This is a genomic window from Castellaniella sp. (genome assembly GCF_049650445.1).
Lineage (GTDB): Bacteria > Pseudomonadota > Gammaproteobacteria > Burkholderiales > Burkholderiaceae_B > Castellaniella.
In genome coordinates, this window is record NZ_JBASAD010000009.1 from 1 (window position 1) to 57135 (window position 57135).

Below are 57135 nucleotides of genomic sequence, written 5' to 3' on the forward strand. Positions count from 1 at the left end.
AGTTGGACGGCCGCGTGCGCACGACCTACAGCACCCGCAAGCGCCTGGTGGGCGGTTTCTATGCCTATGACTCCCATGAGCAGGTGGCCTCTCTGGGTACCTTGTGCCAGGGGAACACGGACGCGAAAGGACGGCTGGAATGCCCGGTCAGTCTGGATCGGGACGGCCAGATCGAGTTGTTCGCCCAGGCCCGCGATGCCCAGTCGCGCGTGTCGCGCGCCTCGACCTCGATCTGGGTGTGGGGGGAAGAGTCCTGGTTCGGCGAGGGCAACGACGATCGGATCGACGTGATCCCCGCCAAGGCCGACTACAAACCCGGTGAAACAGCCGAATTCACGGTCCGCATGCCGTTCCGCCAGGCGCGTGCGCTGGTGGCGGTGGAACGTGAGGGCGTGCTGGAAACGCACGTGGTCGATCTGGACGGCGACGAGCCCGTCGTGCGTCTGCCCGTGCAGGCCGGCTGGGGGCCGAACGTCTATGTCTCTGTGCTGGCCGTGCGTGGCCGGGTCCGACAGGTGCCCTGGACGTCGTTCTTCGAGTGGGGCTGGCGTCATCCCCTGGACTGGATGGATGCGCGTGCGGCCCGGTCCGATACTGCGCCCGAAGCCACCGGCCTGGTCGATCTGGCCAAACCGGCGTTTCGCTTTGGCCTGGCCAGCATCCGGGTTCAGAGCGAAGCCGACCGCCTGCAGGTCAAGGTCGAGGCTGACCGCAGCAGCTATCAAGTGCGCCAGCAGGCCCGGGTCCGCATCCAGGCGATGCTGCCCGACGGCAAACCGGCCGCCGGGGCCGGCGTGGCTTTTGCGGCCGTGGACGAGGCCTTGCTCGAACTGCGCGACAACGACAGTTGGGACCTGCTGCGGGCCATGCGCGTGGAGCGTGATTACGGCGTAGAGACCGCCACCGGTCAGGGCGAGGTCGTCGGCCGCCGCCATTACGGCCGCAAAGCGGTCGCGGCGGGCGGGGGCGGCGGCTTCAACGCCACGCGGGAACTGTTCGACACGCGCCTGCTGTGGCGCGGCGACCTGACGCTGGACGCGCAGGGGCAGGCCACCATCGAGGTGCCGCTGAATGATTCCCTGACGCGCTTTCGCCTGGTGGCGGTGGTCGATCAGGGACAGGGGATGTTCGGCACCGGTTTCACGGATATCGTCAGCACCCAGGACCTGCAAGTAGTGTCGGGACTGCCCCAGGTGGCGCGCGAAGGGGACCGCTACGAGGCCCGGGCGACGGTGCGCAACCGCACGGATCGGCCCATGGCGCTGGCCTTGTCGGCCGGGGTGGCTGCGGCGGGCGGGGCCGAACAGGCTTTGGCCGGGCAGACGCTGCGGCTGGAACCGGGTGCGGCGCAGACCGTGGTCTGGCCGGTGACGGCGCCGCTGCTGTCCGGCCAGTCGGAAACCGAGGCGCTGAAATGGCGCTTCGAGGCGCGGACCACCGAAGGCGAGGCGGCGTCCGACCGGATCGTGGTCGGACAGACGTTGCTGCCCGCCGTGCCGGTGACGGTGCGCCAGGCTACGCTGCTGCAGATCGTGGACGGGGTGCCGCAACAGGTGCCGGTGGACGCCTCGGCGCGGGCCTTGCTCGATGCAACGGGTGTACCGCGCGGCGGGGTCCGGGTCAGCCTGCAGTCCAGTCTGGCGGGTTCTCTGCCGGGTGTGCGCGACTGGCTGAGCGCCTATCCCTATACCTGTGTCGAACAGCTCAGCGCCAAGGCGATGGGGCGGCGCGATCCGGTCGCGTGGCAGGCCTTGATGAAGCGCCTGCCCGATTACCAGACCGAGTCCGGCCTGCTGTCATATTTCCCGGGTGGGCGCGGCAGCGTGGTGCTGACTGCGCATATGCTGGAAATCGCCACGCGGGCGGGGGCTTCGGGGGACGCCTATGGTTTGCCCGGCGAGACGCGCGAGGGCATGCTGGCCGCCTTGCAAAACTATGTGTTCGGCCGCCTGGCGGAGGACGGCTGGGCGCCCGTGCGGGACGATTTCTGGCGCAAGTTGATTGCCGTCGACGCCTTGGCGCTGGCCGGTGCCTGGCAGCCTGGCATGCTGGACAGCTTTGCGCTGGAGGTCAGCGACTGGCCGACGGCTGCCGTGGTGACCTGGCTGTCGATTCTGCGGCACGTGCCGGATCTGCCTGACCGCGAGGTCTGGTCGGCTCAGGCCGAGGCCGTGCTGCGCGCACGGCTGTCGCGACATGGCACGACACTGGTGCTGGCCGACGAGACGGTGGATTCGGGCTGGTGGCTGATGAGCAATCCCGCCACGGCCCAGGCCCGCCTGCTGATGACGGTGCTGGACCGGCCCGCGTGGCGTGCGGATCTGCCGCGCCTGTTGACGGGCCTGCTGTCCATGCAGCGCGACGGCGCCTGGTCCACGACCACGGCCAATGTCCTGGGCACTCTGGCGGTGGATCAGTTCGCCCGCAAGACGGAGACCCATGCAGGCAAGGGCGCGGTGCGCGTGGCCTTGTCCCCGGGCGAGCCGACGGTACTGTCTTGGGCCGACATGCCGCAGACTGACGGTATCCGCCGTCAGTCTCTGGATTTGCCCTGGCCGCAGACGCGCACCGGCACGCTGGACATCGCCCAGCAGGGGCAGGGCAGCGGCTGGGCGACGGTCGCGGCGCGCGCCGCGGTGCCCGTCGCTCAAGCCGTGGACGCCGGCTTGCAGGTCGAGCGCACGGTGGTGCCGGTGTTCAAGGCACAGGCCGACCGTTGGTCGGTGGGTGACGTCTACCGCGTGCGCCTGCGGGTCCGGGCCCGGGAGGCCCTGGTCTGGTCCGTGGTCAGCGACCCGGTTCCGGCGGGAGCGTCCATCCTGGGCAGCGGGCTGGGCCGGGATTCCAGCCTGGCGACCACAGGCGAAAATCAGAACGACTGGAACCAGCCCAGCTTCATCGAGCGTGAGGCCGGGGTGTTCCGGGCCTATTACGAGGTCATGGAGCCGGGTGAACGCACGCTGGAATACACCGTGCGGCTGAACGTGCCGGGGGATTACCAGTTGCCGCCGACGCGCGCCGAAGCCCTGTACCAGCCGGACGTGTTTGGCGAGACGCCCAATACCCCCTTGCACGCGGGGCCTCAGCCCTGATGGGATGGGTCGGGTGAGCGGGATGGGTCCGTGCCGCGTGGCGGGTCGACGTCGGCGAGCTGCCGCGCTGGCCTTGAGCCTGGGGCTGCTGCTCCCGGCGGTGTCCGCCCAGGCGCAGCCTCTGGTCCAGGCACAGGCGTTGGCAGGCGCTTTTCCGCCTGGCTATGCGGCTGTCCGGGAGGCCTGGCGCCCTTCGGATGCGCGGCTGCTGGCCTCGGACGGGCACGAACTGCAGCGTCTGCGCACCGATTTTTCCGGCCGGCGCGGCGACTGGCTGCCCCTGGGTGCGGTGTCGGTCGCCCTGCAGCGGGCCGTGGTGGCGTCCGAAGACCGGCGTTTCTACGAACATGGCGGCGTGGACTGGCTGGCAAGCGCCTCGGCAGCCTGGTCATCGGCCTGGGGTGACGGCGTCCGTCGGGGCGCTTCGACCTTGAGCATGCAATTGGCGGCGCTGCTGGACCCTGCGCTGCGGCGCGGGCCGGGCGGACGCGGCATCCTGCAGAAGCTCGACCAGATGCAGGCGGCCCGGGCGCTCGAGTCCCGTTGGACCAAGCCTCAGATTCTGGAAGCCTATCTGAACCTGGCGGCCTGGCGCGGTGAACTGGTCGGGGTCGATGCCTTGTCCCGGGTGTTGTTCCAGAAACACGCCTCGGGTCTGACCTTGCGCGAAGCCGCCCTGGCCGCCGTGCTGCTGCGCGGGCCGAACGCATCGCTCCCGGCCCTGGTGCAGCGCGGCTGCGCCCTGCTGCGTGAACTGGGACGGCCGGACGAATGCCGGGGCCTGCGGGATTTCACGCAGGCGGCTCTGTCCCGCGCCCGCGAGGCGCGTTTTGACACGCCGGCACTGGCGCCGCATTGGGCGCGGCTTTTGTGGGATGCCGGTCTGGCGGATGCGCAGGGCGCGATCCAGTCCACCCTGGATCGCGGGCTGCAGGCCGCTGCCGTGCAGTCCGTGCGCCGGCGCCTGGGTGAATTGCGTGGCACGGGGGTGACCGACGCCGCCGTGGTGGTGCTGGACAATCGCAGCGGCGCCGTGCTGGCCTACGTGGGTTCGTCCGGTGCGCTGTCCGAGGCCGCCGACGTGGATCACGCGCGTGCTGTCCGCCAGGCCGGTTCGACCCTGAAACCCTTTCTGTACAGCCTGGCTCTGGACCAGCAGCGGCTGACAGCCGCCTCGTTGCTGGACGACAGCCCGGTGGGACTGGACGGGGGCGGCGGGCTCTACGTGCCGGACAATTACGATCACCGTTTCGGCGGCTGGGTCAGCGCACGTATGGCACTGGCGTCTTCTCTGAACGTGCCGGCCGTGCGCACCCTGATGCTGGTCGGCCCCGATGCGTTGGCCGATCGGCTGGTGGCGCTGGGCCTGCCTCTGGACCGAGGAGGGGATTACTACGGCTACAGTCTGGCGTTGGGGTCCGCCGATGTGACCTTGTTGTCCCTGACCAATGCCTATCGGGCGCTGGCGCGCGGCGGCGATTACGCGCCCGTGAACCTGCGCGCGCGCCCGGGCGCCGAGGCCCAGACGGGTGTCCGGCTGTATTCGCCCGAAGCCTCCTGGATCGTCGGCGACATGCTGGCCGACCGCGCGGCGCGCGCCCGGACTTTCGGCCTGGACAGTCCGCTGACCACGCGCTTCTGGACGGCAGTGAAGACCGGCACCAGCCGTGACATGCGCGACAACTGGTGCATGGGCTGGTCGGCGGACTATACGGTGGGCGTGTGGGTGGGCAACAGCGCCGGGGCCAGCATGCGGCACGTCTCGGGCGTCAGCGGTGCCGGCCCCATCTGGCACGATGTGTTCGACTGGCTCTACCGGGATCATGCGCCCGGTGAACCCGACCGCCCGTCCGGCGTCGCCGTGCAGGCGGTGGTCTTTGGCGGGGGGCTGGAACCCTCGCGGACCGAATATTTCCTGGGCGACACGGCCCAGGCCCGCTTCGCGCCGCCGGATGCCCAGGGTGATCCTGGTCGCCCGCGCATTGCCGAACCCGTGGACGGCACCATTCTGGCCCTGGACCCCGATATCCCCTGGGAGCGCCAGCGTCTGCGCCTGCGAGCGGTGGATGCCCGTGCACGGCCGGTGGCCGATGCGCGCTGGTTTCTGGATGGCCGGCCTTATGGCCAGGACGAGGCGCCGGACTGGGCGCCCCGGCCGGGCGCGCACGTATTCGAACTGCGGGATGTGCAAGGCGTGGTGCTGGACCGGGCCCGGGTCATCGTCCGGGGCGGGCGGTTCCAGAACGATTCCGACGCGCACCGTAAACATTGATGACGGCGAAATATGCCATCATGACGTCATGGACAAGATCAACAGGAGGCGGTGGATGCGTAATCCGGGCTTTGGAATGAAACCGTGGATGACGGCCCTGACGGGATCGATACTGCTGGCGCTGGCGGGGTGCCAGGCCGTGCCCGGGGCAAAGAACGGCGCGCAGGGTGCCGCAGGGCAATCGGCCGCCGCGACGCCGGCGCAGACGCAGGCGGTCGGGACGCAACATGCCATCACCGACAACCGCCAGGCCCTGGATCTGCGGGTATTCCTGGCCGATACCCGTTCCCGGCCGGATTGGACGCCGGTGACGCTGAAGCCGTCCGGCGTGCTGTACGTGCAGCCGACGGCGGTGATCAACCGCAGCGATTTGATGGGCATCCAGTCGGCTACCGATCAGAAGGGGGATGGCATCCTGGTACTGATCCTGAACGACGAGGGCCTGAAAAAGATACGTGCGGCCACGGCGGCCAATCCCGGCCTGCGTCTGGCCCTGGTCGTGGGCCACACCATGCTGGCCGCACCGGGGTATGCCGCGCCGATCAGTCAGCAGAAGCTCGCCTTCGGCGTGGGCTCGGCGCGCAATGCCGAACTCGCGGCGCGCTCGGTCGCCGGCGTGGAGGCGACGCCGCCCGCGAGCGGGTTCTGAATGTGACACCTCCCCGGAACTGGTTCGACCAGGGAGGCAAGGCGTACGCACGCTTTCGTCCCGGATATCCGCCCGAACTGGCGCGGTTTCTGGCATCCGTTTCGCCCGGCACGGGGCTTGCGCTCGACGTCGGCTGCGGCAACGGCCAGTTGACCGCGCAACTGGCCGCGCACTTCGACCAGGTGCTGGGGGTGGATCCCAGCGCCGATCAGATCGCCCATGCCACGGCGCATCCGCGCGTGGTGTACACCTGCGCACCGGCGGAGCAGTTGCCCATCGCGGCATGCAGCGCCCAGCTCATCACAGCCGCGCAGGCCGCGCACTGGTTCGATCTGCCGCGTTTCTACGAAGAAGCACGTCGCATCGGCGCGCCGCGTGCCGTGCTGGCACTGATCAGCTACGGAGTGCCGCAACTGGAGGCTGCGCTGAACCCGCGCTTCGACCGTTTCTACTGGCACGAGATCGGTCCGTACTGGCCTGCGGAGCGCAAGCTCGTCGATAGCGGTTATGCGGACCTGCCGTTCCCTTTCGAGGAACGGACGCCGCCTCCCCTGGAGATCCGCAAGACCTGGACCCTGGAGGCACTGCTGGGCTATCTGTCCACCTGGTCTGCGGTGCGCGGCGCGCGCGAAGCGGCGCGCGAGGACATCCTGCAAGCCTTTGCCGACGATCTGACGGCGGCGTGGGGCGATCCGGCGCTTGGCCGGGAAATCCGCTGGCCCATCCACATGCGCTTGGGAATCTTGTAAACCCGCTGCATATTTTTCTTGCGCTGGTGACGTTGAATCGGTGAAAATCTACGCATTGCGTATATAGGAGCCGATTGTGGCGATTTCCCAGCAAGTCTTCCTGCGCGACGCGATGCGTCGCCTGAATCTGACCCGCGACGTGTTCGCAGCCCGCATCGGCGTCAAGCGCCGTGCCCTGGACACCTGGCTGTTGCCGGAAGGCTCCCAGGAAGCCCGCGCCATGCCGGAAGTCGTCTCGCGCTTCGTCACCGAGATCGTGGAAAACGGCGCGCTGATGGAAAAATATGCGCAGAGCGCGCAATCCGGCCCTTTGCGTGATCGGATTTCGGCCAGCGGCAAACACCAGTTGCTGTCGGTGGACCAGTTCACGCGCGAATCCGTCGAGGAACTGTTCCGCGTGGCGGATCTGATGCAGCCCATCGCCCGGCGGCGCAAGGTCTCCCGCGTCCTGGAGGGCGCGGTCCTGGGCAATCTGTTTTTCGAGGCCAGCACGCGCACGCGGGTCAGCTTCGGTGCGGCCTTCTGCCGCCTGGGCGGCTCGGTGTGCGACACCACCGGCTTCACGTTCTCGTCCATGGCCAAGGGTGAATCCATCTACGATACCAGCCGCGTGATGGGCGGTTACGTCGACGCCATGGTGATCCGCCATCCCGAAAAGGGCTCCGTGGCCGAATTCGCCGCCGCGACCAATATCCCGGTGGTCAACGGCGGGGACGGCGCAGGCGAACACCCCAGCCAGGCGCTGCTGGACCTCTACACCATCCTGACGGAATTCTCGCGCCTGGGCAAACTGCTGGACGGGGCGCACATCGTCATGGCCGGCGACCTGAAATACGGCCGGACGGTGCATTCGCTGATCAAACTGCTGGCCCTGTATCGCGGCATGAAATTCACCCTGGTATCCCCGCCTGGCCTGGAGATGCCGGAATACCTGCTGGAGCAGGCCAGCCGCAATGGCCACGTCATCGAGCAGACTCATGATCTGGCGGTCGGCTTGAAGGGTGCTGACGTGGTCTACGCCACCCGAGTGCAAAAGGAACGCTTCGCGGGCGAAAACATGGAGGGCTACTCGGCCGATTTCCAGATCAACCGCGCCATCGTGGATGCCTGCTGCGGCCCGGACACGATCGTCATGCACCCGCTGCCACGCGACAGCCGCGAGGGCGCCTTTGACCTCAGCACCGACCTGAACCACGACCCGCGCCTGGCGATTTTCCGCCAGACGGACAACGGCATTCCCGTGCGCATGGCGATCTTCGCGGTGCTGATGGGGGTCGAGGGCCTGGTGCAGCATTCGCTGCGCGACGTGACCTGGTCACCGCCGTCCCACATCGGGCCGGACGACAGCGTGTTCCACGGGCTGGATTGAACGCGGGCGGATGAGGCGGGACACAGGACAGTCCCTTGTGGACGGTCCTGTGCCTGACGAATCGGAGTGGCTTGCAAGCCGCGACGTGGGCGCAGGCCGCCCGGAATACGACTGTTCGAAGTCGTCCGCAGAGGGAGGCGGAGGCGCTTACGCCGCCGCGCGCTCCCCACCTAACGCCGCGACCAGATCGTCCAGCATGCGCGCCAGTTCGCCCGCCATCAGGGCGAAGTCGGCCTCGAACTGCTCGGCCTCGTTGGCGGCCTGAGCGTCCTGGTGTTCCTTCAGCACGTCCAGCGGCGCAACGCGCTTGATGTCCAGGTTTTCGGTCAACACGAAGGACACGCGATCGTTCCAGGTCATGGCCAGGCGCGTGCACTGCTTGCCCGCCTGGACGTGGCGCCGGACCTCGTCGAGCTCGACCGTCTGACGCACGTAGCGCACGGTGGCGCGCGACTCGCCGGTGGAACGCAGTTCCGTGTCCTGGTCGATGGTGAAGCCGGCCGGCGCCTCGTCCTCGGACAGCCACAGCGTCATGGCGGCGCCCGGCGACATTTCCACGTGCAGCGGCACGATGGGAAAGGGCGTCAGGGTCTTGGCCAGCAGGCCCAGCACCTCGTCGCTGCGCGCGGTGGCGGCGGCGTCGATGGCCACCCAGCGGTTCACGGTGTCGATCCAGACACGGGTGTCGTGGGCGATGACGAAGGCGCGCGGCAGCAGCTCCATCGTCATCTGCTCCTTGATTTCCTTCATCTGCTTGCGGCCGGGTTTGTAGCCCTGTTGCTCTTCCATCTGCAGGGCGCGTGCGCGGCTGGCCTGGTTCACGACCGTGGCCGGCAGCAGTTTCTTTTCCGTCTGCAGGCGCAGCAGGATCTGGCCGTGCTGTGCGTAGGCCAGGCCGCTCTCCTCGCGCGGAGGCAGCCATCCCGACACCTGGCTGTCCTGGCTGGTGCCGGGTTGGAAGGCGAGGGGTTCCAGCGCCGCTTCGAGATCAGCAGGCGTCAGGGAGGCGTTGGGAGCGAGACGGTAGAGTTTGAGATTCTTGAACCACATGATCTTGGACGGCTGGCCGGCAGGCGGCGGTGAAAACGGGACTTGATTGTACGCGGTAAAAATCCGGGCGGCCGGAAGGGCGGTGTACGCTGGGCGGCGGGCGAGGCGATCCAGGTCAGTCGCCCAATGTTCGCGCCCATTCTTTCAGCCGCGGGTGCTGCCGATCCTTGTCGGACAGAGTGGGCTCCTGGACCGGCCAGTTGATCGCCAGATCCGGACAGTTCCAGGCGATGCCCGCCTCGTCGGCTGGATCGTAGTAGTCCGTGCACTTGTACTGGAAGGTCGCGGCGTCGCTGATGACGCAGAAGCCGTGCGCATAGCCGGGCGGAATCCAGATCTGGCGGTGGTTGTCGGCCGACAGTTCCACCGCCACGTGGCGCCCGAAGGTGGCGGACCGGGGATCGATGTCCACGGCCACGTCGAAGACGGCGCCTTCGGTCACCTGGATCAGCTTGCCCTGCGGACGGCTGCGCTGGAAATGCAGGCCGCGCAGCACGCCATGCGTGGAATGCGAGATATTGTCCTGCACGAAATCCAGGTCGATGCCTGCGGCCTCGCGGTAACGGCGGGCGCTGAACGACTCCAGAAACCAGCCGCGCGCGTCACCGAAGACACGCGGCTCGATGATGCGCACGCCGGGCAGGGTGGTGTCGACGACCTTCATCGCCCGCCGCCTTCGTGCGCCAGGGCCAGCAGGTATTGCCCGTAGTCCGTCTTGGCCAGCCGTTCGCCCCGTGTGACCAGTTCGGCGCGGTCCAGCCAGCCGTTGTTGAAGGCGATTTCCTCCAGGCAGGCCACTTTCTGCCCCTGGCGGTGTTCGATGGTCTGCACGTAGGTGCCCGCGTCCAGCAGGCTTTCGTGCGTGCCGGTGTCCAGCCAGGCGAAGCCCCGGCCCAGGTGTTTGACGTGCAGATCGCCGCGTTGCAGGTAGGCGTTGTTGATGTCGGTGATTTCCAGTTCGCCGCGCGCGGAGGGCCGTACCTGGCGCGCGATCTCCACCACGTCGTTGTCGTAGAAATACAGGCCGGTGACGGCGTAGGGCGATTTCGGGTGTGTGGGTTTTTCCTCGATCGACACGGCACGCCCGGCCGCGTCGAATTCCACCACGCCGAAGCGCTGCGGGTCTGCGACCCGGTAGCCGAAGATGGTGGCCCCGGAGGCGCGCTGGGCGGCTTCGCGCAGCATGCCGCTGAAGCCGTAGCCGTAGAAGATATTGTCCCCCAGCACCAGACAGACCCGGTCGTTGCCGATGAAGTCCGCGCCGATCAGGAAAGCCTGCGCCAGGCCGTCGGGCGAGGGCTGCTCCGCATAGGACAGGGTGATGCCGAAATCCGATCCGTCACCCAGCAGGCGCCGAAAGCCCGGCAGGTCGTCGGGCGTGGAGATCACCAGCACCTCGCGAATGCCGGCCAGCATCAGCACCGACAGCGGATAGTAGATCATCGGCTTGTCGTAGATGGGCAGCAGTTGCTTGGACACGCCGCGCGTGATCGGATGCAGCCGGGTGCCGGAGCCGCCGGCGAGGATGATGCCTTTCATGGGGCGCCTGAGGGGAACTGGACCAGCCGCCAGTGTAGCGAGGAACGGGGCAGGGCGATGCGGGGATCAGGCGGCGGTTTTCGGACGCGCGGGCTGGATCAGACGGATCGCGCGGATCGGGCGTGGCGCTCGGCTCGAATGGCACGCCGGTGCCGGCAGGGTCAGAGCCAGGCTTCCTGTTCCGCCTTGCGGCCGTCGTTCTGCATGGCCTTGCACAAGGCGCGCAGTCCGACCGGCAGTTCGGCACGTGCCAGCAAGTTGTCCAGCAGGCGGCGGTCGTGCGTGTTCAGCGGCCAGGTCTGGGCGGTGGCGGTCCATTCCGTCACGCCCATGCGGTGCGGCTCCCAGGCGAGGCTCAGGGATTGCCAAAGCTCACCCACCGAACAGGCAATGTCTACGCCGGAAGGGTCCGCGTCCGCGCTGATCCAGGCCGGCGCGGGCGCCAGACGCAGCAGGTGGCGGATGGCTTGCCGCCAGGCCAGCGGCGGGCGGCCGGGCATCCAGAGCAGGGCGGTACCGGGTTCCAGGCTCAGCGCCTGACGTTCGAAACTGGCGCGGTTTTCGATCAGCCACCAGCGTTGTGGCGCTTGGGCGGCGTCCATGCGGAGCAGGTCGGTGAGTGGCAGGCCGATGCAGTGCAGATGCGCCAACGGCAAGGCCTGCCCGGCAGGCCAGTACAGGGTCACGTCGCCCGCGATCCAGGCCATCAGGGCGAAACGCGCGATCCGCAGGCGCTCCAGGTCAAAGCCCGACTCCAGCCAGCGCCAGTCGGCCGCAGACAGCGCCTTGGTACCATCCGCGGCGCGCAGGGCGAAATCGCGCCTCGTGCCGGATGCCCCGGCGTCATGCCAGGCCGCTAGTGCACGCAGCACGTCCAGCCGTCGGGTCAGGCGGTCGAGCGGGCCCCGGTCATCCGCCAGTTGATCGGTGGCCTGCTCCAGTTCGTCGAGCAGGTCGGGATCGGGTTCCGTGGCGGACGCGCTCCAGCTCCGCAGCCAGCCCTGCGCCTGATCGATCAGGGCTTGGCGCGTTTCGGCTTTTTGACCCGGTCCGGCGACACCCAACAGCGTCTGCAGACGCAGCAGGTCGCGCCAGATCAGGGCGTCCCATTGCCAGGTGCCGCCCGTCAGTTGTTCGCAGCGGATGATCCAGCCCTCTTGCAGCAGGCAGGTGCAGAGGGCTTCTGCGCGCTCGATTCCGCTGGGGCCGGCTTCCTTGATCAGTGTGCCGTAGGTCCGTCTGGCTGCGTCGCTGCGCACCCAGCGGCGCAGCAGGCCGAGCTGATGCGGGTCGAGCAGGGGCAGAGTCTGCGGGACCGGTGCATCCGCGCGGCGTTCACGCCTGGTCCTGCTTTTGACCATGTCGATCCAGTCCGGCGTCCCCATGTCGTGGCCCTCAGACCGCTGCTTCCGCCCGTCGCTGCAGTACGCCGATGGGGGGAGCCCAGCGCGCGTCGCGCGGTTTCTTGGACGTGACCAGGGTGATGTCGGCCGGTTCGAACACCTCCACGTTGTGGGTGATCGGCGTCGTCAACACGTACTGCGCGCGGGTGGATTTCAGAAAATGGCCGACCAGCTGGATATTGCGCACGTCCAGGTGGGCGAAGGGCTCGTCGATGAAGACGAAGCCGCCGGACATGTCATCGTCCTTGAGCAGGCCGACCAGCAGGATCAGGGACTTGATCACCTGCTGGCCGCCCGAGGCCTCGCCGTCGTTCAGGCCGATGCGGCCCTTGCCGTCGAAATTGAAGCTGACCTTCAGTTCGGCCTGGCGCAGCACGGTGTCGTCGTTGTCCAGGTGGGGCAGATCGGCGATGACTTCGACGCCGGCCAGGGTGCCCAGGTCGGTGATGTTCTTGCGGTAGCGGCGCACCGTGGCACGCAGCACGTCGATGTAGCGCTCGCGGGCGTTGCCCACAGCCGTGGCCGCCGCCGCGTTGCGTGCCTTGCAGGTCTCCAGTCGGGCCGCCTGGTCGCCGACGGTGGTCTGCATCAGGAACTGCTTTTCTTCGACAGTGCCGTCGGTTTCCCACTGGCCTTCGGCCAGTTCCCGTTCCAGGGTCTCGGCACGCAGCCTGGCCTGGGTCGCATTCTGGTAGTGCGCCAGCAAGGTGTGCAGTTTTTCGAGGCTGATCCAGTGCGCGGGAAATCGCCGTTTCAGTGTGTGCGATGCCGCTGCCCGAGTGCGCTGTTCCTCGCGCCGCGTCTGCCATTCGCGTGCGGTGCGCTCGGCCTCGCGTTCACCTTCGGACAGGCGCTGCTGCAGGCTGTCATAGCGGTTGCCGGCACGCGTCTGTTCGATGAGGGCGTCTTTGTGGGCTTCCTCCAGGGATTGCCAGCGTTCGCCGGCCTCGATGCGGGCCTGTTTCAGGGTGGGCCATTGCTGGCGCGCCCGTTCGAATTCTTCGCTGCGCTGGATCAGCGTCTCGGCGGCGCGGTGGCCTGCGCCTGCCTGACGTGCGGCCTCGAGTTCGCGGCGCAAGGTCCTGTCCTGTTGCGCCAGGTCGGTCAGTTGCTCATCCAGTTGCGCCAGTTGACGCCGCAATGCGTCGGCGCGTGCGGTGAGCGCGGCAGCGCCGAATTGATGTTCGGCCGGATCGACCCAGGCACTGCGCCCGCCCCGGCGGTCACGCCAATAGGCCTGGGGGGTGATCCATTCGCCGCCTGCCCGGGCGCCGGCCTGAGTGTCGGCAACGCGCCGGATCTGGGCCAACTGGTGCAGCAGCCAGTTGGGGGCCGTATCGGCAAAGCGCAGCACGGCCAGCAGGCTGTCGGCCGGGGGCGTCGCGGGGGCGTGTTCGGCCTCGGCCACCAGGTAGTGCCGGTAGCGTTCCTTTTCGGCCAGGGCCATGGCACGGCCCTCGTCCTGGGGGTCATGCAGCACCACGACCCAGCGCGCGGCGCGCAGCACGCCTTCGGCGGCGGCCCGCCAGGACTCGTCGGTGATCTCGATGACGTCGGCCATGAGGTGATGCGCGATGTCCTGCTGACGCAGGGTGCGCTGAAAGCGCTGGACTTCGGGTGGCATGGGTGCCTGACGCTGCCCTTGCAGGCCCTCCAGGGCCGTGCGGGCCTGGGTGCGCCGGTCGCTGGCGGCGTGCCAGCGGCGGTCCAGTTCGGATTTCCGGGTTTCCAGTTCGCGGACACGTTCGGCCAACTGCGCCGCATCGCCTTCGATGGCGGCCAGTTTCTGCAGTTCGTCGGCCTGCTTGACCAGGTCTTCCACGGGCCGTTCCGCGTCACGAGCCTGGCGCTGCGCGGCCTGGGCCTGATCCTTGTCCTTTTCCAGCGCGCCGACGCGGGCTTCCGCCGTCTGGCGGGCTTCCAGCAGGGCCAGCAGCCGGGCCCGATCCTGGGTGCGCTGGCGCAGGTGAGCCGCATGCTGCAGGCGCTGGCGCCGCAGTTCGTGCAGGCGCTGGGTCACCTCGCGCCGATTCTCATGCCATTCCAGCACCGGCACGACTTCGGTGGCCAGTTCTTCGCGTTCGCGCAGCCGCATCTGGTACTGGCGGTATTGAGTGACGCGGGTTTCCAGTTCGGCCAACTGGGCGCGACCGTGCGCCAGTTCGCGGTCGGCCACTTCGACCTCGGCTTCCTGTTCGCGCAGATGACGGCGGGCTTCTTCGTAGCGGTCCAGCACTTCCTGGTCACCGAACACGTCGAAGACCAGGCGCAGCAGTTCCTTGGGCGAGTATTCGCACAAGCGGTCAGTCTGGCCTTGTTCCAGGGCCAGCACGCGAGCGATAGCCCGCGACAGCCCGGCGCCTTCCAGGCGCTTGCGCCAGTGCTCGATGCCCAGCCAGTCCTTGTCCGGCGACTGGACCAGGGTTTCAATGGGCACGTCGCCGTCGGCCATCAGATAGCGGCGCTGCCAGTCGCCTCCATTGCGGTCGATGCGGCAGGCCAGCGTCACCTGATCCGCGTACAGCAGGTTGCGGGCGAACGGCCGGCTGGAGGTCTGACGGCCGTGCGGCCGGTTGTCCACCACGGCTCGCAGCCAGGTCGTGTCGGCGTTGGCATGGCGCGCGTAGGTCTTGTAGTTGCGTCCGCCCGAGCAGTCCAGACCCAGCAGGGTGCGCATGGCATCGAGCAGCGTCGTCTTGCCGGAGCCGTTGGGGCCGGCCACGGTGATGATGGCGCCGTCCAGCGGCAGTGTCAGGCGCTGGCAGTAGTCCCACTGCAGCAGTTCCAGGGATTGCAAGTGAAACATCAGTCCTCGTCCTCCGCGTGCAGGTCGGCGCCGGGCGCCTCGGGTTCGATCGACTTCTGGTCCGGCGTGCTCGGCTCCGATTGCGCCTGCCGCCGTGCGCGCGCCAGCACGTCACCCAGCGCGCCTTCCAGGATGCGCGGCGCCAGCGCGTCGTAGTCCAGCAGCAGGTCCAGTAGCGGTCCTTCGCCGATGTCGTCGCCTTTGCGCACGATGAAGCCCCGGGTCTCCAGGCGTTTCAGATTGCCGTCCATGCGGGTCTTGCGGCCCAGTTGCAGACCAAAATCGGCCAGCAGCGCCTTGTACGACACCACCGGGCTGACGCTGGCCGCGCTGGGGATCGGGCGTTCGGTGGTGAACATTTCCGTCTGTCCTTCGGTCTGCGCCGTCGCGGCGCGGGCCGCCTGGCGCTCGCGCTTGGGCAGCACGATCAGCGACCACAGCAGCACCAGCAGCGAGACCGCGTCGCGCGGCAGGCGGGCGTTGTTGTTGGCGTTCAGGCCGGTCTCGCCGAAAACCGCCGTTTCGGCGCCGCGCAGCAGGGCCACGCAGACGTGGTCGGCGTGGATGTTGTCGACCAGGCGCAGGCCCGACAGGGCCAGGCGGTCCTGCACCGTCTGCCACAGTTCGGCGTCGATCAGTGCGCGGCGGACGCGCGGGTGTCGCCGGGGCAGCCAGCGGCTGGCCAGCAGTTCGGCGATCAGCAGCGCGGCGTCGTCCAGGGGTTCATGCATGGGATTCATCCGGGGAGTCGGGTTCCAGGGTGCCGACACTGATGAGGGCAACGTAGGGGTCCTGTGCAGGCTGGAGTTCCGGCTGCAGCGTGGCGCGCCAGGGTGAACGCGCCAGATCGCCGGTCAGACCCCGCAGGGCGCGCGCCTGTTCGTCGCCCAGCAGCGGCAGCAATTGCATCCGGTAGGCTGCCTGGGCGTAGCGGCCGCCCAGCACTGCGTCCGTGACGGGGTGGGCGAGTGGCGGCGCGTCGGGTGGCGCGGCCTCGGTCCAGCGGGCCAGTTGCCCGATCAGGGTTTCCAGTTCTTCCGGCATGCGCAGGGCTTCCAGCGTGCCGGGTTCGGCCTGGGCGGCAGGCGGGAGGCCTTGCACGCGTTCCGGGTCGGGGCGGTCGCGGTCGAATTCCGCCTCGGCCACGTCGATCAGTTCGTGGCCGCTGACGAAGACGGGATGGAGGCTGGCCGACAGGGTTTCGCCCAGCAGTTCGTGCAGATCGCCGCGCGCCTGCAACCACTGGCGGACGTCGGAACTGGTGATGCCGGTGCTGCCGAGCGTGATGCGGCGGCGGTCGGCCTGTTGCAGCGCGCGTGTGAACTGGCTGGCCATTGACAGCAGGCGTGCCTGGCCTCGCCCCAGGGCGCGCGCTTCGCGTTCCAGGCGCGGGTCGTCATGGTCGCCACGGATCAGCGCCGTCAGGGCCTCTCCGGCCTGTTCGACCAGGTGCAGGGCGCGTTCGAAGCGCGGCTGGGCGTCCCGCAGGCGGGCTTCCGAACCGCTGGCGATCACATCGGCGAATTCGTCGTAGCGCCGTGCCAGTTGGGCGTGCAGGTGCTGGATCTGGCCAGCGTCGGACAGGCCCAGCGCCTGGGCGCCGGCTACCTGGGCCAGCATGGCCGCCATCTCGTCGTCTTCGCCTGCGCTGCGCGCCAGCGGTGCCAGCAGGCCTTGCAATTGCTGGGCGAGTGTGGACAGGTGGTAGTCCTGCGCGGTGGCGTCCCAGACCAGCAGATCCAGGTCGCGCAGCCGCTTGAGTGTGGCGTCCAGCGACTCGGGCCTGAGGCTGAAGAACAACTGGTTCAGGTCTTCCCGCTGCAGCCGGCCCTGGGGCAGGGCGGCCAGTTCCAGGAACACCCACAAGCGCAGCCGGGCCGTCGCCTGGCCGCCCGACAGCAGGCCGCGCAGGGCGTCCAGGATCTCCAGCCGCTGTCCCAGCAGCCAGGCGAGCGGCGCTTCGGCCGCGAACGCAGGATCGCGGAAATGGCTTTCGAATGAGCCAGTGTCGTGTTCTTCGTGGAGAGGCTGGAAATCCATGACGGAACCCGGCGAAATTATTTGCCGGGGACAGAGTGGGCAGGGAGGCGGTGGCCGTAAAATGTACCATGCACTCCGGGTCAGCCGGAGGCCATACGAAGACGAATAGGGAAAACAGGATGTGCGGTTTGGTGGGGTTTCTGGCCGGCGGCCACTGGCGTGAGGTGCGTGAAGCCGCCGCCGTTCTGGAGCGCATGGCCGACACCATCGTGTTGCGTGGGCCGGACGACTCCGGCGTCTGGGCCGATGGTTCGGGTATCGGACTGGCCCATCGGCGTCTGTCCATCCTGGATCTCTCGGCAGCGGGGCACCAGCCCATGACCGGTCCCTCGGGACGCCACGTGATCGTCTTCAACGGCGAGATCTACAACCATCTGGACCTGCGCCGCGAACTGGAGCAATCCAGCCAGGCACCGATCTGGCGCGGCCATTCGGATACCGAAACACTGCTGGCGGGCTTTGCGGCCTGGGGCATCCGGGCCACGGTGGAACGCTGCATCGGCATGTTTGCCTTTGCCGCCTGGGATACGCAGACGCGCGTGTTGACCCTGGGACGGGACCGCCTGGGCGAAAAACCCCTGTACTACGGCTGGCAGGGCGCCGGGGACGAGGCGTGCTTCCTGTTCGGTTCCGAGCTCAAGGCGCTGCGGGCGCATCCGTGCTGCGGGGCGCAGATCGATCGCGACGCCCTGTGCCTGCTGATGCGGCACAACTACATTCCGGCGCCGCATTCCATCTACCAGGACATTTTCAAATTGCCGGCGGGCTGTCTGCTGACGGTGTCGCTGGATCGGCGCGAACCGTCGGTCGAAGCCTATTGGTCGCTGGCCGATGTCGCTGTATCCGGCAATCGTGCGCCGTTCACCGGCTCCGACCAGGAAGCCACCGACGCGCTGGAGGACCTGCTGAAGTCCGCCGTGCGCCAGCAGATGCTGGCCGACGTGCCGCTGGGCGCCTTTCTGTCCGGGGGGATCGATTCATCCACCGTCGTGGCGTTGATGCAGGCTCAGTCCGCACGGCCGGTCAAGACCTTTTCCATCGGCTTTCACGAACCGGGCTACAACGAGGCCGAGCACGCCCTGGCGGTCGCCCGGCACCTGGGCACCGAGCATACCGAGCTGTACGTCACCGCCGAGCAGGCGCGGGACGTCATCCCCCGGTTGCCGGACCTGTACAGCGAACCCTTCGCCGATGCCTCGCAGATTCCGACCTTCCTGGTGTCACAACTGGCGCGCCGGCATGTCACGGTCTCGCTGTCGGGTGACGCGGGCGACGAGTTGTTTGCCGGCTACGGCCGCTACGTGCGCAACAGCCGGCATTGGGACCGGATCTCCCGCCTGCCACGCGGCCTGCGGGCACTGGCGGCCGGAGGCATCCGCACGCTGTCGCCGCAGGCCTGGGACACCGTGCTCGGGCCGCTGCGCCCGCTGTTGCCCGGGTCGCTGCGCGCCGCGCCCGGTGAAAAACTGCACCAGGGCGCCCGCAAGCTGGCTGCCCGGCGCATCGACGATCTGTACCTGCAATCGATCTCCCGCTGGGAGCCGGCAGGTCTGGTGATCGGCGGGCACGAACCCGCGACCTGCCTGAATGGCCGGCCGCTGCCGCTGGAGGGCCTGAGCGGCATCCAGCGTCTGATGGCCCTGGACGCCATCACCTACCTGCCCGACGATATCCTGGTCAAGGTCGACCGTGCCGCCATGGGCGTGTCCCTGGAGGGCCGCGTGCCGTTCCTGGACCACCGGGTGGTGGAATTCGCCTGGCGGATTCCGCTGTCCATGAAACTGCGCGACGGCACGGCCAAATGGATCCTGCGGCAGGTACTGTACAAGCACGTGCCCCGCGCACTGATCGAGCGGCCCAAGAAAGGCTTCAGCGTGCCCGTCGGCGACTGGTTGCGTGGCCCGCTGCGCGATTGGGCGGAAAGCCTGCTGGACGAGTCGCGCCTGCGGCAGGAAGGCTTCTTCGATCCTGCGCCGATCCGGCAGACCTGGGCGGAACACCTGTCCGGACGCCGCAACGCGCAGTACCACTTGTGGGGCGTGCTGATGTTCCAGGCGTGGCTGGAGAACAGCCGGGGAGCTTCCGCCTAAGGCGCGTTCAGGTCGTTGTGCCGGGTTTCCTTGACGAACAGCAGGCCCACGACCAGCGTCATCACGCATACTGCGATCGGATACCACAGGCCATCGTACATATTGCCGGTGGTGGCCACCGTGGCGAAGGCCACCGGGGGCAGAAAGCCGCCGAACCAGCCGTTGCCGATGTGATAGGGCACGCTCATGGACGTGTAGCGGATGCGCGTGGGGAACATTTCCACCAGCATGGCAGCGATCGGGCCGTAGACCATGGTGACCTGCAGCACCAGGAAGAACAGCAGCAGCAACACCATGGTGAAGTTGATCTGCGACGGGTCGGCATAGGCAGGGTAACCGTGGGAGCGTACCGCCTGGCGCAGATCGTCCTGCAGCTGCGCGTTGCGGTGGGCGAATTCGGCCCGGGGCAGCGACGTGCCGTCGAAGGAATCGATGCGCTGATCGCCCACCAGGGCATAGGCGACGGTGCCTTCGGGGGCCGGCTGGTTGACGTAGTGGACCGAGTGGCTCGCCATGAAGGTCTTGAGCAGATCGCAGGCATTGGTGAAGGACGCGATGCCCACCGGATTGAACTGCAGCGAGCAATCCTCCGGGTCGGACACGACGTACACCGGAGCCTGATTCTGGGCGCGTTCCAGGGCAGGGTTGGCGTAGTGGGTCAGACCTTTGAACACGGGAAAGTAGGTCAGGGCGGCAATCAGGCAGCCGGCCATGATGATGGGCTTGCGGCCGATCCGGTCCGACAGAGCGCCGAACACCAGAAAGAACGGGCAGGCCAGCAGCAGGGCCAGCGCCACCAGGATGTTGGCGATGTTGGCTTCCACGCCCAGGGTCTCGGTCAGGAAATACAGGGCGTAGAACTGGCCGGTGTACCAGACCACGGCCTGGCCTGCCGTCAGACCGATCAGGGCCAGCAGGATCAGGCGCAGGTTGCGCCAGCGCCCGAAGGCTTCCTTGATGGGTGCGCGTGAGACCAGGCCTTCGCTTTTCATGCGCGTGAAGGCGGGTGATTCGTGCAGGCGCAGACGAATCCAGACCGAGATCACCAGCAGCAATACGGAAATCAGGAACGGCACGCGCCAGCCCCAGGCGTCGAAGGCCTCCTGGCCCAGCGTGGCGCGGGTGCCCAGGACCACGACCAGCGACAGAAACATGCCGGTGGTGGCGGTGGTCTGGATCCAGCTGGTGAAAAAGCCGCGCCGGCCCTGCGGGGCGTGTTCGGCCACGTAGACGGCGGCGCCGCCGTACTCTCCCCCCAGCGCCAGACCCTGCAGCAGGCGCAGCAGCAGCAGGATCATGGGGGCAGCCGTGCCGATCGAAGCCGACGAGGGCAGCACGCCCACCAGAAAGGTGGACAGGCCCATGATCAGGATCGAGACCACGAAGGCGTACTTGCGTCCGACCATGTCGCCCAGCCGGCCGAACACCAGCGCGCCGAAGGGCCGTACGGCGAAGCCGGCGGCGAAGGTCAGCAGGGCGAAGATGAAGCCCGCCGTGGGATTCAGGCCGGAAAAGAAGTGCTGGGCGATGACGGCTGCCAACGAGCCATAGACGTAGAAGTCATACCATTCGAAGACGGTGCCCATCGAGGACGCCAGGATGACGCGGCGTTCCTCGTGGGTCATGGGACGATTGGCGTCTTCCATGGGATCGTGCGGTATGGGGCGGGCTCGGTTCATGATCGGGTCCTGGGCGCATCGTCGCGAGGAAAGGAAACACGCAGCCGGGTGCCGGCGCTGACCGGATCGCGGTGGTTGCCGGGCGGTAGAAAGGCAATGGTGGCGTGGTGGTGTTCGGCGACCTCGCGCACGATCGCCAGGCCCAGGCCGCTGCCCTCGGCACCGTGGCCGAGAATGCGGTAGAAACGGTCGAAGACCCGGGATTGCTCGTCGGGCGGGATGCCGGGGCCGGAGTCCTGGACTTCGAGGCAGACCCGGTCGCCCTCGGGCAGGGCGCGCACAGTGACCTGGCCGCCCGGGGGCGTGTAGAGCAGGGCGTTGTCGATCAGATTGTTCAGCAGCTCACGGATCATCACCGCGTTGCCGAAGGTCGGCAGGACCTCGCCGGGGGATTCGAATCCCAAGTCGATGTGTCGTCGCAGAGCGGTCTCGACCCATTCCAGGGTGACGGCTTCGGCCAGGGGCAGCAGGTCCAGCAATTCGGTGGTGCGCGGCTGGGTGGGGTCGATGGATTCCGCCCGCGCCAGCAGCAGCAACTGGTTCACCAGCCGGGTAGCACGCTGGGATCCGGTGATCAGTTGCTGCAGGCTGTCGCGCATGCGTTCCGGCTCCTGCTCGCGCAGGGCCAGCTCGCATTGGGTGCGGATACCGGCCAGCGGGGTCTTGAGCTGATGGGCGGCGTTGGCGACGAAGCGCCGCTGGGAGTCAATAGAGTCCGATAGGCGCTGCAGCACGTTGTTCATCGAGGCGATCAGCGGCACGATCTCTGACGGCGCCAGATCGTCGCGGATGGGCGACAGGTCGTTGGGCTTGCGTCGCCTCATGTGTTCCTGGAGCAGGCTGAGCGGCTCCAGGCCCTGAGTCAGGCCCAGCCCGGCCAGCATGGCAGCCAGCGGCAGGATGATGAGCTGGGGCGTCAGCATGCCGGTCAGGATTTCCTGCTGCAGCGTGGCGCGCGCTTCGGCCGGTTCCGCCACCACCGCCAGAAAGCCGGTGCCGTCCTGGTCGCGTCCGCCCCAGATGTAGGCCATGCGGATGGACTGGTGGTTCTGCGTCGCGTTGCGAAAGCGGATCTGGTCGATGTCGTAGCCCCAGTTTTCCGGGGTGGGGATTCCAGGGTCGCCCGCCAGCAGGTGGCCGTTGGCGTCCAGGATCTGCCAACTGGTGGCGGATTCGTCCGCGCCGCCGGCCAGCACCGTGCGGGCTGATTCGGACAGCGTCACCCCTTGGGCCAGACGCTGCTGCTCGACCTCGTGGCGCAGCAGGCGCAGATGGCTCGACAGCGTCCGGTCGTAGGGCGAGTTGGCGATGTTCAGGGAAATGAAGTAGGTGATGACGATGCCGATCGACCACAGGACGAACAGCGGCACGATCATCCACAGCAGGATGCGGCCCAGCAGGGTCGCGTGCCGGCGGCGGGGCCGGTGCGGTACCGGATCGGCGAACATGGCGGGGCGCGCGTCAGCCGACGTCCGCCGTGTCCACCGGTATGGCGCGGCTGTCGGGCTCCAGGCAATACCCCAGGCCGCGCACGGTCAGGATGTGGACGCCGGCCGGTTCGATCTTTTTACGCAGCCGGTGGATGTAGACCTCGATGGCATTGGTGGTGACTTCTTCGCCCCACTCGCACAGCAGATCCACCAACTGGTGTTTGCTGATCATGCGGCCGCTGCGTGACAAAAAAATTTCCAGCAGGCTGGTTTCGCGGGCGGACAGTTCGATAGCGTTGTCGTCGATGGTGGCCACGCGGCCGTTCAGGTCGAAGGCCAGGCGTCCATGGCGCAGGACGGACGCGCGCGCACCGCCGTGGCGGCGGATCAGGGCGCGCACGCGGGCTTCCAGTTCGCTGAGGGCGAAGGGCTTGGACATGTAGTCATCAGCCCCCAGATCCAGGCCTTCGACGCGCTGTTCGATGGAATCGGCGGCCGTCAGGATCATAACGGGCAGGGGGGTGCTGCGCTGGCGCAGCTTGCGCAGCACGGACAGGCCGTCCAGGCGCGGCAGGCCCAAGTCCAGGATCAGGAGGTCGAAGGTCTGCAATTGCAGGGCGGAATCGGCGCTGGAGCCGTCGTTGACGACGTCCACGGCATAGCCTTCGTAGCGCAGCGATCGGGACAGCCCGTCCGCGAGAATGCTGTCGTCCTCGGCAATCAGGATACGCATGGCGGGAATGACATCCAGGGGGCACAGGGGAAGACGGGCACCAGAGGTTCTCTCATGACCCGAACTGCCGCCATTTTGACATGCGCGGCGCGGTAGGGTCATCTAGGGTAAACGATGGCGCAGCGTGGCGTGATGTGGCGCCTGGGGCCGAACAGGCGCCTGGGCCGATGCGCCTGGCTGCGGCAGAATTGACGTATCTGTATTTTTATACAGTATAATTTAATGCAATAATTTCCCGAATCCCGCTGCTGCCACCCGGACCGGATCGGCCGGCCATGGCCCGTGCAGCTTGTCTCTCAATAGGAACTCCCTCATGGATGAACGCTCCGGCAAGGCCAACCCCGAACGCGCCAAGGCGCTGGCCGCCGCGCTGTCGCAAATCGAAAAGCAGTTCGGCAAGGGCTCGATCATGCGCTATGGCGACAACCAGGTCGAACACGACATCCAGGTCGTGTCCACTGGGTCCCTGGGGCTGGACATCGCCCTGGGCGTCGGGGGCCTGCCGCGCGGCCGTGTGGTCGAAGTCTACGGGCCGGAATCCTCCGGCAAGACCACGCTCACCCTGCAGGTCATCGCCGAAATGCAAAAGATCGGCGGCACCTGCGCCTTCGTGGACGCCGAACACGCGCTGGACGTCCAGTACGCTGGGCGCCTGGGCGTCAATCTGGAAGACCTGCTGATCTCCCAGCCCGACACCGGCGAGCAGGCCCTGGAAATCACCGACGCCCTGGTGCGCTCGGGTTCGGTCGACCTGATCGTGATCGACTCGGTCGCCGCGCTGGTGCCCAAGGCCGAAATCGAGGGCGACATGGGTGACTCGCTGCCCGGCCTGCAGGCCCGCCTCATGAGCCAGGCTCTGCGTAAACTGACCGCCACGATCAAGCGCGCCAACTGCATGGTGATCTTCATCAACCAGATCCGCATGAAGATCGGCGTCATGTTCGGCAACCCCGAAACCACCACGGGCGGCAACGCGCTGAAATTCTATTCTTCCGTGCGCCTGGATATCCGCCGCATCGGCTCGATCAAAAAGGGCGACGAGGTCGTTGGCAACGAAACCCGCGTCAAGGTCGTCAAGAACAAGGTCGCCCCGCCGTTCAAGCAGGTCGAATTCGACATCATGTACGGCGCGGGTATTTCGCGTGAAGGCGAAATCATCGATCTGGGCGTGCAGGCCGGCATCGTCGACAAGTCCGGTGCCTGGTACAGCTACAACGGCGAACGCATCGGCCAGGGCAAGGACAACGTCCGCGAATACCTCAAGGAACACGCGGACATGGCCTTCGAGATCGAAAACCGCGTGCGCGAACAACTGGGCATTGCCCTGCGGGCTACGCCTGCCGCCTCTGCCTCTGCCGCTGCCGCTGCCGATGGGGAATAGGTCCGGCGACGGGTTCAGCACCGTGTTCGGCGACGATGACTCGTCGTCGGACGGTGAAAACCCATCCGGACGAGGCTCGGGGGCCAGGTCTGGTTCCGGTCTCAGCCTGAAAGCCCGGGCCGTGGCCTATCTGTCCCGGCGGGAACATTCCCGCCAGGAATTGCGTCGCAAGCTGTCCGCCTGGTGCGACGACCCGGCCGCCATCGAGGCCGTACTCGATGACCTGGTGCGCGAACACTGGCAGTCCGACCAGCGTTACGCTCAGGCGTATGCCCACCGCGTTGCTGCCCGCCAGGGCACGCAACGCATCCTGGGCGCCCTGCGCCAGCAGGGGTTGGCCGACGAACAGTTGGCTGATCTGAAAGATGGGTTGCGCGCCTCCGAGGCCGAGCGCGCGCATGTCGTCTGGCATCGTAAATTCGGCCAGCCGCCCGCCGATCCCCGTGAATATGCGCGGCAATACCGTTTCATGGCGGGGCGAGGGTTCTCAGTGGATTGCATCCGGCGTCTGCTGGACAGCCGTGGCGCTGTCAACCCGGATGATCCGGCGGCGGATGACGAACAGGACTGAATCGGGGCCGGACTGAATCCCTGAGTCCGATGCCCGGCGGCGTGCTGTGAGGACTGCCTGGGGCTGTCTATCCTGCCGCCCGGATTCCCGGCAAGGTCTCGAAGCAGGTGCGCCGCGCCTGCTCCAGGAAAGCCTGGACGTAGGCTGTTTCTGCGTCTTCGGTGCGGATGCCGGCCTGCAAGGTGCGCCAGATCCCCGATCCCAGGCGGCAGATTCGTAGTCCCGGCAGATTCTTGTACTCGTCCAGCGCCCAACTGGGCAGTGCGGCCACGCCCCGGCCACTGGCGACCAACTGCACGATCATGGGCGTCAATTCCGCCGTGCGCACGGCGGCGGGCTCCACGCCGGCCGGATCCAGAAACGTCGTGTAGACGTCCAGCCGGCTCCGGTCGACCGGATAGGTGATCAGGATCTGGTCGGCCAGGTCTTCCGGCCGGATCCGGTCGGCCGCGCCCAGCGGCCCCTGGCTGGCGGCCGCCAGCACCAGTTCGTAGGAAAAGAGCGGCGTGTAGTCCACCGATTCCAGCGGTTCGGGGTCGGAGGTGATGACCACGTCCAGATCGCCACGCGCCAGGGCGGGCAGAGGAGCGAAGGAAAACGCCGCCGACAGGTCCAGCGAGACTTCCGGCCAATCCTTGCGGAACGTGTCCAGGGTGGGCATCAGCCACTGAAAGCAGGAATGGCAGTCGATGGCGACGTGCAGACGTCCGGCACGGCCGGCGGCCAGGCGGCGCAGTTCCAGCTCTGCCGCGCGAATGCGCGGCAGCACGTCCTCGGCCAGCGCCACCAGCCGCAGGCCCGCCGTGGTCAGGCGGGCAGGGCGGGTGCGACGGTTCAGCAGCGGCGTCTTCAACCGTACTTCCAGGTCACGCAACTGATGCGACAGGGCCGACTGAGTCAGGTGCAGCCTTTCGGCGGCCTCTTGCAGGCTGCCGCCATCGCGGATGGCCAGCAGGGTTTCCAGGTGGCGAACCTCAATCATGAATTTCTCTCATGTTATCCGTGCGGGATTTGATTTTTTATTTTTCATGTCAGAAGGCAGAATGTCGATCATTGAATAATTTTAATGTTATCAGGATTAATAATGACGATCATTCATAATCTGGGTTTCCCCCGCATCGGTGCCACCCGGGAATTGAAGCGCGCCCAGGAAGCCTATTGGGCCGGCAAGGCCGACCTGGACAGCCTGCAGGCCACGGGCCGTGAACTGCGGGCCCGCCACTGGGCGATCCAGGCCGACGCCGGCGCGCAATGGGTGCCCGTCGGCGATTTCGCCTGGTACGATCAGATTCTGGAATGGACCACGCTGCTGGGCGCGGTGCCGGCGCGCTTCGGCCAGGCGGACGATGCCCCGGTGGAACTGGACACCCTGTTTCGCATGGCACGCGGCCGGGCTCCGTCGGGCACGCCGGCAGCAGCCTGCGAAATGACCAAGTGGTTCGACACCAACTATCACACCATCACCCCCGAGCTTCATCCCGGCCAGACCTATCGCATCGCGCGTGACTCGCTGTTCGAGCAGGTGGCCGAGGCCCAGGCGCTCGGCCACCGTGCCCGCCCGGTGATCCCGGGGCCGCTGACCTGGCTGTGGCTGGGCAAGGGGGATGCCTACACGGGCGGTGCCGCTGACGCCGCCAAGCTGGATCTGCTGCCCGGCCTGTTGGCTGTCTATGAACAGGTATTGCAACGCCTGGCTGCCCAGGGGGTGGAGTGGGTGCAGATCGACGAGCCCATTCTGGTGCTGGATCTGCCGCAGACCTGGCGCGAGGCGCTGGCCGGTGTTTATGCCCGCCTGACGGCGCAGGGGGCCAAGGTGCTGCTGGCCACCTATTTCGGCGGCGTCGAGCACAATCTGGATGTGATCCAGACCCTGCCGGTGCAGGGGCTGCACGTGGATCTGGTGCGTGTCCCGGGCCAGCAGGCGGCCGTGCTGGCCGCGCTGCGTGACGACCAGGTACTGTCTCTGGGCGTGATCGACGGGCGCAACGTCTGGCGTGCCGACCTGGACCGCATCCATGCACAGGTTCGCTCGGCGGCTGGTCGCCTGGGCGACCGCCTGTGGCTGGCACCTTCTTGCTCGCTGCTGCACACGCCCATCGACCTGAACCTGGAAACCGCGCTGGACAATGAGTTGCGTAGCTGGCTGTCCTTCGCCGTGCAGAAGCTCGACGAATTGCGTTTGCTGCGGACCTTGGTGGACGGCAACGCTGACGAGCGCGACCAGCAGGCGTTGGCGGCCGCTCGCCAGGCCGTGCGCGACCGCGCGGCGTCCAGCCGCATCCATCGCAAGGATGTGGCCGGGCGCCTGGCGGCCTCGGCTTCGGTGCGCCGCGACCGGGCGCCGTTTGGCCGGCGCATCGCCGCCCAGCAGGAACACCTGGGGCTGCCGCGCTATCCCACGACGACCATCGGCTCCTTCCCGCAGACACCGGAAATCCGCGCGCTGCGCCGCGACTGGCGTGCCGGGGTGCTGGGAGACGCCGCTTATGAGAAGGCGATCCGCGAGGAGATCGAGCGCGTGGTGCGCTTCCAGGAGGAAATCGGCCTGGACGTGCTGGTGCACGGCGAGCCCGAACGCAACGACATGGTGGAATATTTTGGTGAATTGCTGGCCGGCTTTGCTTTCACCGCCTACGGCTGGGTGCAGAGCTACGGCTCGCGCTGCGTCAAGCCGCCCCTGATCTATGGCGACGTGGCGCGCCTGGCACCCATGACCGTGGCCTGGTCGGCCTACGCGCAGTCCCTGACCGACAAGCCGGTCAAGGGCATGCTGACCGGTCCGGTGACGATTCTGCAGTGGTCCTTCGTGCGCGACGACCAGCCGCGCGAACAGACCTGCCGCCAGATTGCCCTGGCCCTGCGCGACGAGGTCCAGGATCTGGAGCAGGCCGGTGTGACCGTGATCCAGATCGACGAACCGGCCATCCGCGAAGGCCTGCCGCTGCGGCGCAGCGACTGGGCCGCCTATCTGGACTGGGCGGTGGACAGCTTCCGCCTGTGCACCAGCGGTGTGCGCGACGATACGCAGATCCACACGCACATGTGCTATTCAGAGTTCAACGACATCATCGAGGCGATCGCGGCGATGGACGCGGACGTGATCACGATCGAGACCTCGCGCTCGAATATGGAACTGCTGGGGGCGTTCGAGAATTTCGCCTACCCGAACGACATCGGTCCCGGGGTCTATGACATCCATTCACCCAACGTCCCGCGCGAGGACTGGATGGTGGACCTGATGCGCCGTGCCGCCCGGCGCCTGCCCGTCGAACGGCTCTGGGTCAATCCGGACTGCGGCCTGAAGACGCGCGGCTGGCCGGAAACCCGCGCGGCGCTGCAAGCCATGGTGCAGGCTGCCCGGACGCTGCGCGAAGCGGCTTGAGCGGGCAAGACAGGGGGCGGGGCCGGGGCCTGAGTGCTCGATATAAGCGTGGGTTTATACAGGGTATATAATCGAAAGGTTTCACGAATTTCGGCCTTTCCGTCCCCCATGCCCTTGTCCGATCCGGCGTGTCCACGCCGTCCCGTCCATACGCGTTCCATTCGCGTCGATTCCTATGCCCGGGATGACGGGCTATGGGACCTGGAAGCCGAACTCGTCGACACCAAAACCTACGATTTTCCGGTCCGCGGGGGCGGCGTCCATCCTGCGGGCGCGCCGGTGCACCATATGTGCCTGCGCATCACCATCGACGATCAATTCACCATCACGGCCGCCGAGGCCGCCTACGAAGCCGCGCCCTATGGCGAATTCTGCAGCGCCATCGCGCCGGAATACGGCGATCTGGTCGGCCTGAATCTGCTCAAGCAGTTCCGCCAGCGCGTGCGCGAGCGCTTCGGCCGCACGGCCGGCTGTACCCACGTGACGGAACTGACCAATGTGCTGCCCACCGTGGCGGTGCAGACCATGGCCGACCGCCGGCGGAAAGCCGACACCGGCGACCGTCCGTTTCAACTGGATGGCTGCCATGCCTTGCGCCTGGACGGTCCTGTGGTACGCATGCATTATTCCCCCTGGTACGTCCCCGCCGAGGCGTCTGAAACCGAGGCAAAATCCGATGAAAGCTAGCGTGCTCCGGGGCGCTGGCCGGATGGCGATCTTGGACCGGTCCGTCGAAGCGACGGGCCGACGGCTTTCTTTTTTTTCACTGACAGGTAACTCATGAAAATTCACGAATATCAAGGCAAGGAATTGCTGAAGAAGTTTGGCGTGACTGTCCCGCGCGGCATTCCCGCGTTTTCGGTCGAAGAGGCCGTGGCGGCAGCCGAAAAATTGGGTGGTCCTGTCTGGGTCGTCAAGGCGCAGATCCACGCCGGCGGGCGCGGCAAGGGCGGCGGCGTGAAGGTCGCCAAGTCGCTGGACGACGTCCGCACCCTGGCTGGTCAGATCCTGGGCATGCAGCTGATCACGCACCAGACCGGTGCCGAGGGTCAAAAAGTGCGCCGCCTCTACATCGAGGACGGCGCCGACATCCAGAAGGAATACTACCTGTCCGTCGTGACCGATCGCGCCACGCAGAAAGTGGCCTTCATCGCCTCCAGCGAAGGCGGTATGGACATCGAGGAAGTCGCCCATTCCACCCCCGAAAAGATCATCACCGTAATGATCGACCCGCTGCAGGGCTTCACCCAGGCCGATGGCGAAAAACTGGCCAAGGGCGTCGCCATGCCGGCCGATTCCGTGGCCCAGTTCATCGACGTGTGCAGCAAGCTGTACGCCTGCTATATGGAAACGGATGCTTCGCTGGTCGAGATCAACCCCCTGAACCGCGACAGCAAGGGCAACGTCATCGCCCTGGACGCGAAGTTCAACTTTGACTCCAACGCGCTATATCGCCACCCCGAGATCGTCGCCTACCGCGATCTGGACGAAGAAGATCCCGCCGAAATCGAAGCCAGCAAGTTCGATCTGGCCTACATCCAGCTCGACGGCAACATCGGCTGCCTGGTCAACGGCGCCGGTCTGGCCATGGCGACGATGGACACCATCAAGCTGTTCGGCGGCGAGCCGGCCAACTTCCTGGACGTCGGCGGCGGCGCCACGGCCGAAAAGGTCACCGAAGCCTTCAAGATCATGCTCAAGAACGACGGCGTGAAGGCCATTCTGGTCAACATCTTCGGCGGCATCATGCGCTGCGACGTGATCGCCGAAGGCGTCATCGCCGCCTGCAAGGCCGTGAACCTCAGCGTGCCGCTGGTCGTGCGCATGAAGGGCACCAACGAAGAGCAGGGCAAGAAGATGCTGGCGGCCTCGGGCCTGCCCATCATCAGCGCCGACACCATGGCCGAAGCCGCGACCGCCGTTGTCGCCGCCGCGAAATAAGCACCACAGGGAATAGAACATGTCGATTCTGATCAACAAGGACACCAAGGTCATCACCCAGGGGATCACCGGCAAGACCGGTCAGTTCCACACCCGCATGTGCCGCGACTACGCCAACGGCCGCGCCGCCTTCGTGGCCGGCGTGCACCCGAAGAAGGCGGGCGAGGACTTCGAGGGCATCCCCATCTACGCCTCCGTGAAGGACGCCAAGCAGGCCACCGGCGCGACCGTGTCGGTCATTTACGTGCCGCCTGCAGGTGCCGCCGCCGCCATCTGGGAAGCCGTCGAGGCGGATCTGGACCTGGCCATCTGCATCACCGAAGGCATCCCCGTGCGCGACATGCTCGAAGTCCGCAACCGCATGCGCGCCGAAAACCGCAAGACCCTGCTGCTGGGCCCCAACTGCCCGGGCCTGATCACGCCCGACGAAATCAAGATCGGCATCATGCCGGGCCACATCCACCGCAAGGGCCGCATCGGCATCGTCAGCCGTTCCGGCACCCTGACCTACGAAGCCGTGGCGCAAGTCACGGAACTGGGCCTGGGCCAGTCCAGCGCGGTCGGCATCGGCGGCGACCCGATCAACGGCCTGAAGCACATCGACGTGCTGCAGATGTTCAATGACGACCCGGATACGGACGCCGTCATCATGATCGGCGAGATCGGTGGTCCCGACGAAGTCAACGCGGCGCAGTGGGCCAAGGACAACATGAAGAAGCCCGTGGTCGGCTTCATCGCGGGTGTCACGGCGCCTCCGGGCAAGCGCATGGGCCACGCCGGTGCCCTGATCTCGGGCGGTGCCGACACGGCCGACGCCAAGCTCGAAATCATGGAAGCCTGCGGGATTCGCACCACGCGCAATCCCTCGGAAATGGGCAAGCTGCTCAAAACCGTGCTGTAATAAATGGCTGGCACCGGATCGATCCGTCCGGTGCCGATCGCCTAGGATGAGCCTGGACGTGGAATAGTCTCTGCGGACTATTCCACGCCTGACGAATCGGAGCGGCATGCAAGCCGCGACGTGGGCACCGCCACTCTGCGGGCCTTTTTTTACCGCCGGGCCGCCCCAAGGTAAAAGCGCCCCCATGGGGGCCGCAAGCCCGAAGGGCGCGGCGTGGGGGTCTTTTCATTTGCTGCGCCTGATGAACATGAAACGTCCTACCTTGCTGCAGGGCCTGGCCATTCTGGCCGCCATCGGCCTGCTGCTTCGTCTGCTGCTTTCGAGGTACACCGCATGACCGCCGTTCCGGCCCCTCGCACTCTTGTGATCGCCACCCGGGCCAGCCGTCTGGCACTGTGGCAGGCTCATCATGTCCAGGCCCGCCTCCAGGCCCTGTATCCCGGTTGTCGCGTCGAGCTGTTGGAAATGACCACGCGCGGCGACCAGATCCTGGACCGCACCCTGTCCAAGGTCGGCGGCAAGGGCCTGTTCGTCAAGGAACTCGAAACCGCGCTGCTGGATGGCCGTGCGGATCTGGCCGTGCATTCTCTCAAGGACGTGCCGGTCGATCTCACGGTGCCGTTCGCCCTGTCCACCATCATGGAACGGGCCGATCCCTGTGACGCGCTGGTGTCCAACACGGCGAGCTCGCTGGATGAACTGCCGCCGGGCGCGATCATCGGCACTTCCAGCCTGCGCCGCGAGTCTCAGTTGCGCGCCCGTTATCCCCATCTGGTGGTCAAGCCGCTGCGCGGCAATCTGGATACCCGGCTGGGCAAGCTCGACCGGGGTGACTACGCCGCCATCGTACTGGCCGCTGCCGGCCTGCAACGCCTGGGGCTGGCCGATCGCATTCGCGCCACTTTGCCGGTGGAACTGAGCCTGCCGGCGGCCGGGCAGGGTGCGCTGGGCATCGAAATCCTGGCCGACCGGACCGATCTGCGCGATTGGCTGGCACCGCTGGCTTGCGGCGAAACCACGGCCTGCGCCGTGGCCGAGCGCGCCGTGTCGCGCACGCTGGGTGGGTCCTGCCAAGTGCCCCTGGCGGCGCACGCCGTCTTGCGGGACGGCCGTTTGCATTTGCAGGCGCTGGTGGCCGAGCCCGATGGCAGCCGCATCCTGCGCGCCGAGGCTGAAGGTGCGCCCGGGGACGCCGACACGCTGGGCGCTGCGGTCGCCCAGGACCTGCTCGGCCAGGGGGCGGATGCGATCCTGGCTCGCCTGTCCGAACCTGCCGCCTCCTGAGCGCTGGCTGGATGGACCTGAGCGCCCCGGTCGTGCTCACGCGTCCCGAGGGGCGCAATACATCGCTGGCCTGCGCCCTGCGCGCCGCCGGTTTGACCGTGATCGAGGCGCCGGCCCTGGCGATCGAACGGCTGGACACCGCCGTGCCAGTCTTGCAGGACGGGGATTTGTGCATCTTCGTCAGCCGTCAGGCGGTGGACGCCTGCTTCGACGGCCGTGCTGCCGTGCCCTGGCCGGCAGGTGTCCGGGCAGCAGCCGTGGGGGCAGCGACTGCGCAGGCCTTGCGCGACCACGTGCCGCCGGACTCGATCCTGGCGCCGCACGAGGACGCATCCCCCGATTCAGAGTCGCTGCTGGCCGTCATCGAAGCGGCCCATCTGCCGCCGGGCTGCGCTCACGTTTTCAGAGGGCAGCGGGGGCGTGACTGGCTCGCGCAGGCACTGCAGGCGCGTGGCTGGCAGGTGGCTTTTCATGCGCTGTACCGGCGCAGCCCCGTGATCTGGGATCGCGCCACGTGCGACGTCCTGGCCGGACCGGCTGTGTGCACGCTGCTGCTGACCAGCCCCGAGGCCATCGACGCCGTGGACGACAGCCTGCGTCGGCAGGGCCTGGGCTGGCCGTCGGTCCTGCGGGTCGTCACCCTGCACGAGCGGATCGTGCGGCGTTTACAATGCCTCTATGCCGACCGCCCTGCGGGCGCGCTCGCGGTGCGCCTGAGCGCGCCCGATGAGGCCGCCTTGTTTCAGGCTATATTGGCATCTGCGAGATCAGCCTAGAAGGACCCGTACGCGACCATGACCGATACCGACCACAGCTCGCCCGCACAGACTTCCGCCCCGGAGACGCCCGCTTCGGCGCTGGCCACGGCCCAGGCCGGGGCAGGGCGGTCACGGTCGGGGGGCTCTGTCCTGGCGGTGGTCCTCTTGATCGTACTTGCCCTGGTGCTGGGGGGCGCGCTGTACTACCAGAACCGTGAATACCGCACCGTGCGCGCCGATCTGCAGCAGCAGCATCAGCAAAGCGTCCAACTGGTCCAGGAAACCCGTGCCCAGGCGGATCAGGCTCTGTCCCTGGTCCAGGCGCAGACTGCCCGGCTGCAGGAACTGGGCCGTGCCCTGGAGACCACCTCCGCTCAGGTCCAGGAGCTCGACCAGGCTCTGCGGATGATGACGGACAGCGGCTCGGACCTGCTGCTGCTCAACGACATCGACCACCTGGTCACCATCGCTCAGCAGCAGCTTGCCCTGGGCGGCAACGTCGCCAACGCGATCATTTCTCTCGAAGCCGCGCAGGCCCAACTGGCGCGGGCCAATCGTCCCGGACTGGCGGCCTTGCAGCAGACGATCAACGGCGACCTGGATCGCCTGCGCGCCGTGGCGACCATCGATCTGCCGGCCCTGACGGCACGGATCGACCGCCTGTCCAACCTGATCGGGACTGCGCCTCTGCTGGTGCCGGACGCTGCCGGGCATCCGGCCGCTCCGGCCGCTCCGGCGCCGACGCCTGAAACTCCCGCCGCGCCCCAGTCCTCGACGGAACCCGCCCCCGAGGGGTGGCGCGCCATGGCCGCCGAGGCCTGGCACTGGACGCGGGACGCGGCCGGCCTGGTATCGCAGGATCTGCGCAGCCTGTTCGACGTGCGCCGGGTGGACGATGCCGCTGCCTTGCTGATGTCGCCCGACCAGGCTCTGCGCTTCCGCGAAGTGTTGAAGCAGCGGGCCGTCACTGCCCAACTGGCCTTGATGATGCACCAGTCGCGCATCTGGCAGACTGAACTCGAACAGCTCTCCGCAGCGATCGACCAGCGCTACGACATGCGCGCCGAATCCGCGCGCGAGGCCCTCAAGATCGCCCGCGAACTGCGCGACACCGCGATCGAGGTCAGGCTGCCGACGGTGGACAACAGCCTGGCCGCGATCGCCGCTGCCCGGGACGCGGCCGAAGAAGACGAGCAGGACGGCAACACGCCCGATGACTCTGGCCCGGACGATGCGGCTTCGGCGGTACGGTCACCTGCCGGAGCGCCTGTCGGCGCCGGCACGGTCTGAGGGGCGCGCGATGCGATCCTGGATCTGGACCCTGATTCTGTTCGCGGCCGCCGTGGCGCTGGCCCTGGTGTTGCGTGAACACGGCGGCAACGTCCTGATCGTCGCCCAGCCGTGGCGCATCGAATTGTCCCTGTCGCTGGCCGTCGTGCTTGCGCTGGTGGCCTTTCTGGCGCTGCACTGGCTGCTGCGTGCGTTGAACTGGCTGGGCACCAGCCCCGGCCGGCTGCGCGCCTGGCGCGGGCGCCGCGCCCAGAAGCGTGACGTCGAACTGCTCGAGCGCGGCTGGATCAACGTGCTGGAAGGCCGTTACGTCCAGGCGGAAAAAGACCTGTCCAACCTGCTGTCGCGCACCCGTTCGGCCGACCGCAAAGTGCTGGCCGGGCTCAGTGCGGCGCGCGCCTTGCACCTGCTGGGTGAAACCGCGCGGCGCGACCAGGTCCTGCGGCTTGCCCAGGAAGGCGCCGGCCAGGATTCCCGCCTGCGCCAGGCCGTGGATACCGTGACGGCGGAAATGTACCTGGACCAGAATCGCGCCGAAGAGGCTCTGGTTCTGCTCGAACCCCTGCAGGACGCCTCGTCGCGTTTTTTGCACGGCACGCGTCTGCTGCTGCGCGCCCATCGTCAATTGGGCCATGCGGATCGCGTGTACCAGCTCACGCGCCTGCTGCTGCGTCGGGGTGCCATCGATGAAACCCAGGCGCACCAGTTCATCCGCGAATCGACGGCGCAGCGTCTGTCCCAGGTCGAGGAATCCGGCTGGAGCGCCATCTGGGGCGACCTGAGCGCCGACGAGCGACTGGATTCCGACGTGGCGTTGGCCGGTGCCCAGGTCCAGGCACGCCTGGGCCATCCGGCCGAATCCGCCCGTATCCTCGAGGCCGCTCTTGGCCGTCGGATGGACGATCGCCTGCTGCGGCTCTACGCCCATTGCGATGCGACCCAGGCAGGTCAGCGTATCGGGCATGCCGAATTGTGGCTGAAGTCCAATCCCGACCATCCCGGCCTGCTGGCGGCGCTGGGTCAGCTTTGTCTGGCGGCCCAGCTCTGGGGGCAGGGCGAGCACTATCTGGAGCGCAGTCTGGCGCTGCGCGCCGACACTCATATCCACGCGCTGTTGGGCAATCTGCATGACGCCATGGGCCATCCCGATCAGGCACTGCGCAACTGGCGTTTGGCCTGCCAGGCGGCAGACAACGAGATTCCCGTCATCGCCCGCCTGCTGCCAGCCGCCGACACACGTGGCGATCCCCGCTTTGACGCTGCGGCCGCTGCGGCCGATCCGACGCCCGACGCGCCGCCGCTGGTCACCTCGTATGCCGCCAGCGGTGTCTACGTCCAGGACGAGACCGGCGCCGACGTGATGCCTGTCTCCGCACCGCCCCCTCAAGCGCCGGCTGCCGCTGCCGCGCCAGCGCACGTCTCTGCCGAGGACGAATACTTCGACACGGCGCCCATTCCGGGGGTGGATATGTCCCAGACCTCGGACGGCAGTGCGCGCAGGTAGCTATTTTCTGGCTGAATTTCTGTCTGAACCCATCCAATCCGAACCTACCAAGGAACTTCATGAGCCTAGATCGAGTGCCGGCCGGCGATAAGCTGCCCGAAGAATTCAATGTCGTGATCGAAATCCCGATGAATGCGGACCCGGTCAAGTACGAAGTCGACAAGGCCAGCGGCGCCGTGTTCGTGGACCGCTTCATGCTGACCGCCATGCACTATCCCTGCAACTACGGCTACATTCCCCAGACCCTGTCGGAAGACGGCGATCCGGTGGACGTGCTGGTGATCGCGCCGTTCCCGGTGCAGGTCGGCTCGGTGATCCGCTGCCGTGCCCTGGGCGTGATGAACATGGAAGACGAAGCCGGCAAGGATGCCAAGCTGCTGGCCCGTCCGGTCGACAAGCTCTACCCGCCGTACCGCCACATCGACTCGACGGCGGATCTGCCTGCCGAAGAATTGCAGCGTATCCAGCATTTCTTCGAACACTACAAGGATCTGGAAAAGGGCAAGTGGGTCAAGGTCCAGGGCTGGTCGGGCCTGGACGCCGCCAAGCAGGAAATCCGTTCCTCCGTCGAGCGCTACGAGCAGACCAAATGAGTGAAACCGTGATCCCTCGCCCCGAAGCGGCCACCGTGGCCGTTCAGGGCACGACGGCCCGCTTTCCCGTGCGGCGCATCTATTGCGTCGGCCGCAACTACGCGGAACACGCGCGGGAAATGGGTGATTCCGGGCGTGAGCCGCCGTTTTTCTTCGCCAAGCCCGCCGATGCCGTCCTGAACGTCGCCGAGGGCGCCGAAGGTGTGCTGCCGTACCCGCCGCTGACCCAGGATCTGCACCACGAGATCGAACTCGTCGCTGCGCTGGGTTCGGGCGGCCGTGACCTGACCCCCGAGCAGGCAGCCGCCTGCATCTGGGGCTACGCCATCGGCCTGGACATGACGCGCCGTGACTTGCAAGGCGCCGCGAAGAAAGCCGGCCGCCCCTGGGAAACCGGCAAGGCCTTCGACCATGGCGCGCCCATCGGGCCGCTGCATCCGGTCGCGTCCACCGGTGCGATGGCGAAGGGTGCGATCACCCTGTCGGTCAACGGCCAGCCGCGCCAATCAGGCGATCTGTCGGACATGATCTGGTCGGTGCCGGAAGCCATCGCCTACCTGTCCACCCTGTTCGAGCTGAAGGCGGGCGACCTGGTCTACACCGGCACGCCGGCCGGGGTCGGCGCCGTCGTGGTCGGCGACCGGCTCGAAGGCGCCATCGAGGGGCTGGGTACTTTGCGCGTGCGCATCGGCTGATGCTTCCGCACCGTCCGGCCTGATCCGCTCAGGAAAGGTTCGGACGGTGAACTGGCGCGGTCCTGCACGCAACGGATTGCGGGCAGGACATTTCCAGCCAGGACGGGAAGTGCGAATAGGCGGGCCGGCGAGGGCCGGGCACACTGGGCTCCATCCCCCTCCCGGAGCTCGCCATGTCCTCTTTTCTTCGCCTGTCGCGCCGCATCCGTCCGTCTGCCGGCCGTATCCGCCGTATCCTGCCCGGTGCGCCGTCCTCTGGCGCCGTGCGCACGCCGCTGCGGCCGGGCGTCACGAACGTGCCTGCGCTGCTGGTGCCCAAGCCGGGTTCGGCCGATCGGGCTGCAGCGCAGCGCGGTCAGGCGATCGTCGAATACGTCATCGTCGTCGCCCTGGTGGCCGTCGCCGCGATCGCGGTCTATCAGTTGTTCGGCCAGGTGATTCGCGCCCAGACGGCAGCCATGGCGCGCGAGATCGCCGGCGAGGACGGTTCGGAACAGTCCCGCATCGCTCAATCGGCGGCTGAATCCGCCGCCGCCCAGGCGGCCGCCAAATCGCTCAAGTCCTTTACCGGCAACGCTGCGGCGGGGCAGTGAAATGGCCGCCCCGCACCCTTCATTGCGCAGGCAGCAAGGTCAGGTCCTGGTGCTGGGCATGCTGTTGGCGGCCGTGCTGGGGCTGGCCTGGATGCGCTATTTCGCGAATGGACAGGTTCTGGCGGCCAAGACCCGGATGGTTCACGGCCTGGACGCTGCCGCTTACAGCGGCGCTCTGGTTCAGGCCCGGACCCTGAATTTTCTGGCCTATCTGAATCGTGCCCGGATGGCGCATCAACTGGCCATGGCGCACCTGGTCACGCTGGGCAGTTGGACGCACTACGCCGGCATGGAGTCACGCCGTCTGGCCCAGGGCAATCCGCCCGCTCACCTGATCGGCCTGCTGTTCGGCGCCGACCATGGCCGCGCCTATCTGGCGGCGGCCGGCGCCGTCGGCCTGGAGGCCCAGGCGCGCGCCGAAGGGGCCTTGGGCCAGGCCTATGCCACGCACGAGCGTTTCGTGCATGAGTTCTCGGCAGACCTGTCCCGCGTTCTGGCCCGGGAGCTGCCCCAGGCGCGTCTGGAGGCGATGCGGGCCGTGCTGGCCGGGCACTATCCCGAATACGCGCCGGGCGATCTGCGGCCCGTAGTGATGGATGACACCTGGTCCGGTCTGTTGCGCCGTCATGCGCCGGATGCGCCCTTGTTCGACTGGACGCGGCGTCTGGCCAGCCTGTACCCCTTTCTTGATCCCCGCGACCAGACGGCGCGCAATCCCTGGCCTGTCAGTGGTCGTTGCCCCCACATGCGCCACGAATTGCGGCGGCGCGGCGGTACGGCACTGGACGAGTCGGGCCGCTGGCGGTCGGGGGATACGCAGTCCTTCCACGCGTTGCGCTCGAACAAGTGGATCGGCTGCTACTACCGCGAATATGCCATGGGCTGGGCCTGGATACCCGCACAGCCCGGCCAGGCGATGGAGGCCGATCACGTCGATGCGCCGCCGGAAAATTTCGCCGACCAGGATTTCTGGCGCTGGGTGCGGGCGGCGACGCCATGGGATCTGGTGGGTGGCCGGGACAATCCCCTGGCCAATTCCTATGCCTTGCGCGATCGTCAGGCCTGGGCTTCGCGCGGCCTGGGGGATTATCTGGACGTCGCTGCCGGAACCGGTCCGGATGCGGTGTCGGGCTTCGTGGTGCGTCTGGAACTGCCGGATGCGTCCGGCCACCCGATCCGTGCCCACAGCGCGGCGGAAAGTCTGTTTTCCCGGCCAGGGCGGCGCCCGGACGGCCTGGACGAAACCCCCAGCCTGTTCCATCCCTACTGGCATGCGCGCCTGGCCGCCGGGCTGTCGGATGCACCGGGAGACTGAGATGTCGCTTCATGCGCAGCAGGGCGGTCAGGCCCTCGTCGAAACCCTGGTCGTGCTCACCGTCCTGGGCAGCCTGTGGCTGGGCATCGCCTGGCTGGGGCGTCTGCAGGATGTCGGCCTGCAACTGGCCCATGCCAGCCGCCGTGCCGCTTTCGCCCATGCTCACCAGGGGCTGGCGCCAGCGGCGTTGGGCCGCGCCGGAGATGCGTATCTGGATGCGCCAGGGCATCGCTGGCGGACCCGGCAGGGACAGGATTTCCTGGGGGACGAGGCACGCTTGAACCTCGCGTCGCTGGGCGCGATGACGGGCCGACAGGCCGGTGATCCTGTGGCCGGATCTGCGGACCTGCGCCGGGAGCTGCGGCTGGGCGATCCGACGGTCTGGCGCGCTGTCGCCCGGGTCGAGACGGCGGGCGCGGTGGATACGACCGGCGCTTTGCATGACTTTGACCGGCTGGGCCTGGGCTTGAGCCGTCATACCTCCATCCTGAGCGGCGATGGTGCGGCGGGCGACGATGCCGAGGCCCAATCGATTCTGACGAACAGTCCGCGCGCCTGGGGTACGGCGGCCTCGGCGTCCCGAACGGCAGGCCAGGCGGTCCTGAGCCGCCTGAGGGGGGTGGACGCCGCCTGGGGCCGTGCCTTGCCTGACTGGGACTGGACCGGGTCCTGGACGGGAAGTGTGCCGCGTTCGCACCTGCAAACCTGGAGGCAGCCATGAAACCACGCACCCCGCATCTGTATCCGTCCGCGCTGCTGCTGACCATCCTGTTGCTGTACGCCGGGCCGTCCGGCGCCGCGCCGCCTGTGTGGGACCCGGCACGTGCTGCGGGGTTGGCGGATTGGCGCTGGGCCGCGCCTCAGGGCTTCGATCTGCCCGGTGCCCGCCTGCAAATGCGGCGCTTCCGGACACCGATGGCACCGGCAGACGCGGCGCGGCAATTGACGCGTGCGGGGGCGTCCCGCTTCGATCGCCTGCAGTTCTCCGGCGCCGTGCTGTCCCTGTCGGGCATTCACGGAGGGCTGCACTGGCTGGCGCAACTGCGGCCGGCCGATGACGGCGGTCCGGGCACGATCGGCCTGTTGTCCAGCCTGGGACCGAAAGATCGACGTGAAGCCGATTTCGATCCGGCGGAGCTCGCGCCCTCTGGTGCGCGACCCGTGTTGCGTGCGTCCAGCCGTCTGGCAGGCGGCACCGGTCTGATGGCCAGCTATCTGTGCCCGGGCTCGTATCCGCACGTGGCTGCGGCGGTGCGGCGTGCCCTGTGGGACCGTCGATGGCGGCCGGTGACGATCCTGGGCGATGAGGTTGCAACTGCCGGGACCGCGAAGGCACAGGCAGCCCCGGTCGCCGGAGAATGGGCGCGGCCGGATGGTGCCCGCCTGACGGTCCATCTCTCCCCTCGGACGGATGCCGTCACCGTGACGTTCTGGCATCGATCCAAGGAGCTCTCATGAACTTTCCATTCCCGCGCATTCCACGATCCGCCGTCCTGGGGGCGCTGGCCCTGGGAGCCGGTCTGCTGGCGGCAGGCGCCCTGGCCTTGCACGTCCACGAACGCGAGCGGCAGATCGAGGACCGTGCCCGCCTGGACATGGTCGAGCGCATCGTGGCCGCCCGGGATCTCGCGGCCGGTACCCGGCTGGCGCCGGACGATCTGGCGGTGCGCAGTTTTCCCGCTCGCTGGGTGGGTAGCGATACGCTGCCGCTGGCCCGGTTGGGTGAGCTCGAAGGCCGTGTCCTGGGGGCCGCCGTGCGGGCCGGCGACGCGCTGGTGCCCGCGCATACCGTGCGTCCCCAGCCGGCTTTCTCCGAGCACCTGGCCCCGGGGCGACGGGCGATCACGCTGCCCGTGGATCAGGTCAATGCCTTGTCCGGCCTGTTGCAGCCGGGCGATCTGATCGATCTGTACGTGTCCTTTGATCACCAGCGCAAACGTCTGACGGCGCCGCTGTTGCAGGGCATGCTGGTACTGGCGACGGGCCGCGAGACCCGGACTTCCGAGGCCGGAGCCGAGGAATCTGCTTATTCCACCGTGACGCTCGATGCGGCACCCGAGGACGTGGTGAAACTGGTCGCCGCCCGGCAGGCCGGCACGCTGACCGCCATCCTGCGCCATCCCGGCGATGCCCGCGCCGATCGCCGGGCCGCCCGGGGCGATCTGGCATCCCTGCTGGGCGTGGGCGATCCGCCGCGCATGCCGGCCAGGCGCGCCGTCATCTTGTACGGGATTTCGGGTGCCCGTGCCCTGCCGGCCTGGGCCAAGCCCGAAGGGCAGGCGCCGCGGCCCGGCAACGGCTGGTTCGACCTGCCCGAGGGGCAGGCGCTGGCCAGCGCCTGGATGCGTGCCCTGGCCGAACAGGTCGTGTCGGCGGGTGAGGACAGTGGTGGTGATCCCGGACCGACCGATCCCGCAGAGCAGATAGAGCCGTCGGATCAGTTCGGTCGGTTCAGTCAGCTCACGGATGGAGAGGCTTCATGAGTACGCCGCATTGCTTCCGGCGTCTCCGGTCTGCCGCTCGGGCCGTGCTCCCAGCCTTGTGCCTGCTCTGGAGCCTGATCCAGCCGCTGCCCGTTTGGGCTGCCGCCCCGGCCTCCGTCGCCGAAACCCCGCTGGCGCTGCAGGCAGGTGAAGTCCGCGTGCTGGGCATCCCCGGCGTAGCCCGGGTGGCTGTGGGCGACGGCAAGATTCTGAACGCCGTCAGCACCGACGACCGCGAGGTCATCGTCTTTGCCCGCAAGCCGGGTTTCAGCACCTTGCATGCCTGGACGGCGGACGGGCAGGCCTACCGCTATGCCGTCGAGGTCGCGCCCGAAGGCGCGCGCCAATTGCAGGACGAGTTGCGTAGCCTGCTGGAGCGCATCCCGGGCGTGCGCGTGACGTCCCTGGGCGACAAGCTGCTGGTCGAAGGCGACGAACTGTCCGATGGCGACCGCCAGCGCCTGACGGAACTGGGGCGCCGCTACCCGCAACTGCTGGATTTCACCGGCACGGTCGGCTGGGACCAGATGGTGCTGCTGGACGTGCGCGTGGTCGAAGTGCCTCGCTCCCTGCTGCGCGAAGTCGGTCTGCGCTGGGGCAATGAAAGCACCGGGGGCGTGAACGCCGGCCTGGGCTGGGACGGGGGCTCTCGTCGCTATGCAGACCGGCCGGGAGAGACCGTGCTGCCCCTGGCCTTCCCGTCGCCCCAGGCCGCCGGTTACTTCGGCATCAACGCGCTGCTGTCGGCGCGCATCGACCTGCTGGCCCAGGATGGGCGGGCGGTGGTGCTGGCCCAGCCCCAGTTGCTGGCCCGCAGCGGCGCGACTGCCGAGTTCCTGGCGGGGGGCGAAGTCCCCTACAGTTCCGTGGACGGCAATGGCAATACCCAAACGGCCTTCAAGCCTTATGGGGTGTCGCTGCGCATCACCCCGTCCATCGAGCGCAGCGGCGCCGTGCGGTCGCGCCTGGAGGTCGAGGTCAGCGCCATCGATCCTTCGCTGTCGGTGCCTGGCGGGCCCTCCTTGAAGACCCGGCGCACGGCCACCGAGTTCAATGTGCGCTCCGGCCAGACGCTGGTGCTGGCCGGTTTCCTGTCGCGCGACACGGCCCGCAACGTGGACCGTGTGCCGGGCCTGGGCGATCTGCCCATTCTGGGGGCCTTGTTCCGCTCCACGCGTTTTCAGCGCAACGAAACGGAGCTGGCCATTCTGGTGACGCCGCACCTGGTGACGGCAGATCATCCCGATCTGCGCCGCCGTGTCCGGCGCGCGGATGCGATCCTGGACCGGGCGTTTCCGGCCGCGCCCACACTGTTGGCACCCATCCGGTCCTTGCCGCTGGCTTCCGTCCCGCAGCCTCGGGCAGCCTGGGACCCGCGCGCCGGCGGCCCCGGTTCCCAATGGCAAGGGGCTGCCGTCGAACCGCAGCGCACGGTTGAGGAGACCAGGCCGTGAATACTTCGAGTCTCGCCCAGCCTGAACATCAGAGCGCACCGCATGCCGCCGATCCGGTCCGCGCCGTCGAACTCGAGCTGTGTTTCGAGGACGGCCACCGTCTGCGCGAGCGCTACGCTGTGCCGCTGCTGATCGGTCGGGACGCGGCGTGCGGGCTGGTTCTGCGCGCCTGGCGCGTCGGTCGCCGACATGCGCGCCTGTCGTTGCGCCAGGAAGAGGTCTGGATCGAAGACCTGGGTTCCCTGTGCGGCACGACCATCAATGGGGAACGGATCGCCGCGTACGGCCCGCTCCTGGCGGACGACGAGGTGGTCATCGGTCCGTGCCTGCTGCGCGTTCTGTCGACGGGGATGGCTGCTGCGTCGCAGGCCGTGCAGGCGGCGCCGGTCGATGCGGCCACGTGTGCATGGGATGCTGTCGCAGCGGATGCCGGGGCGATGGATATCGAGACGTCGGATGCCGGAGTGACGGCCGGGGGCGACAATGAATACGCACCCGCTCACCGGCGCCGTCTGCACGAAGGCCTGATCGCCGCACTGCAACTGCGGCGCCGCGATATCGGCGGCATGAGCGATGCCGCATTGCGGGCCGAGGCCGCCGCCGTGCTGGCAGGTCTGATCGCGGCCGATGAAGCCTTGCCGCCGGATCTGGATCGTGAGGAGCTCGTCCGTGAGCTGGTGAACGAGGCGGTCGGCCTGGGGCCGCTCGAACCCCTGCTGGCCGACCCGGGCGTCACGGAGATCATGGTCAACCGCCATGATGAAATCTTCGTCGAACGAGGCGGGCGATTGATGCCCGCTGCAGTCAGCTTCAGCGGTGAACAGGCGGTGCTGGGCATCATCGACCGGATCGTGGCACCGCTGGGGCGGCGGATCGATGAAAGCGCGCCCATGGTCGATGCCCGTCTGCGCGATGGCTCCCGGGTAAACGCGGTGATCGCGCCCATCGCTCTGCGCGGGGCCAGCCTGACGATCCGCAAGTTTCCCGCCCGGCGTCTGGGCATGGCCGACCTGCTGGCCGTCGGCGCCCTGGACGAGGCCATGGCGCGTTTCCTGACGCACTGCGTGCACTATCGCAAGAACCTGATCGTCTCCGGGGGCACCGGTTCGGGCAAGACCAGTCTGCTGAACGTGTTGTCCAACGCGATTCCGGCCGGTGAGCGCATCATCACGATCGAGGACGCCGCCGAATTGCGTCTGAACCACGCCCATCTGGTCAGCCTCGAGGCCCGGCCGCCCAACCCTGAAGGCCGAGGCCGTGTCGAAATCCGCGATCTGGTGCGCAACGCGCTGCGCATGCGTCCGGATCGGATCGTGGTGGGGGAATGCCGGGGCGGCGAGGCGTTCGATATGCTGGCTGCCATGAATACCGGGCACGAGGGCTCGCTGACCACGCTGCACGCGAACAGCCCGCGCGACGCGCTGGGCCGCCTGGAAACCATGATCCTGATGGCGGGCATGGACCTGCCGCTGGCTGCGATCCGTGAACACGTCGCTTCCAGCATCGACTTCATCGTTCAACTGACGCGCGCCGCCGACGGCCGGCGCCTGGTGAGCGCGATCGTCCAGGTGACGGGCCAGGAGGGCGGGCGTATCCAGTTGCAGGATCTGTTCCTGGGGCGCGCCGGGCCGCCCGCCGTGTTCACCGGCTGCGGCTTGCCGCCTGATGGCTTCGAGGGCGCGGCCGCGCTGGATGCCGCGCTGTTTTCCGGCCGCACGGTCGTTCAGGGCAGGGCGACGATGGACGAGGTCCAAACACTTCGGGGCATGCCATGTCGATCCTGATCTTTGCGGCGCTGGCGGGCAGTGTCGCGTGCGCAGTCTGGTGGCTGCTCGGCCGAGCCGAACGTGCCTGGACGCATTACGAGGATCGCATGCGCGACGAGACCCGGCGCACTCTGGATGCGTCCTTTCTGTTCCTGGACATGGCTCAGCTCCGACCGGTTGTGGCCGGCCTGGGCCTGGTCTTGATGCTGGCGGTGGCCTGGCTGGCGGGCCGCTGGTGGGGCGTGTTGCCTGTTCTGGCCGGGCTGCTGTGCGCACCGCCGCTGATCCTGCGTCACGTGCGCCGCCGTCGGGCACGGCGCTTCGACGCGCAATTGCCTGATCTGGTCCAGGCGTTGGCCGGGGCGCTGCGTGCGGGGGCCGGGGTCCAGCCCGCCTTGCAGCATCTCGTCGCCCAGTCCAGCCCGCCGCTGTCCCAGGAATTCGGTCTGATGCTGCGCGAGCAGCGCCTGGGCTTGAGCTTCCAGGACGCCTTGCAGCAGTTGCGCGCCCGCATGCCGACCGAGTCTTGCGGTCTGGTGGTGTCGGCGCTGGGCATCGCGGCTCGCACGGGCGGCAGTCTGGCCGATACGCTGGACAGCATCGCCCAGACGCTGAGGGCGCGCCAGCACTGGATGGGCCGGGTCGAAGCCCTGACTGCCCAGGGACGGATGCAGAGCCGCATCATGGCCGGTTTGCCGGTGGTGCTGGCCCTGGTGCTGAGTCGCCTGGAGCCCGACGCCATGGCGCTGCTGTGGCAGACCTGGTACGGCTGGATCGTGCTGATGGCGATTCTGCTGCTGGAAGGCCTGGGCATTCTCTGGATCAGGCGGATGGTGGCGATCGAGGTCTAGGGAAGCTCCCTAGCTGCACGAACTCATCCGACAGGACACTTGCGTGAACACCTGAGGAGACGACATGGCATGGTTCTGGATCGGCTTGGGCCTGGCGGTGCTGTCGGTCTGTCTGGGTTCATGGGTATTGGGCAGCCCCTGGGTCGGCGCGCGCGGCGAAGCCCGGATGCGGCCTCCCGCGTTCTGGTGGCCTTGGGTGGCAGCGTTGGCGCCCTGGTGCGCGCCTTTCGTCACCTGGCGCATGCGCCGGGACCTGCAGCGCTGGGGGCCACGCGCCGGCCTGGCAGCGCATTGGCGGGCGGACTGCTGGCTGGCGGGCTGTGTGTTGGCGGCCGGCTGTGGTGCCGCTCTGGCCGGGGCAGGGGCGCTGATGGGGGGCGCCTCGTTGCGGATCGGCATCCTGGCGATGCTGGCGGGCGCTGCCCTGGGTTTCATCTGGCCGGATCAGGTGCTGCGACGCCGTGCCGCCCTCAGGCGGGTGCGGATGATGCGTGAACTGCCCTTCATGCTGGATCTGCTGACCTTGTGCGTGGAGGCTGGTCTCAGCCTGCCGGCGGCCCTGCATCAGGTGGCCGGTCATGCGCCGGAAGGCCCGCTGCGCCAGAGCCTGCGGGACGCGGCCGCGTTGGAGCGCACCGGCATGGATCGGCCGCGCTGGCTGCAGCACTGGGCGGATCATGCGGACGTGCCCGGTGTCCTCAATCTGGTCACGGCCTTGTCCCAGTCGGAACGGCTGGGCATGAGCCTGGGGTCTCTGCTGCGGGCTCAGGCCGAACGCCAGCGCAGCGAACGTTTTCTGCGTGCCGAGAAACTGGCGCTGGAGGCTCCCGTGCGGATGCTGTTCCCCATGGTGCTGTGCATCTTCCCCTGCACTTTTCTGGTCATCGGCTTTCCCGTGGCGGTGAAGCTGCTGGATGCGGGGTTCTGATGGTCCATCCAGGTGTGCGCATCGAGGACCGGCGGCAGCGCCCCTATCGGCGGCTGGCCTGGCGCGGCCCCCGTGAATCCGCGCCCTGGCTGAATGCGGCGCGGCCCTTGCGCCTGTATTGCGCGCGCTCTTTCGTGGCGCGTTTCCTGGGCCTGCGTGGGTGGCCGAGCTGGGGGACGCAGCCTCGGGGGCTGTTGTTGCCGGACTGCCGCGCCGTGCACACGCTGGGTCTGGCGCAGCCTGTGGACCTGGTGTTCCTGGATGCCGGGGGCTGCATCGTGGCACTGGTGCCGCGGGTCAGTCCGGGGCGCTGCGTCTTGCGACGCAATGCCTGGGCCGTCGTCGAACTGCCTGCGGGATACGGCGCCCGGCGGGACTGGCAGGCTCAGGTCGAGGCCGCCTGGCGGGCGCGGAAGATCGTCGTGTAGATGGGGTAGAAGCTGCAATACAGCAGCGCGGTGATCAGGATGTCCAGCGGCTGGGACAGCCAGGTCAGCATCATCATGGACATTCCGGCGGCGGCCAATCCGTCCAGCAGGCCGTGCAGGCCGAAGAACACGGCGGCCCAGGTCGCCACGTAGACGATGATGGCGTACTTGTTGCGCCAGCAGGCGACCATTGAATAGAACAGTGCCCGACGCAAGGGCAGGGCGTGCCAGCCCACCAGGGCGGGTGTATGCCAGAACAGGGCCGACAGCAGCACGTAGAAAATGCTGAACACGATCATCGGACCTTGCATGGCCTGCGCCAGCACCTCGTAATCAGCTTGTTCGGCTGTGCCCAGGGCCTCGAGCAGCGAGGACAGAAAAGGCAGCACGGCCGCCAGGGCGGTGATGAAGGAGCAGCCCAGATAGGCCAGCCCCAGCTTCAGTTGAGCGCCTGCGACGCCAGGAGTTCGCAGCGGTTGCAGCCACAGGCCGGGCACCATCCGCACGCCTTCGTCCAGGTTGCGGCAGGCGCACAGCGTCAGGAAGGTCAGGAGCGGGGTCAGCAGCACCAGCGCAGTCTGGCCCAGCACCGGGATGAAGGCGCCGATATTGATGACAAAGCTGGTGGCGAGGCTCCAGAACAGCATCGCCATGGGCTGGCGGCGGAACAGTTGGTATCCCTGGGTGATCCAGGACCAGCCCGCGCCGGGGGGCAGGATGGCGGCTTGCAAGGGTGTCATGAGCGGGGCAGTGCGGGCGCGGGCTGATCGGTGCGCAGCCGCAGGATACGTTCGAAGTGGCGCGGGTCATGCGGCTTGAGCGTCTGGGCCGGCCGGGGCAGATAAAAGTCGTACAGACGCGAAATCCAGAACCGCAGGGCCGCCGCGCGCAGCATTGCCGGCCAGGCGGCGCGTTCTTCGTCGGTGAAGGGACGCACGGCGTGGTAGGCCTGCAGCCAGGCTTCGAGGCGCCGGCGCACGAAGGCCCCCGTCGCCCGGTGGATGCACCAGTCGTTGACACTGACCGCCACGTCGAACAACCAGGTGTCGCAGCCGGCGAAATAGAAATCGATGAAGCCCCCCATATGGGGCGACTCGAAGGTGCCGTCGAACAGCACGTTGTCGCGGAACAGATCGCAGTGTGCTGGTCCGAAGGGCAGCTTGGCGGGCGCATCCGTGGCGGCGAAGGCGATCTGCTCGTCCAGCGTGTTGCGCAACAATGCGGCCTGGCCTTCATCCAGGAAGGGCGCCAGGGCCGGTGCGGTCGCCTGCCACCAGTCCAGTCCCCGCAGATTGGGCTGGCGGATGGGAAAGTCCTGCGCGGCCAGATGGGCTCGGGCCAGGGTCTGTCCAGCCAGGGCGCAGTGGGCCGGGCCGGGCTCGGGCTCGTAGCCGCCGGACAGGCGCGTGACGATTGCGGCCGGCTTGCCGTTCAGTGAGGTCAGGCGGGTGCCGTCGAGCAGGGTCTGGGGTTCGGGCACGGGCACGCCGCGTCCGGCCAGATGATGCATCAGCTCGATATAGAACGGCAGTTGCTCGGCGCTCAGGACCTCGAACAGGGTCAGCACATAGGCGCCTTGCGTGGTGTCAAGAAAGTAATTGGTGTTCTCGATGCCGGCGGTGATGCCGCGCAGGGCGACCAGATCGCCCAGATGGTAACGCTGCAGCAGTGCGCGGGCGTCGTCTTCGGTGACGGAGGTGAATACGGCCATGGAGATACGCATGCGGCCGGGAAAGGCCGGAGTTGGGTCGGGATCGATCAACGGGGATTTTAGACGAAAAGCAGGGCGGGGCCGGACGACGGCGCGGCAGGTCCCGCTTCGCGTCTGGGCGCCTCTTCTGCACCCGGCTAAAATGACGGGTTACCCGAGAATATTCCGTATGGCCCACTCTTTAACCGGCACCCGGATCGACCCCGAACGCGCCGCGCAGTCCGCCCTGAGCACCGATCCCGCCGTCAAGTCCTGGCGCCTGTGCGTGGCGCCGATGATCGACGTCACGGACCGGCATTGCCGCTATTTCCATCGCCTGCTGGCCCCCGGTGCGCGCCTGTACACCGAGATGATTACCACCGGCGCCCTGATGCACGGCGACGCGGGCCGGCATCTGGACTTCGATCCGGCCGAACACCCCGTGGCCCTGCAACTGGGCGGCAGCGAGCCGGACGCCCTGGCGCAGAGCGCCCGGCTGGGCGAACGCTGGGGCTACGACGAGATCAATCTGAACTGCGGCTGCCCGTCCGAGCGTGTCCAGCGCGGCGCCTTTGGCGCCTGCCTGATGGCCGAGCCGCGCCTGGTCGCCGACTGCGTCCGCGCCATGCAGGACGCCGTGTCGGTGCCGGTGACGGTCAAGCACCGTCTGGGCCTGGATTACGACGACTCCTACGATTTCGTGCGTGATTTCGTCGGCATTCTGCATGATGCCGGTTGCCGCGTGTTCATCGTGCATGCACGCAATGCGGTGTTGAAGGGGCTGTCGCCCAAGGACAACCGGGAAAAGCCGCCGCTGCGCTATGCCGATGCGGTCCGCCTCAAGCAGGATTTTCCGGATGCGGTGTTCGTGCTGAACGGCGGGCTGGCCGACGTGGAGACCTGTCTGGACTGGATGGAGCGTCTGGACGGCGTGATGCTGGGCCGGGCGGCGTGGCACCATCCGGACATCCTGGCTGAACTCAGCCGCCGCATGACCCCCGATCAGGCGCTGCCCGACGCGGCAGCCGTGCTGGATGCCTGGGTGGACTACGTGAGCGGGCAGCACGCACGCGGGGTGCCGCTGCACATCCTGGTGCGCGGCATGCTGGGCTGGCGCACCGGCCGACCCGGGGCGCGGCAATGGCGGCGCATGCTGTCGGACCCCGCGCTGCTGCGGGCCGAAGGCCCCGGCATTCTGCGCCGCGCCTGGCAGGCGTTTGCCTGAGGCTGGCCGACCGGCTTCAGATCTTGCGGGCCGCCGGCGTATCCGATGAGGTATCCGCCGGCCAGTCGCGAATGTAGGCCTTGAGCATGTCGTTCTCGAACTGCTGGGCCTCGACGATGGCGCGCGCCATGTCGTAGAACGAGATCACACCCATCAGGGTGGGGCCGTCCATCACCGGGATGTAGCGGGCGTGCTTGTCGAGCATCAGACGCTGGACTTCGTCGGCATCGGTGTTGGGCGTGACGCTGACGGGTGCGTCGTCCATGATGCTGCGTACGGTGTAATCACCGGTCGCACCGTCGTGCGTGTTCAGGTGGTTGATGATTTCACGAAAGGTCAGCATGCCGACGAGTTGACCGTGGTCCATGATGACCAGCGAGCCGATGTCGAGCTGGCTCATGGTGGCGATGGCCTCGCGCACCGGCATGTCGGGCGTCCCGGTGTACAGCGTGTGCCCCTTCACGCGCAGGATTTCATTGACTTTCAGCATGTCGATTCCCAGTGGCGCCGTGGTTCGGCTGTTTATTCATCATTGTGCATCATCGTCCCGGTTTTCGGTAGAGTCAGCGTTGAAAAGCGCGTCCAGAACGGGTGGGTGACCCAGCAGGGTGCGCGACAGGGCTTCCAATGTGCCGTCCCCCGGCTCGGTCTGGGCGCGGTTGATCAGCAGCCGGTCCACCAGCGGGCCGATGTCGGTCCGGACGGGGTCGCAGGCCAGCACCCACTGCTCGGAATCGGCCTCAGGGACGACATAGCCCAGTTCGCGCAGGTCGCGGAGCATGTCGTGGAGGGCGTCGGGGTGGACGCGCAGATGCTTTTCCAGGTAGCTCAGGCTGCGTCCCGGGGGCTGCGAGCCGCGCGCATGCCACAGGATGCGCAGGATGCCCAGCGCATCGACCGCCTGGGCGCCGACCTGGCGCTGCAGCGCCCAGCGATGCAGCCGCAGCGCCGGCAGCAGCGAGGCCACCGTGGCGCCCATCAACACCACCAGCCAGGACAGATAGATCCACAGCAGAAAGATCGGCAGGGTGGCGAAGGCCCCGTAGATGACGGTGTAGGAGGGAAAGCGTGTCAGATAGGCGGTGAATCCGGCCTTCATCACGGCCAGCACCACGGTCGTGCCCAGTCCGCCCAGCGCGGCGTCGCGCCACAGCACGCGGCAGTTGGGCACGAACACGAACAGGGCGGTGAAGCCCAGCACCGACATCAGCAGAGGCACCAGATTGAGCAGCAGGCCGACGCTTTCAGGCAGGTCGCTGATATAGCCCAGGGATTCGCGCGCCAGCACCGAGCTGGCCCACAGGCTGGCGCCCGTCAGGATCGGCCCCAGCGAAATGATGGCCCAGTACACCAGCAGCCGCTGGCGCATGGGGCGCTGGCGGGCGACGTTCCAGATCTCGTTGAAGGCCTGATCGATGGTCATGATCAGCAGGATCGAAGTCACGACCAGAAAGGCGCCGCCCACTGCCGTCAGTCCCGACGCCTGGGCCGCGAACTGGTTCAGATAGCGCATGATGGTGTCCGACACCGAGGGCGGCAGCAGACTTTCGCCCAGGAACGTTTCCAGGGCCTGATGGAATTCTGCGAACAGCGGAAAGGCGGTGAACAGCGACAGCACCACGGCCAGCATCGGCACGATCGCCAGCACCGTGGTGAAGGTCAGGCTGGAGGCCACCCGGGTGAGCTTGCGGTGGCCGGCGAAGTCCAGCGTAAAGCGCAGGATGTCCAGTGCGTGGGTGCGGCGCTCGGCCAGGGAGGGGGCGGGAGTCTGCGGTGTCGTCATAGAGCGGGCGCGGGATTTCGAGTCATAATACCAGCATGGAAAGCGTGGAAATCAAATTGAGTCCGGGCCTGCACGCTCTGGCGTGCGTCTGCCTGTTCGGCCTGATCGTCCTGTGCGTGGGCTGGGAGTTATGGTGGGCGCCTTTGCGGCCTGGCGGCACGCTGATGGCCCTGAAGGCCGTGCCGCTGCTGTTTGCCGTCAGTGGCGTGCTGCAGCGCCGGCTCTACACCCTGCAATGGGTGTCGATGCTCAGCCTGCTGTATCTGATGGAAGGCGCCGTGCGTGCCTGGTCCGATGTCTCGCCGGTCTCGGCGGCGCTGGCCGGTGTCGAAATCCTGCTGTCGCTGGGCCTGTATCTGGGGGCCATTCTGTATGTGCGCCCCGCCAAGCGGGCGGCGCGCCATGGCTGAGGGTGTCCTGGCCGGGCTGGACACGGGCTGCTCGTTTGCGTCCCTGCCACGCGGTTTTTACGCCCAGGTGAATCCCCGGCCCTTGCGGGAGCCGCGTCTGCTGCACGCCAATCCGGACGCAGCAGCCCTGATCGGCCTGGGCGCCGACGCGCTGGGGACGCCTGAATTCCTGGCCCTGTGCGCGGGCGGCGCCCGGCTGGCGGACATCGCGCCCCTGGCCACTGTCTACAGCGGCCACCAGTTCGGTGTCTGGGCCGGGCAACTGGGCGATGGCCGCGCGCATTTGCTGGGCGAGGTCCGGACCACCAATGGCACCTGGGAAATCCAGTTGAAGGGTTCGGGCCGTACGCCGTATTCGCGCATGGGTGACGGCTGGGCCGTACTGCGTTCCAGCGTGCGTGAATATCTGGCCAGCGAGGCCATGGTCGGTCTGGGCATCCCGACGACCCGGGCGCTGGCGCTGGTCGCCTCCAACGATCCGGTGGTGCGCGAAACCGTCGAGACTGCCGCCGTCGTGACCCGCCTGGCACCCAGCTTCGTGCGCTTCGGCCATTTCGAGCACTGGGGCCATTCGCATCACGAACAGAAGGCGTTGCTGGACTACGTGGTCGAGCACTGGTATCCCGAGTGCCGGGAGATGACCGGGGGTGAAACCGACGTGCCCGCCACGGCCTGCCGGCTGCTGGCTGAGGTCGCGCGGCGCACGGCGCGTCTGATCGCCCAATGGCAGCTCGTGGGCTTCTGCCACGGGGTGATGAACACCGACAATATGTCCATTCTGGGCCTGACGCTGGACTACGGGCCGTACGGCTTCATGGATGCCTTCCAGGCCAATCACGTTTGCAACCACAGCGACACGGCCGGACGCTATGCCTGGAATGCCCAACCGGCCGTGGCGCACTGGAATCTGTATCGCCTGGCGAGCAGCCTGCTGGTGCTGGGCTGCGAGGCCCCTGCGCTGGAAGCCTGCCTGGCGTCCTTCGAGACCGACTTTTTGTCAGCTTACCGGGACGGCCTGGCGCGCAAGCTGGGGCTGGACGCCTGGGAGCCGGCCGATGCGGCGCTGGAAGACGACTGGTGGGGCTTGCTGCACGCGCAGCGGGCCGATTTCACCCTGGCTTTCCGGCGGCTGGCCGACACCGACCGCGACGCGGACCCCTGGTTGGCGCTGTTCGCCGATCCCGTGCCGGCGCGTGCCTGGCTGGACCGCTATCTGGCGCGGCGCAGCGGGCAGGGCGGGGACGTCGAGATGCGCCGTGCCGCCATGAACGGCGCCAATCCTCTCTATGTGCTGCGCAATCACCTGGCGCAGCACGCCATCGAGGCAGCGCAGCAAGGCGACGCCTCGGAGGTCGAACGCCTGTGGGCCCTGCTGCGGGATCCGTACACGGAACGTCCCGGTTTCGAGCGCTGCGCCCAGCCGCCTGCCGGCGACGCGCCGGCCGTGGCGGTGAGCTGTTCTTCCTGATCGATGATGTGACGCAAGCCGGCCGGATCGGTCGGGTCGTATGATGGACTCAACCGGCTCCCTGGACCGCCGGAGGATCGAGAAGCCCATGAAGATCGGCGAATTGGCCCACCAGGCCGGTGTAGGGGTTGAAACCGTCCGCTATTACCAGCGCCGCGGCCTGCTGGCCGTGCCGGCGCGCGGGGCGGGCGCATGCCGCGACTATCCCCCAGGGGCGGCAGAGACGATTCGGCACATCCGGCGCTTGCGGGAACTGGACTTCAGTCTCGATGAGATCCGCGAAATGCTCCGAGGCGGGGCCGAGGGGTGTCCGGATGTCCAGGCCGCCATCCAGCGGCGCATCCAGACGACTCAGCGCGACCTGGACGGCCTGCGGCGGCGGATGGCGCATTTGCGGACCGCCCTGGCAGCGGTGCCTTGCCGGGAGAATCGCCAGACTTGCGGTCTGGCCTGCCTGACGGCATGCAGACAGGCCCCGGACCGTGAAGCGTCGGCATGCGTGCCTGCCGTTCGAGGCGTCAGGCCAACTGCGGCAGGCTCGCTGCAGGTTCCAGGTGAAAGCGACTGACGACCGCCACCAGCGAGGATGCCTGTTGCGCCAGGCTGCCGGACGCGGTGGCCGCTTCCTCGACCAGCGCCGCGTTGCTGCGGGTGATGTCGCTGAGCTGTGACACGGCGGCGTTGATCTGCTCCAGCCCCAGGGCCTGCTCGTCCGTGCTGGTCCGTACGTGACTCACGAGCTGGTTCAACTGGCCGATCTGTTCGCCGGAGAACCGGGTGTCCTCGGCGATTGCCTGGATGCCGGTCTCCACCTGCATGGCCTGCCGCGCGCTGTTCTCCACCAGATTGGCGATTTCTCGTGCTGCATCGGAACTGCGCAGGGCCAGCGCCTGGACTTCCATGGCGACCACGGCGAAACCCTGCCCTTGTTCGCTGGCGCGGGCGGCTTCGACCCCGGCGTTGAGCGCCAGGATCTTGGTCTGGAGAGCGATGCCGTCGATCAGGGTGGTGATGCCCTCGATCTGCCGCGACGTGCGGGTCATGCCCTGGATGGTTTCCTCGATGGCGCGCACCTGCTGCAGGTTACGGATCACGGCGGCATTGGCCCGGGCGGCGAACAGGGCTGCCTGGCGGGCCGTGTCGGCGTTGTTGCGCACGGTGCCGGTGATTTCCTCCATCGCGGCGGCGGTTTCCGAGAGATCGGCCGCCTGCAGTTCGGTGCGTTCGGCCAGATCCGTGTTGCCCAGGTGGATCTGGCTGGAGCCGGTCGCGATATGGTCGCTGCTGGCGCGCACGGAGGACACGATCCGGCGCAGCGTATCCTGCATGTGGGCCATCGCGCTGATGACGCTGTGGGGTGACGCCCGGGACGCGTCGATGGGCAGGCTCAGGTCGCCCGCAGCGATCGAGTGCGCGATGTGGGCGACGTCGGCGGGCTCGGAACCCATCTGCCGCATCAGCCAGCGAGTCAGGACGATGCCCAGGGCGATCGCGCACAGGGCGCTGACGATGGTCAGGCCGATGATCAGCGCGCTGGTGCGGTCATGAATGGTCCGGGTGTCCTGGCTGAGCGCCCGGGCCTGTTGCTGCCGCTGGTCGATGAGCTGGTTCATCAGCGTGTCGGCATGATCCGCCAGGGGGACGATCTCCCGGTACAGCATCGAGACCGAGGCACGGACGGGCTGCAGGGGCTCGGCGGCAATCAGCCGGGCGACCTGGCGGATGCCGGCGGCATAGGCCTGCGCCGCAGCCTGGGTTTCCCGCAGCAGGAGCGAGTCGGCATCCGGGGCCGTGCCGGACGAGGGGGTGGCCAGGGCCTGCTGCAGCCTGCCGAGGTACCGCTCGACGGCGGCCAGTTGGGCGTCCCGGGTTTCCTGGACGGGAGCCAGGGCGGCGATGCGGATGGCGCGGGCAGTGAGCAGCATCTGCTGGTTGGCCAGGGCCGCCTGCTGCAGATTCCGCAGATCGCGGTGGTACATGGTTTCCGCCAGGGAGTGGATGCGTCCGTTGGCGTACAGGCCGATCGCGCCCATCACCAGCGTGAGGGCCGCGCCCGCCAGAAAGCTTGCAATCAGCCGGGTGGCGACGCCGGGTTGGCTCAAGGAGTGCATGCGCATGGAAGTTCTCTCGGGAGGGTCCGGGATGGCGATTGCCCGGTTGGGGCGGACTATAGAGGCCGTACCCGGGTACGCCACCAGTCCGGGTTATCCCGCAGCGCCCCTCGTGGCGCGCTGAAATGTCATAATGAGATTCCTTTCCTCTTTCTTTCCCTCGCGCATCGACCATGTCCGGCAATACCCTGGGTACCCTGTTTCGTGTCACCAACTTCGGCGAATCGCACGGTCCGGCCATCGGCGCCGTGATCGACGGCTGCCCGCCGGGCATGTCGCTGTCCGAGGCCGATATCCAGATGGAGCTCGACCGGCGTCGGCCGGGCACCTCGCGCCACGTCACGCAGCGCCGCGAGCCGGACACGGTGGAAATTCTGTCGGGCGTGTTCGAAGGACTGACCACCGGCACACCCATCGGCCTGCTGATCCGCAATACCGACGCGCGCAGCAAGGACTACAGCAACATCGCCGACACCTTCCGCCCCGGCCATGCCGACTACACCTACTGGAAGAAATACGGTGTGCGCGATCCGCGCGGCGGCGGGCGCTCCTCCGCGCGCCTGACGGCCCCCACCGTGGCTGCGGGCGCGGTGGCGCGCAAGTGGCTGATGCAGGAATACGGTGTGCATATCCGCGGCTACATGAGCCAGTTGGGACCGATCCCGATTCCCTTCGTGTCCTGGGATGACGTGCCGGGAAATCCTTTTTACGCTCCCAATGCCGGCATCGTCCCGGAACTCGAAGCCTTCATGGACCAGTTGCGCCGTGACGGCGATTCCATCGGCGCACGCATCGAGGTCACGGCCGAAGGCCTGCCGGCCGGCTGGGGCGAGCCCATTTACGACCGGCTGGATGCGGACATCGCCCATGCCATGATGGGACTGAACGCCGTCAAGGGCGTGTCGATCGGCTCGGGCTTCGACTGCGTCGCCATGCGTGGCTCCGAACATGGCGACGAACTCAGCCCCGACGGCTTCATGGGCAACCACGCGGGCGGCGTGCTGGGGGGGATTTCCTCCGGTCAGCCGCTGCAGGTGTCGCTGGCGGTCAAGCCCACGTCCAGCATCCGCATCGAACGCCATTCCGTGAATCGCGCCAACGAGCCGGTCATGGTGCAGACGCTGGGACGCCACGACCCCTGCGTGGCGATCCGCGCCACCCCCATCGCCGAGGCCTTGCTGGCCATCGTGCTGATGGATCACGCGCTGCGTCATCGCGGCCAGTGCGCCTGAGCGCACGGCCGATCTCGTCCCCACGTTCTCGCCCGATTTCAGAAAAGGTCCGCCCATGACCCGCACAGACACACGCGCCAGACTACGCCGGATCGCCCACAGGACGGCTGGGGCCGGGCTTGTGATCCTGCTGGCAGCCTGCGCCCAGGTGCAGACGACCCAGTCCGGCCTGGTGGGGGTGAACCGCACCCAGACCA

The 57135-nt window shown here is 67.6% G+C and carries 50 protein-coding genes (1 of these 50 only partly in view); 34 read left to right on the forward strand and 16 right to left on the reverse strand.

Annotation, left to right across the window (positions count from 1 at the left end):
• From WA983_RS02345 to WA983_RS02365, 5 genes are all read left to right on the forward strand, one after another.
• Positions 1–3092 (forward strand): alpha-2-macroglobulin family protein (locus WA983_RS02345; protein ID WP_424311546.1); only part of this gene is annotated, 3092 nt, incomplete at its 5' end.
• A gap of 4 nt (positions 3093–3096) precedes the next feature.
• A complete protein-coding gene (gene pbpC / locus WA983_RS02350; RefSeq protein ID WP_424311547.1) occupies positions 3097–5364 on the forward strand; it encodes a penicillin-binding protein 1C in 2268 nt (755 codons plus the stop codon).
• A gap of 88 nt (positions 5365–5452) precedes the next feature.
• The gene (locus tag WA983_RS02355; protein ID WP_424311548.1) at positions 5453–6013 is read left to right on the forward strand and encodes a hypothetical protein; all 561 of its coding nucleotides are present in this window, start codon (positions 5453–5455) and stop codon (positions 6011–6013) included.
• A 2-nt stretch (positions 6014–6015) separates the two neighbouring features.
• A complete protein-coding gene (locus tag WA983_RS02360; protein WP_424250185.1) occupies positions 6016–6762 on the forward strand; it encodes a class I SAM-dependent methyltransferase in 747 nt (248 codons plus the stop codon).
• Between the two features lie 76 nt (positions 6763–6838).
• Positions 6839–8131, forward strand: coding sequence for an aspartate carbamoyltransferase (locus WA983_RS02365; protein ID WP_424250187.1), 1293 nt, complete (start codon positions 6839–6841; stop codon positions 8129–8131).
• Positions 8132–8278: 147 nt separating this feature from the next.
• Here the strand turns inward: WA983_RS02365 and WA983_RS02370 are convergent, their stop codons facing one another.
• The 7 genes from WA983_RS02370 to WA983_RS02400 form a co-directional block, all read right to left on the reverse strand.
• Positions 8279–9181, reverse strand: a complete 903-nt coding sequence (locus WA983_RS02370; RefSeq protein WP_424311549.1) for a recombination-associated protein RdgC — start codon at positions 9179–9181, stop codon at positions 8279–8281.
• A gap of 115 nt (positions 9182–9296) precedes the next feature.
• Positions 9297–9845, reverse strand: coding sequence for a dTDP-4-dehydrorhamnose 3,5-epimerase (gene rfbC / locus WA983_RS02375; RefSeq protein WP_424248947.1), 549 nt, complete (start codon positions 9843–9845; stop codon positions 9297–9299).
• The gene (rfbA, locus tag WA983_RS02380; RefSeq protein ID WP_424248945.1) at positions 9842–10720 is read right to left on the reverse strand and encodes a glucose-1-phosphate thymidylyltransferase RfbA; all 879 of its coding nucleotides are present in this window, start codon (positions 10718–10720) and stop codon (positions 9842–9844) included. The genes rfbC and rfbA overlap by 4 nt, the downstream gene beginning before the upstream one ends.
• A gap of 161 nt (positions 10721–10881) precedes the next feature.
• Positions 10882–12081, reverse strand: coding sequence for a DUF2399 domain-containing protein (locus WA983_RS02385; RefSeq protein WP_424248944.1), 1200 nt, complete (start codon positions 12079–12081; stop codon positions 10882–10884).
• A gap of 34 nt (positions 12082–12115) precedes the next feature.
• Positions 12116–14929 (reverse strand): ATP-binding protein, encoded by a 2814-nt coding sequence (locus WA983_RS02390; RefSeq protein WP_424248942.1) that lies wholly within the window; start codon positions 14927–14929, stop codon positions 12116–12118.
• Entirely contained in the window at positions 14929–15660 is a 732-nt protein-coding gene (locus WA983_RS02395) for a hypothetical protein (protein ID WP_424248940.1), read from the reverse strand. Before WA983_RS02395 ends, WA983_RS02390 begins: the two co-directional genes overlap by 1 nt.
• Complete coding sequence (locus tag WA983_RS02400; protein WP_424248938.1) at positions 15653–16969, reverse strand: hypothetical protein; 1317 nt, start codon at positions 16967–16969, stop codon at positions 15653–15655. Before WA983_RS02400 ends, WA983_RS02395 begins: the two co-directional genes overlap by 8 nt.
• Before the next feature lie 119 nt (positions 16970–17088).
• Here WA983_RS02400 and asnB point away from each other — a divergent pair, with 119 nt between their 5' ends.
• Positions 17089–19059 (forward strand): asparagine synthase (glutamine-hydrolyzing), encoded by a 1971-nt coding sequence (gene asnB, locus WA983_RS02405; RefSeq protein WP_424311550.1) that lies wholly within the window; start codon positions 17089–17091, stop codon positions 19057–19059.
• On the opposite strand, the gene WA983_RS02410 is transcribed toward asnB, so the two are convergent.
• Genes WA983_RS02410 through WA983_RS02420 form a run of 3 tightly spaced genes read right to left on the reverse strand, consistent with a single transcriptional unit; the run spans position 19056 to position 22901 of the window.
• Entirely contained in the window at positions 19056–20684 is a 1629-nt protein-coding gene (locus WA983_RS02410) for an MFS transporter (RefSeq protein WP_424248951.1), read from the reverse strand. The genes asnB and WA983_RS02410 overlap by 4 nt on opposite strands.
• 50 nt (positions 20685–20734) lie before the next feature.
• On the reverse strand, positions 20735–22186 hold the full coding sequence (locus tag WA983_RS02415) for a sensor histidine kinase (RefSeq protein WP_424248934.1): 1452 nt from the start codon (positions 22184–22186) through the stop codon (positions 20735–20737).
• A gap of 13 nt (positions 22187–22199) precedes the next feature.
• Positions 22200–22901 (reverse strand): response regulator, encoded by a 702-nt coding sequence (locus WA983_RS02420; protein WP_424248932.1) that lies wholly within the window; start codon positions 22899–22901, stop codon positions 22200–22202.
• Between the two features lie 313 nt (positions 22902–23214).
• Between WA983_RS02420 and recA the strand changes: the two genes are divergently transcribed.
• Positions 23215–24282, forward strand: a complete 1068-nt coding sequence (gene recA, locus WA983_RS02425; protein WP_424248424.1) for a recombinase RecA — start codon at positions 23215–23217, stop codon at positions 24280–24282.
• A gap of 121 nt (positions 24283–24403) precedes the next feature.
• Positions 24404–24853: a recombination regulator RecX gene (gene recX / locus WA983_RS02430; protein ID WP_424311551.1), complete on the forward strand. Its 450-nt coding sequence runs from the start codon at positions 24404–24406 to the stop codon at positions 24851–24853.
• A gap of 67 nt (positions 24854–24920) precedes the next feature.
• On the opposite strand, the gene WA983_RS02435 is transcribed toward recX, so the two are convergent.
• Entirely contained in the window at positions 24921–25835 is a 915-nt protein-coding gene (locus WA983_RS02435) for a LysR substrate-binding domain-containing protein (protein ID WP_424311552.1), read from the reverse strand.
• Positions 25836–25937: 102 nt separating this feature from the next.
• Between WA983_RS02435 and metE the strand changes: the two genes are divergently transcribed.
• The 20 genes from metE (at position 25938) to WA983_RS02535 (ending at position 47019) form a co-directional block, all read left to right on the forward strand.
• Entirely contained in the window at positions 25938–28235 is a 2298-nt protein-coding gene (gene metE, locus WA983_RS02440) for a 5-methyltetrahydropteroyltriglutamate--homocysteine S-methyltransferase (RefSeq protein ID WP_424311553.1), read from the forward strand.
• 108 nt (positions 28236–28343) lie between these two features.
• On the forward strand, positions 28344–28922 hold the full coding sequence (locus WA983_RS02445; RefSeq protein WP_424251419.1) for a DUF2889 domain-containing protein: 579 nt from the start codon (positions 28344–28346) through the stop codon (positions 28920–28922).
• A gap of 93 nt (positions 28923–29015) precedes the next feature.
• A complete protein-coding gene (gene sucC, locus WA983_RS02450; RefSeq protein WP_424311554.1) occupies positions 29016–30176 on the forward strand; it encodes an ADP-forming succinate--CoA ligase subunit beta in 1161 nt (386 codons plus the stop codon).
• Between the two features lie 19 nt (positions 30177–30195).
• Positions 30196–31077 (forward strand): succinate--CoA ligase subunit alpha, encoded by an 882-nt coding sequence (gene sucD / locus WA983_RS02455; RefSeq protein WP_424251423.1) that lies wholly within the window; start codon positions 30196–30198, stop codon positions 31075–31077.
• 333 nt (positions 31078–31410) lie between these two features.
• Positions 31411–32361, forward strand: coding sequence for a hydroxymethylbilane synthase (hemC, locus tag WA983_RS02460; RefSeq protein ID WP_424311555.1), 951 nt, complete (start codon positions 31411–31413; stop codon positions 32359–32361).
• Between the two features lie 11 nt (positions 32362–32372).
• A complete protein-coding gene (locus WA983_RS02465; protein ID WP_424311556.1) occupies positions 32373–33137 on the forward strand; it encodes a uroporphyrinogen-III synthase in 765 nt (254 codons plus the stop codon).
• Positions 33138–33155: 18 nt separating this feature from the next.
• Positions 33156–34409 carry a uroporphyrinogen-III C-methyltransferase gene (locus tag WA983_RS02470; RefSeq protein ID WP_424311557.1) on the forward strand — a complete coding sequence of 418 codons (1254 nt, stop codon included), beginning with the start codon at positions 33156–33158 and terminating at the stop codon, positions 34407–34409.
• Positions 34410–34419: 10 nt separating this feature from the next.
• Positions 34420–35913 carry a heme biosynthesis HemY N-terminal domain-containing protein gene (locus tag WA983_RS02475; protein ID WP_424251431.1) on the forward strand — a complete coding sequence of 498 codons (1494 nt, stop codon included), beginning with the start codon at positions 34420–34422 and terminating at the stop codon, positions 35911–35913.
• Positions 35914–35972: 59 nt separating this feature from the next.
• Entirely contained in the window at positions 35973–36506 is a 534-nt protein-coding gene (ppa, locus tag WA983_RS02480) for an inorganic diphosphatase (protein WP_424251433.1), read from the forward strand.
• The gene (locus tag WA983_RS02485) at positions 36503–37201 is read left to right on the forward strand and encodes a fumarylacetoacetate hydrolase family protein (protein WP_424251434.1); all 699 of its coding nucleotides are present in this window, start codon (positions 36503–36505) and stop codon (positions 37199–37201) included. Before ppa ends, WA983_RS02485 begins: the two co-directional genes overlap by 4 nt.
• A 311-nt stretch (positions 37202–37512) precedes the next feature.
• On the forward strand, positions 37513–37794 hold the full coding sequence (locus WA983_RS02490) for a hypothetical protein (protein ID WP_424251443.1): 282 nt from the start codon (positions 37513–37515) through the stop codon (positions 37792–37794).
• Position 37795: 1 nt separating this feature from the next.
• Complete coding sequence (locus WA983_RS02495) at positions 37796–39109, forward strand: hypothetical protein (protein WP_424251436.1); 1314 nt, start codon at positions 37796–37798, stop codon at positions 39107–39109.
• A gap of 1 nt (position 39110) precedes the next feature.
• Entirely contained in the window at positions 39111–39830 is a 720-nt protein-coding gene (locus tag WA983_RS02500) for a TadE family protein (RefSeq protein ID WP_424251438.1), read from the forward strand.
• The gene (locus WA983_RS02505) at positions 39827–40567 is read left to right on the forward strand and encodes a hypothetical protein (RefSeq protein WP_424251440.1); all 741 of its coding nucleotides are present in this window, start codon (positions 39827–39829) and stop codon (positions 40565–40567) included. Before WA983_RS02500 ends, WA983_RS02505 begins: the two co-directional genes overlap by 4 nt.
• Complete coding sequence (cpaB, locus tag WA983_RS02510; protein ID WP_424311558.1) at positions 40564–41592, forward strand: Flp pilus assembly protein CpaB; 1029 nt, start codon at positions 40564–40566, stop codon at positions 41590–41592. The genes WA983_RS02505 and cpaB overlap by 4 nt, the downstream gene beginning before the upstream one ends.
• Positions 41589–43046, forward strand: coding sequence for a type II and III secretion system protein family protein (locus WA983_RS02515; protein WP_424249216.1), 1458 nt, complete (start codon positions 41589–41591; stop codon positions 43044–43046). The genes cpaB and WA983_RS02515 overlap by 4 nt, the downstream gene beginning before the upstream one ends.
• Entirely contained in the window at positions 43043–44830 is a 1788-nt protein-coding gene (locus WA983_RS02520; protein WP_424249214.1) for an ATPase, T2SS/T4P/T4SS family, read from the forward strand. The genes WA983_RS02515 and WA983_RS02520 overlap by 4 nt, the downstream gene beginning before the upstream one ends.
• Entirely contained in the window at positions 44818–45663 is an 846-nt protein-coding gene (locus tag WA983_RS02525) for a type II secretion system F family protein (RefSeq protein WP_424249212.1), read from the forward strand. The genes WA983_RS02520 and WA983_RS02525 overlap by 13 nt, the downstream gene beginning before the upstream one ends.
• 64 nt (positions 45664–45727) lie before the next feature.
• Positions 45728–46591, forward strand: coding sequence for a type II secretion system F family protein (locus WA983_RS02530; RefSeq protein WP_424249210.1), 864 nt, complete (start codon positions 45728–45730; stop codon positions 46589–46591).
• The gene (locus WA983_RS02535; protein WP_424249209.1) at positions 46591–47019 is read left to right on the forward strand and encodes a hypothetical protein; all 429 of its coding nucleotides are present in this window, start codon (positions 46591–46593) and stop codon (positions 47017–47019) included. Before WA983_RS02530 ends, WA983_RS02535 begins: the two co-directional genes overlap by 1 nt.
• Here WA983_RS02535 and WA983_RS02540 read toward each other — a convergent pair.
• Positions 46977–47759, reverse strand: coding sequence for a BPSS1780 family membrane protein (locus tag WA983_RS02540; RefSeq protein WP_424249207.1), 783 nt, complete (start codon positions 47757–47759; stop codon positions 46977–46979). The two genes, WA983_RS02535 and WA983_RS02540, sit on opposite strands and share 43 nt — an antisense overlap.
• Positions 47756–48730: a homoserine kinase gene (locus WA983_RS02545; RefSeq protein ID WP_424249205.1), complete on the reverse strand. Its 975-nt coding sequence runs from the start codon at positions 48728–48730 to the stop codon at positions 47756–47758. The genes WA983_RS02540 and WA983_RS02545 overlap by 4 nt, the downstream gene beginning before the upstream one ends.
• Positions 48731–48899: 169 nt before the next feature.
• Between WA983_RS02545 and dusA the strand changes: the two genes are divergently transcribed.
• On the forward strand, positions 48900–49934 hold the full coding sequence (dusA, locus tag WA983_RS02550; RefSeq protein ID WP_424249203.1) for a tRNA dihydrouridine(20/20a) synthase DusA: 1035 nt from the start codon (positions 48900–48902) through the stop codon (positions 49932–49934).
• Between the two features lie 16 nt (positions 49935–49950).
• Here dusA and WA983_RS02555 read toward each other — a convergent pair whose 3' ends face one another.
• Complete coding sequence (locus tag WA983_RS02555; protein WP_424249201.1) at positions 49951–50424, reverse strand: CBS domain-containing protein; 474 nt, start codon at positions 50422–50424, stop codon at positions 49951–49953.
• Between the two features lie 39 nt (positions 50425–50463).
• Positions 50464–51717, reverse strand: a complete 1254-nt coding sequence (locus tag WA983_RS02560) for a YihY family inner membrane protein (protein WP_424249198.1) — start codon at positions 51715–51717, stop codon at positions 50464–50466.
• Positions 51718–51761: 44 nt separating this feature from the next.
• On the opposite strand from WA983_RS02560, the gene WA983_RS02565 reads away from it, so the two are divergent.
• From WA983_RS02565 to WA983_RS02575, 3 genes are read left to right on the forward strand one after another with little or no spacing between them, the layout of a single operon-like run.
• Complete coding sequence (locus WA983_RS02565; protein WP_424249197.1) at positions 51762–52127, forward strand: DUF2069 domain-containing protein; 366 nt, start codon at positions 51762–51764, stop codon at positions 52125–52127.
• The gene (locus WA983_RS02570) at positions 52120–53595 is read left to right on the forward strand and encodes a protein adenylyltransferase SelO (protein ID WP_424311559.1); all 1476 of its coding nucleotides are present in this window, start codon (positions 52120–52122) and stop codon (positions 53593–53595) included. The genes WA983_RS02565 and WA983_RS02570 overlap by 8 nt, the downstream gene beginning before the upstream one ends.
• Positions 53596–53635: 40 nt before the next feature.
• Positions 53636–54163: a MerR family transcriptional regulator gene (locus WA983_RS02575; RefSeq protein WP_424248392.1), complete on the forward strand. Its 528-nt coding sequence runs from the start codon at positions 53636–53638 to the stop codon at positions 54161–54163.
• Here the strand turns inward: WA983_RS02575 and WA983_RS02580 are convergent.
• Positions 54114–55712, reverse strand: a complete 1599-nt coding sequence (locus tag WA983_RS02580) for a methyl-accepting chemotaxis protein (protein WP_424248390.1) — start codon at positions 55710–55712, stop codon at positions 54114–54116. The two genes, WA983_RS02575 and WA983_RS02580, sit on opposite strands and share 50 nt — an antisense overlap.
• Before the next feature lie 167 nt (positions 55713–55879).
• On the opposite strand from WA983_RS02580, the gene aroC reads away from it, so the two are divergent.
• Entirely contained in the window at positions 55880–56938 is a 1059-nt protein-coding gene (gene aroC, locus WA983_RS02585) for a chorismate synthase (RefSeq protein ID WP_424248389.1), read from the forward strand.
• A 55-nt stretch (positions 56939–56993) separates the two neighbouring features.
• A protein-coding gene (locus WA983_RS02590; RefSeq protein WP_424248387.1) for a M48 family metallopeptidase crosses the window boundary here: on the forward strand, positions 56994–57135 show its 5' end (the start). Its footprint extends 701 nt past the window's final position; the window shows 142 of its 843 coding nt (coding positions 1–142); it begins with the start codon at positions 56994–56996; the stop codon falls past the right edge of the window.

Excerpts from the sequence above, each read along its gene's own strand:
- pbpC (WP_424311547.1), top strand. The coding sequence starts at position 3,097 with ATGGGTCGGGTGAGCGGGATGGGTCCGTGCCGCGTGGCGGGTCGACGT.
- WA983_RS02355 (WP_424311548.1), top strand. The coding sequence starts at position 5,453 with ATGACGGCCCTGACGGGATCGATACTGCTGGCGCTGGCGGGGTGCCAG.
- WA983_RS02370 (WP_424311549.1), bottom strand. The coding sequence starts at position 9,181 with ATGTGGTTCAAGAATCTCAAACTCTACCGTCTCGCTCCCAACGCCTCC.
- rfbC (WP_424248947.1), bottom strand. The coding sequence starts at position 9,845 with ATGAAGGTCGTCGACACCACCCTGCCCGGCGTGCGCATCATCGAGCCG.
- rfbA (WP_424248945.1), bottom strand. The coding sequence starts at position 10,720 with ATGAAAGGCATCATCCTCGCCGGCGGCTCCGGCACCCGGCTGCATCCG.
- WA983_RS02385 (WP_424248944.1), bottom strand. The coding sequence starts at position 12,081 with ATGGTCAAAAGCAGGACCAGGCGTGAACGCCGCGCGGATGCACCGGTC.
- WA983_RS02390 (WP_424248942.1), bottom strand. The coding sequence starts at position 14,929 with ATGTTTCACTTGCAATCCCTGGAACTGCTGCAGTGGGACTACTGCCAG.
- WA983_RS02395 (WP_424248940.1), bottom strand. The coding sequence starts at position 15,660 with ATGCATGAACCCCTGGACGACGCCGCGCTGCTGATCGCCGAACTGCTG.
- WA983_RS02400 (WP_424248938.1), bottom strand. The coding sequence starts at position 16,969 with ATGGATTTCCAGCCTCTCCACGAAGAACACGACACTGGCTCATTCGAA.
- asnB (WP_424311550.1), top strand. The coding sequence starts at position 17,089 with ATGTGCGGTTTGGTGGGGTTTCTGGCCGGCGGCCACTGGCGTGAGGTG.
- WA983_RS02410 (WP_424248951.1), bottom strand. The coding sequence starts at position 20,684 with ATGACCCACGAGGAACGCCGCGTCATCCTGGCGTCCTCGATGGGCACC.
- WA983_RS02415 (WP_424248934.1), bottom strand. The coding sequence starts at position 22,186 with ATGTTCGCCGATCCGGTACCGCACCGGCCCCGCCGCCGGCACGCGACC.
- WA983_RS02420 (WP_424248932.1), bottom strand. The coding sequence starts at position 22,901 with ATGCGTATCCTGATTGCCGAGGACGACAGCATTCTCGCGGACGGGCTG.
- recA (WP_424248424.1), top strand. The coding sequence starts at position 23,215 with ATGGATGAACGCTCCGGCAAGGCCAACCCCGAACGCGCCAAGGCGCTG.
- WA983_RS02435 (WP_424311552.1), bottom strand. The coding sequence starts at position 25,835 with ATGATTGAGGTTCGCCACCTGGAAACCCTGCTGGCCATCCGCGATGGC.
- metE (WP_424311553.1), top strand. The coding sequence starts at position 25,938 with ATGACGATCATTCATAATCTGGGTTTCCCCCGCATCGGTGCCACCCGG.
- WA983_RS02445 (WP_424251419.1), top strand. The coding sequence starts at position 28,344 with ATGCCCTTGTCCGATCCGGCGTGTCCACGCCGTCCCGTCCATACGCGT.
- sucC (WP_424311554.1), top strand. The coding sequence starts at position 29,016 with ATGAAAATTCACGAATATCAAGGCAAGGAATTGCTGAAGAAGTTTGGC.
- sucD (WP_424251423.1), top strand. The coding sequence starts at position 30,196 with ATGTCGATTCTGATCAACAAGGACACCAAGGTCATCACCCAGGGGATC.
- hemC (WP_424311555.1), top strand. The coding sequence starts at position 31,411 with ATGACCGCCGTTCCGGCCCCTCGCACTCTTGTGATCGCCACCCGGGCC.
- WA983_RS02465 (WP_424311556.1), top strand. The coding sequence starts at position 32,373 with ATGGACCTGAGCGCCCCGGTCGTGCTCACGCGTCCCGAGGGGCGCAAT.
- WA983_RS02470 (WP_424311557.1), top strand. The coding sequence starts at position 33,156 with ATGACCGATACCGACCACAGCTCGCCCGCACAGACTTCCGCCCCGGAG.
- WA983_RS02475 (WP_424251431.1), top strand. The coding sequence starts at position 34,420 with ATGCGATCCTGGATCTGGACCCTGATTCTGTTCGCGGCCGCCGTGGCG.
- ppa (WP_424251433.1), top strand. The coding sequence starts at position 35,973 with ATGAGCCTAGATCGAGTGCCGGCCGGCGATAAGCTGCCCGAAGAATTC.
- WA983_RS02485 (WP_424251434.1), top strand. The coding sequence starts at position 36,503 with ATGAGTGAAACCGTGATCCCTCGCCCCGAAGCGGCCACCGTGGCCGTT.
- WA983_RS02495 (WP_424251436.1), top strand. The coding sequence starts at position 37,796 with ATGGCCGCCCCGCACCCTTCATTGCGCAGGCAGCAAGGTCAGGTCCTG.
- WA983_RS02500 (WP_424251438.1), top strand. The coding sequence starts at position 39,111 with ATGTCGCTTCATGCGCAGCAGGGCGGTCAGGCCCTCGTCGAAACCCTG.
- WA983_RS02505 (WP_424251440.1), top strand. The coding sequence starts at position 39,827 with ATGAAACCACGCACCCCGCATCTGTATCCGTCCGCGCTGCTGCTGACC.
- cpaB (WP_424311558.1), top strand. The coding sequence starts at position 40,564 with ATGAACTTTCCATTCCCGCGCATTCCACGATCCGCCGTCCTGGGGGCG.
- WA983_RS02515 (WP_424249216.1), top strand. The coding sequence starts at position 41,589 with ATGAGTACGCCGCATTGCTTCCGGCGTCTCCGGTCTGCCGCTCGGGCC.
- WA983_RS02525 (WP_424249212.1), top strand. The coding sequence starts at position 44,818 with ATGTCGATCCTGATCTTTGCGGCGCTGGCGGGCAGTGTCGCGTGCGCA.
- WA983_RS02530 (WP_424249210.1), top strand. The coding sequence starts at position 45,728 with ATGGCATGGTTCTGGATCGGCTTGGGCCTGGCGGTGCTGTCGGTCTGT.
- WA983_RS02535 (WP_424249209.1), top strand. The coding sequence starts at position 46,591 with ATGGTCCATCCAGGTGTGCGCATCGAGGACCGGCGGCAGCGCCCCTAT.
- WA983_RS02540 (WP_424249207.1), bottom strand. The coding sequence starts at position 47,759 with ATGACACCCTTGCAAGCCGCCATCCTGCCCCCCGGCGCGGGCTGGTCC.
- WA983_RS02545 (WP_424249205.1), bottom strand. The coding sequence starts at position 48,730 with ATGGCCGTATTCACCTCCGTCACCGAAGACGACGCCCGCGCACTGCTG.
- dusA (WP_424249203.1), top strand. The coding sequence starts at position 48,900 with ATGGCCCACTCTTTAACCGGCACCCGGATCGACCCCGAACGCGCCGCG.
- WA983_RS02555 (WP_424249201.1), bottom strand. The coding sequence starts at position 50,424 with ATGCTGAAAGTCAATGAAATCCTGCGCGTGAAGGGGCACACGCTGTAC.
- WA983_RS02560 (WP_424249198.1), bottom strand. The coding sequence starts at position 51,717 with ATGACGACACCGCAGACTCCCGCCCCCTCCCTGGCCGAGCGCCGCACC.
- WA983_RS02570 (WP_424311559.1), top strand. The coding sequence starts at position 52,120 with ATGGCTGAGGGTGTCCTGGCCGGGCTGGACACGGGCTGCTCGTTTGCG.
- WA983_RS02575 (WP_424248392.1), top strand. The coding sequence starts at position 53,636 with ATGATGGACTCAACCGGCTCCCTGGACCGCCGGAGGATCGAGAAGCCC.
- WA983_RS02580 (WP_424248390.1), bottom strand. The coding sequence starts at position 55,712 with ATGCGCATGCACTCCTTGAGCCAACCCGGCGTCGCCACCCGGCTGATT.
- aroC (WP_424248389.1), top strand. The coding sequence starts at position 55,880 with ATGTCCGGCAATACCCTGGGTACCCTGTTTCGTGTCACCAACTTCGGC.